Annotated in this window: 45 protein-coding genes, 1 tRNA gene and 1 pseudogene (1 of these 47 only partly in view); 22 read left to right on the top strand and 25 right to left on the bottom strand. The window is 54.9% G+C overall.

Features of this window, described 5'->3' with window-relative positions; genetic code table 11:
* The 4 genes in view from B9Y90_RS01080 to yejF are tightly spaced (at most 2 nt apart) and all read left to right on the top strand, a layout consistent with a single transcriptional unit that may run on beyond the window.
* A protein-coding gene (locus tag B9Y90_RS01080; protein WP_085539943.1) for an extracellular solute-binding protein crosses the window boundary here: on the top strand, window positions 1-1439 show its 3' portion. 385 nt of this gene lie to the left of the window's left edge; 1439 of the gene's 1824 nt are visible here — the last part of the coding sequence; the start codon falls outside the window, past its left edge; the stop codon is at window positions 1437-1439.
* Window position 1440: 1 nt separating this feature from the next.
* On the top strand, window positions 1441-2538 hold the full coding sequence (locus tag B9Y90_RS01075; protein WP_085539942.1) for a microcin C ABC transporter permease YejB: 1098 nt from the start codon (window positions 1441-1443) through the stop codon (window positions 2536-2538).
* The gene (locus tag B9Y90_RS01070) at window positions 2535-3560 is read left to right on the top strand and encodes a microcin C ABC transporter permease (RefSeq protein ID WP_085539941.1); all 1026 of its coding nucleotides are present in this window, start codon (window positions 2535-2537) and stop codon (window positions 3558-3560) included. Before B9Y90_RS01075 ends, B9Y90_RS01070 begins: the two co-directional genes overlap by 4 nt.
* A 2-nt stretch (window positions 3561-3562) precedes the next feature.
* Window positions 3563-5152 carry a microcin C ABC transporter ATP-binding protein YejF gene (yejF, locus tag B9Y90_RS01065; RefSeq protein WP_085539940.1) on the top strand — a complete coding sequence of 530 codons (1590 nt, stop codon included), beginning with the start codon at window positions 3563-3565 and terminating at the stop codon, window positions 5150-5152.
* Between the two features lie 3 nt (window positions 5153-5155).
* Here yejF and B9Y90_RS01060 read toward each other — a convergent pair whose 3' ends face one another.
* The 3 genes from B9Y90_RS01060 to rsuA form a co-directional block, all read right to left on the bottom strand.
* Entirely contained in the window at window positions 5156-5500 is a 345-nt protein-coding gene (locus tag B9Y90_RS01060) for a YejG family protein (RefSeq protein ID WP_008459886.1), read from the bottom strand.
* Between the two features lie 337 nt (window positions 5501-5837).
* Window positions 5838-7034 carry a Bcr/CflA family multidrug efflux MFS transporter gene (locus B9Y90_RS01055; protein ID WP_039295467.1) on the bottom strand — a complete coding sequence of 399 codons (1197 nt, stop codon included), beginning with the start codon at window positions 7032-7034 and terminating at the stop codon, window positions 5838-5840.
* Window positions 7035-7049: 15 nt separating this feature from the next.
* Window positions 7050-7751 (bottom strand): 16S rRNA pseudouridine(516) synthase RsuA, encoded by a 702-nt coding sequence (gene rsuA / locus B9Y90_RS01050; protein ID WP_039295469.1) that lies wholly within the window; start codon window positions 7749-7751, stop codon window positions 7050-7052.
* A gap of 198 nt (window positions 7752-7949) precedes the next feature.
* Here rsuA and B9Y90_RS01045 point away from each other — a divergent pair, with 198 nt between their 5' ends.
* From B9Y90_RS01045 to B9Y90_RS01035, 3 genes are all read left to right on the top strand, one after another.
* Entirely contained in the window at window positions 7950-9710 is a 1761-nt protein-coding gene (locus B9Y90_RS01045) for a DNA repair helicase RadD (RefSeq protein ID WP_085539939.1), read from the top strand.
* A gap of 127 nt (window positions 9711-9837) precedes the next feature.
* Window positions 9838-10122 (top strand): 50S ribosomal protein L25, encoded by a 285-nt coding sequence (gene rplY / locus B9Y90_RS01040; RefSeq protein WP_039295472.1) that lies wholly within the window; start codon window positions 9838-9840, stop codon window positions 10120-10122.
* Window positions 10123-10214: 92 nt separating this feature from the next.
* Complete coding sequence (locus B9Y90_RS01035; RefSeq protein WP_139827322.1) at window positions 10215-10670, top strand: DOPA 4,5-dioxygenase family protein; 456 nt, start codon at window positions 10215-10217, stop codon at window positions 10668-10670.
* Window positions 10671-10720: 50 nt separating this feature from the next.
* Here B9Y90_RS01035 and yejK read toward each other — a convergent pair whose 3' ends face one another.
* Window positions 10721-11728, bottom strand: a complete 1008-nt coding sequence (gene yejK / locus B9Y90_RS01030; protein WP_085539938.1) for a nucleoid-associated protein YejK — start codon at window positions 11726-11728, stop codon at window positions 10721-10723.
* A 136-nt stretch (window positions 11729-11864) separates the two neighbouring features.
* On the opposite strand from yejK, the gene B9Y90_RS01025 reads away from it, so the two are divergent.
* The 4 genes from B9Y90_RS01025 (at window position 11865) to B9Y90_RS01010 (ending at window position 15190) form a co-directional block, all read left to right on the top strand.
* On the top strand, window positions 11865-12092 hold the full coding sequence (locus B9Y90_RS01025) for a YejL family protein (protein ID WP_008459871.1): 228 nt from the start codon (window positions 11865-11867) through the stop codon (window positions 12090-12092).
* A gap of 19 nt (window positions 12093-12111) precedes the next feature.
* Window positions 12112-13875, top strand: a complete 1764-nt coding sequence (gene yejM / locus B9Y90_RS01020; RefSeq protein ID WP_039295476.1) for an LPS biosynthesis-modulating metalloenzyme YejM — start codon at window positions 12112-12114, stop codon at window positions 13873-13875.
* A gap of 76 nt (window positions 13876-13951) precedes the next feature.
* Window positions 13952-14028: transfer RNA gene (locus B9Y90_RS01015), tRNA-Pro, on the top strand.
* A gap of 160 nt (window positions 14029-14188) precedes the next feature.
* Window positions 14189-15190: a glycosyltransferase family 8 protein gene (locus B9Y90_RS01010; protein ID WP_085539937.1), complete on the top strand. Its 1002-nt coding sequence runs from the start codon at window positions 14189-14191 to the stop codon at window positions 15188-15190.
* 42 nt (window positions 15191-15232) lie between these two features.
* On the opposite strand, the gene mgtE is transcribed toward B9Y90_RS01010, so the two are convergent.
* From mgtE to B9Y90_RS00980, 6 genes are all read right to left on the bottom strand, one after another.
* Window positions 15233-16660 carry a magnesium transporter gene (mgtE, locus tag B9Y90_RS01005; protein WP_039295478.1) on the bottom strand — a complete coding sequence of 476 codons (1428 nt, stop codon included), beginning with the start codon at window positions 16658-16660 and terminating at the stop codon, window positions 15233-15235.
* 108 nt (window positions 16661-16768) lie between these two features.
* Window positions 16769-18415 carry a multidrug ABC transporter permease/ATP-binding protein gene (locus B9Y90_RS01000; protein ID WP_085539936.1) on the bottom strand — a complete coding sequence of 549 codons (1647 nt, stop codon included), beginning with the start codon at window positions 18413-18415 and terminating at the stop codon, window positions 16769-16771.
* A gap of 83 nt (window positions 18416-18498) precedes the next feature.
* The gene (alkB, locus tag B9Y90_RS00995; RefSeq protein WP_085539935.1) at window positions 18499-19140 is read right to left on the bottom strand and encodes a DNA oxidative demethylase AlkB; all 642 of its coding nucleotides are present in this window, start codon (window positions 19138-19140) and stop codon (window positions 18499-18501) included.
* Window positions 19140-20210: a bifunctional DNA-binding transcriptional regulator/O6-methylguanine-DNA methyltransferase Ada gene (gene ada / locus B9Y90_RS00990; RefSeq protein WP_085539934.1), complete on the bottom strand. Its 1071-nt coding sequence runs from the start codon at window positions 20208-20210 to the stop codon at window positions 19140-19142. Before ada ends, alkB begins: the two co-directional genes overlap by 1 nt.
* 76 nt (window positions 20211-20286) lie before the next feature.
* A complete protein-coding gene (apbE, locus tag B9Y90_RS00985) occupies window positions 20287-21333 on the bottom strand; it encodes an FAD:protein FMN transferase ApbE (RefSeq protein ID WP_085539933.1) in 1047 nt (348 codons plus the stop codon).
* A gap of 130 nt (window positions 21334-21463) precedes the next feature.
* Window positions 21464-22576: a porin OmpC gene (locus B9Y90_RS00980; protein WP_085539932.1), complete on the bottom strand. Its 1113-nt coding sequence runs from the start codon at window positions 22574-22576 to the stop codon at window positions 21464-21466.
* An 854-nt stretch (window positions 22577-23430) separates the two neighbouring features.
* On the opposite strand from B9Y90_RS00980, the gene rcsD reads away from it, so the two are divergent.
* Both rcsD and rcsB read left to right on the top strand, forming a co-directional pair.
* Window positions 23431-26076 (top strand): phosphotransferase RcsD, encoded by a 2646-nt coding sequence (rcsD, locus tag B9Y90_RS00975; RefSeq protein WP_085539990.1) that lies wholly within the window; start codon window positions 23431-23433, stop codon window positions 26074-26076.
* Window positions 26077-26092: 16 nt separating this feature from the next.
* On the top strand, window positions 26093-26743 hold the full coding sequence (rcsB, locus tag B9Y90_RS00970; protein WP_038480967.1) for a response regulator transcription factor RcsB: 651 nt from the start codon (window positions 26093-26095) through the stop codon (window positions 26741-26743).
* Window positions 26744-26805: 62 nt separating this feature from the next.
* Here the strand turns inward: rcsB and rcsC are convergent, their stop codons facing one another.
* Window positions 26806-29661 (bottom strand): two-component system sensor histidine kinase RcsC, encoded by a 2856-nt coding sequence (rcsC, locus tag B9Y90_RS00965; protein ID WP_085539931.1) that lies wholly within the window; start codon window positions 29659-29661, stop codon window positions 26806-26808.
* A gap of 123 nt (window positions 29662-29784) precedes the next feature.
* Window positions 29785-32421, bottom strand: coding sequence for a DNA topoisomerase (ATP-hydrolyzing) subunit A (gyrA, locus tag B9Y90_RS00960; protein WP_008459847.1), 2637 nt, complete (start codon window positions 32419-32421; stop codon window positions 29785-29787).
* 160 nt (window positions 32422-32581) lie between these two features.
* Between gyrA and ubiG the strand changes: the two genes are divergently transcribed.
* The 4 genes from ubiG to yfaE all read left to right on the top strand — a co-directional run bounded on the left by ubiG (window position 32582) and on the right by yfaE (window position 37435).
* Window positions 32582-33301, top strand: coding sequence for a bifunctional 2-polyprenyl-6-hydroxyphenol methylase/3-demethylubiquinol 3-O-methyltransferase UbiG (gene ubiG, locus B9Y90_RS00955; protein WP_039295490.1), 720 nt, complete (start codon window positions 32582-32584; stop codon window positions 33299-33301).
* A 355-nt stretch (window positions 33302-33656) separates the two neighbouring features.
* Window positions 33657-35942 (top strand): class 1a ribonucleoside-diphosphate reductase subunit alpha, encoded by a 2286-nt coding sequence (nrdA, locus tag B9Y90_RS00950; RefSeq protein ID WP_085539930.1) that lies wholly within the window; start codon window positions 33657-33659, stop codon window positions 35940-35942.
* A 104-nt stretch (window positions 35943-36046) separates the two neighbouring features.
* Window positions 36047-37177 carry a class Ia ribonucleoside-diphosphate reductase subunit beta gene (gene nrdB / locus B9Y90_RS00945; protein WP_008459840.1) on the top strand — a complete coding sequence of 377 codons (1131 nt, stop codon included), beginning with the start codon at window positions 36047-36049 and terminating at the stop codon, window positions 37175-37177.
* Between the two features lie 3 nt (window positions 37178-37180).
* Window positions 37181-37435 (top strand): class I ribonucleotide reductase maintenance protein YfaE, encoded by a 255-nt coding sequence (gene yfaE, locus B9Y90_RS00940; RefSeq protein WP_008459838.1) that lies wholly within the window; start codon window positions 37181-37183, stop codon window positions 37433-37435.
* Window positions 37436-37477: 42 nt separating this feature from the next.
* On the opposite strand, the gene glpQ is transcribed toward yfaE, so the two are convergent.
* Both glpQ and glpT read right to left on the bottom strand, forming a co-directional pair.
* Window positions 37478-38533: a glycerophosphodiester phosphodiesterase gene (glpQ, locus tag B9Y90_RS00935; RefSeq protein ID WP_441302642.1), complete on the bottom strand. Its 1056-nt coding sequence runs from the start codon at window positions 38531-38533 to the stop codon at window positions 37478-37480.
* Window positions 38534-38552: 19 nt separating this feature from the next.
* Window positions 38553-39905: a glycerol-3-phosphate transporter gene (gene glpT, locus B9Y90_RS00930; RefSeq protein ID WP_039297062.1), complete on the bottom strand. Its 1353-nt coding sequence runs from the start codon at window positions 39903-39905 to the stop codon at window positions 38553-38555.
* 234 nt (window positions 39906-40139) lie between these two features.
* Here glpT and glpA point away from each other — a divergent pair.
* The 3 genes and pseudogenes from glpA (at window position 40140) to glpC (ending at window position 44228) form a co-directional block, all read left to right on the top strand.
* Window positions 40140-41784, top strand: a pseudogene (gene glpA / locus B9Y90_RS00925) (anaerobic glycerol-3-phosphate dehydrogenase subunit A).
* Window positions 41774-43039 (top strand): glycerol-3-phosphate dehydrogenase subunit GlpB, encoded by a 1266-nt coding sequence (glpB, locus tag B9Y90_RS00920; protein WP_085539927.1) that lies wholly within the window; start codon window positions 41774-41776, stop codon window positions 43037-43039. Before glpA ends, glpB begins: the two are co-directional and overlap by 11 nt.
* Complete coding sequence (gene glpC / locus B9Y90_RS00915) at window positions 43026-44228, top strand: anaerobic glycerol-3-phosphate dehydrogenase subunit GlpC (protein WP_085539926.1); 1203 nt, start codon at window positions 43026-43028, stop codon at window positions 44226-44228. The genes glpB and glpC overlap by 14 nt, the downstream gene beginning before the upstream one ends.
* 3 nt (window positions 44229-44231) lie before the next feature.
* Here the strand turns inward: glpC and B9Y90_RS00910 are convergent, their stop codons facing one another.
* Both B9Y90_RS00910 and B9Y90_RS00905 read right to left on the bottom strand, forming a co-directional pair.
* Window positions 44232-45428: a nicotinamide mononucleotide deamidase-related protein YfaY gene (locus tag B9Y90_RS00910; RefSeq protein ID WP_085539925.1), complete on the bottom strand. Its 1197-nt coding sequence runs from the start codon at window positions 45426-45428 to the stop codon at window positions 44232-44234.
* Between the two features lie 92 nt (window positions 45429-45520).
* Window positions 45521-46063, bottom strand: a complete 543-nt coding sequence (locus tag B9Y90_RS00905; protein WP_039295503.1) for a YfaZ family outer membrane protein — start codon at window positions 46061-46063, stop codon at window positions 45521-45523.
* A gap of 260 nt (window positions 46064-46323) precedes the next feature.
* Here B9Y90_RS00905 and katA point away from each other — a divergent pair, with 260 nt between their 5' ends.
* A complete protein-coding gene (gene katA / locus B9Y90_RS00900) occupies window positions 46324-47772 on the top strand; it encodes a catalase KatA (RefSeq protein ID WP_039295504.1) in 1449 nt (482 codons plus the stop codon).
* A 13-nt stretch (window positions 47773-47785) separates the two neighbouring features.
* Here katA and menE read toward each other — a convergent pair whose 3' ends face one another.
* The 9 genes from menE to B9Y90_RS00855 form a co-directional block, all read right to left on the bottom strand.
* Window positions 47786-49141: an o-succinylbenzoate--CoA ligase gene (gene menE / locus B9Y90_RS00895; protein ID WP_085539924.1), complete on the bottom strand. Its 1356-nt coding sequence runs from the start codon at window positions 49139-49141 to the stop codon at window positions 47786-47788.
* Window positions 49138-50103: an o-succinylbenzoate synthase gene (gene menC, locus B9Y90_RS00890; RefSeq protein ID WP_085539923.1), complete on the bottom strand. Its 966-nt coding sequence runs from the start codon at window positions 50101-50103 to the stop codon at window positions 49138-49140. Before menC ends, menE begins: the two co-directional genes overlap by 4 nt.
* Complete coding sequence (gene menB, locus B9Y90_RS00885; RefSeq protein ID WP_008459804.1) at window positions 50103-50960, bottom strand: 1,4-dihydroxy-2-naphthoyl-CoA synthase; 858 nt, start codon at window positions 50958-50960, stop codon at window positions 50103-50105. Before menB ends, menC begins: the two co-directional genes overlap by 1 nt.
* A 9-nt stretch (window positions 50961-50969) precedes the next feature.
* A complete protein-coding gene (gene menH, locus B9Y90_RS00880; RefSeq protein ID WP_085539922.1) occupies window positions 50970-51743 on the bottom strand; it encodes a 2-succinyl-6-hydroxy-2,4-cyclohexadiene-1-carboxylate synthase in 774 nt (257 codons plus the stop codon).
* The gene (gene menD, locus B9Y90_RS00875) at window positions 51740-53410 is read right to left on the bottom strand and encodes a 2-succinyl-5-enolpyruvyl-6-hydroxy-3-cyclohexene-1-carboxylic-acid synthase (protein ID WP_085539921.1); all 1671 of its coding nucleotides are present in this window, start codon (window positions 53408-53410) and stop codon (window positions 51740-51742) included. Before menD ends, menH begins: the two co-directional genes overlap by 4 nt.
* Before the next feature lie 82 nt (window positions 53411-53492).
* Entirely contained in the window at window positions 53493-54794 is a 1302-nt protein-coding gene (gene menF / locus B9Y90_RS00870) for an isochorismate synthase MenF (RefSeq protein ID WP_085539920.1), read from the bottom strand.
* Between the two features lie 111 nt (window positions 54795-54905).
* Window positions 54906-55202 carry a stress response protein ElaB gene (gene elaB / locus B9Y90_RS00865; RefSeq protein ID WP_085539919.1) on the bottom strand — a complete coding sequence of 99 codons (297 nt, stop codon included), beginning with the start codon at window positions 55200-55202 and terminating at the stop codon, window positions 54906-54908.
* A gap of 49 nt (window positions 55203-55251) precedes the next feature.
* Window positions 55252-55719, bottom strand: coding sequence for a GNAT family N-acetyltransferase (locus B9Y90_RS00860; protein WP_085539918.1), 468 nt, complete (start codon window positions 55717-55719; stop codon window positions 55252-55254).
* A 36-nt stretch (window positions 55720-55755) separates the two neighbouring features.
* Window positions 55756-56613, bottom strand: coding sequence for an NmrA family NAD(P)-binding protein (locus B9Y90_RS00855; protein ID WP_085539917.1), 858 nt, complete (start codon window positions 56611-56613; stop codon window positions 55756-55758).
* A gap of 113 nt (window positions 56614-56726) precedes the next feature.
* Between B9Y90_RS00855 and B9Y90_RS00850 the strand changes: the two genes are divergently transcribed.
* Window positions 56727-57629 carry a LysR family transcriptional regulator gene (locus B9Y90_RS00850; RefSeq protein WP_085539916.1) on the top strand — a complete coding sequence of 301 codons (903 nt, stop codon included), beginning with the start codon at window positions 56727-56729 and terminating at the stop codon, window positions 57627-57629.
* Window positions 57630-57671 lie beyond the last annotated feature (42 nt).

The following is a 57671-nucleotide window of genomic DNA, read 5'->3' as shown; positions in this document are numbered from 1 at the left end:
AGGATGGCAGCCCAATTACCGCCCAAGACGTCGCATTTACCTTCAATAAATTCATGACGGAAGGCGTGCCGCAGTTCCGCCTGATTTACAAAGGGGCGACGGTACGCGCCATTGCGCCGCTCACCGTGCGTATTGAGCTTGCCACGCCGAGCAAAGACCGGATGCTGGGCCTGTTTTCGCTTCCTGTATTCCCGGAGAAGTTCTGGAAGGATCACAAGCTGAGCGACCCGCTCTCCTCCCCACCGCTTTCCAGCGGGCCGTATAAAATCACCGACTGGAAAATGGGGCAATACATCACCTATTCGCGAGTACGGGATTACTGGGCGGTAAATCTACCCGTTAACCGTGGGCGCTGGAACTTTAATACCATCCGCTACGACTATTATCTTGATGACGACGTGGCTTTTGAGGCGTTCAAGGCCGGGGCGTTTGATTATCGTACTGAGGTCTCAGCCAAAAACTGGGCCACGCGCTACATCGGGAAAAACTTCAGCAACCATTACATCGTCAAGGATGAGCAGAAAAACGAATCCGCCCAGGATACCCGTTGGCTGGCGTTTAACATCCAGCGCCCCATTTTCAGCGACCGCCGGGTAAGGGAAGCCATCGGCCTGGCCTTTGATTTTGAGTGGATGAACAAGGCGCTGTTTTATGGCGCTTACAGCCGGGCCAACAGCTATTTTCAGAATACGGAATACGCCGCTCGCGGTTACCCGGATGCCGACGAACTGATGCTGCTGGCGCCGATGAAAAAAGATCTCCCGCCGGAGGTTTTCACCTCTATTTATAATCCACCAAAATCTGACGGACGCGGGTTTGACCGGGAAAACCTGCTCAAGGCGCTCAGCCTGCTGAAAGAAGCGGGCTGGGAGTTAAAAGACCAGAAGCTGGTAAACGTAGCCACCGGCCAGCCGTTTGTGTTCGAACTGCTGACCGGCACGACCGGCAACACGCAATGGATCCTCCCCTTCCAGCGCAATTTGCAGCGCCTGGGCATTACCATGAATATCCGCCAGGTCGATAACTCGCAGCTTTCAAGCCGCCTGCGCAGCCGCGACTACGACATGATGCCAAGTTTATACAGCGCAATGCCTTACCCAAGCCCTAGTTTGCAAATTATTTGGGCCTCGGAGTACATCAATTCCAGCTATAACGCGCCGGGGGTACAAAGCCCGGTGGTCGACAAGCTCATTGAGATGATTATCGCCAATCAGGGCGACAAGAAAAAACTGCTGCCGCTGGGCCGTGCCCTTGACCGTGTGCTGACCTGGAACAACTACATGCTGCCGATGTGGTATATGTCGGCTGACCGGCTGGCCTGGTGGAATAAGTTCTCCCGCCCCGCCATTCATCCGCTCTACAGCACCGGGTTTGATAACTGGTGGTATGACGTCAACAAAGCTGCGAAGCTGCCTGCCGACCGGCGTCAGGGGGACTAACGTGGGCGCTTATATCCTGCGGCGGTTGCTGCTTATCATTCCCACGCTGTGGGCAATAATCACCATCAACTTTTTCATCGTGCAGATTGCCCCAGGTGGACCGGTGGATCAGGCCATTGCCGCAATACAAATGGGCCACACAACAGGCATGCCGGGCGTGAACAACGACGCCATGGGGAGCGGCCACGCCCGCACCGGCGTGGGTGACGCCACCAGCAGCCAGTATCGCGGGGGCCGAGGCCTTGACCCGGAAGTCATTGCCGATATTGTGCATCGCTACGGGTTCGACAAACCGCTGCACGAGCGCTATTTCACTATGCTCGGCGACTATTTACGCTTCGACTTCGGCAACAGTCTGTTCCGTAGCTCCTCGGTGATTAAGCTGATAAAAGACAGCCTGCCCGTTTCCATTTCCATCGGGCTGTGGAGCACGCTGATTATCTATCTGGTGTCGATTCCGTTGGGGATCCGTAAAGCAGTCAGCAATGGCAGCAGTTTTGATATCTGGAGCAGCATTTTCATTATTATCGGCTACGCCATTCCGGCGTTTTTGTTTGCCATCCTGCTGATTGTGCTGTTTGCCGGCGGCACTTATCTCGACTGGTTCCCACTGCGAGGGCTAACGTCGGCCAATTTTGAGACCCTGCCCTGGTACAGCAAAATCACCGATTACCTGTGGCACATCACGCTGCCCGTGCTGGCGACGGTCATCGGCGGCTTTGCTACCTTAACCATGCTGACGAAGAATTCCTTTCTCGATGAAATTCGCAAGCAATACGTGGTGACGGCACGAGCCAAAGGGCTGGATGAGAAAAAAATTCTGTATCACCACGTCTTTCGTAACGCGATGCTGCTGGTGATTGCCGGGTTCCCGGCGACGTTTATCAGCATGTTCTTCACAGGCTCGCTGCTGATTGAGGTGATGTTCTCGCTTAACGGGCTGGGCCTGTTGGGCTACGAAGCCACGATTTCCCGCGACTACCCGGTGATTTTCGGCACCCTTTATATTTTTAGTCTGATTGGCCTGCTGACCAACATCCTCAGCGATGTTACCTACACGCTGGTCGATCCCCGTATCGATTTTGAGGGACGCGGATGAGCCGATTAAGCCCGGTAAACCAGGCGCGCTGGGCGCGCTTTCGTCAGAACCGTCGCGGCTACTGGTCGCTGTGGATCTTTGCGCTGATTTTTGTCCTGAGCATGGGGGCTGAGCTGGTTGCCAACGAGCGCCCGCTGGTGGTGAGCTACGAAGGCAAGCTCTGGTTCCCGGCGTTGAAAAACTACAGCGAAAGTGATTTTGGCGGCCCACTCTCAACTCCCGCGGACTACCAGGATCCCTGGTTAACAGAACGCCTGAATGAAAAAGGCTGGATCTTCTGGGCGCCGATCCGCTTTAGCAGCAACACCATCAACTACGCCAGCAATGTCCCTTTTCCTTCACCACCCAGCGCACAAAACTGGCTTGGTACCGACGCCAACGGCAGCGACGTGCTGGCGAGGATCCTATACGGCACGCGCATTTCCGTGCTCTTCGGCCTGTTGCTGACCTTTTTCTCCAGCATCATTGGCGTGCTGGCCGGGGCGGTACAGGGCTATTACGGCGGGCGCATTGACCTGTGGGGACAACGGTTGATTGAAGTCTGGTCCGGCATGCCGACGCTGTTTTTGATCATCATGCTCTCCAGCGTGGTACAGCCCAATTTTTGGTGGCTGCTGGGTATAACCGTTTTGTTTGGCTGGATGGGGCTGGTGGGCGTTGTGCGGGCAGAGTTTTTGCGCACCCGCAACTTCGACTATATTCGGGCGGCGCAAGCCATGGGCGTCAGCGACTGGTCAATCATGACCCGGCATATGCTGCCCAACGCCATGGTGGCTACCCTGACCTTCCTGCCGTTCATTCTGTGCGCCTCGATAACAACCTTAACCTCACTGGATTTCCTCGGCTTTGGTCTGCCGCTGGGATCGCCGTCGCTGGGTGAACTCGTGTTACAGGGCAAAAACAACCTTCAGGCACCGTGGTTGGGCATCTCTGCGTTCTTGTCTCTGGCCATTTTGCTCTCCCTGTTAATTTTTATTGGCGAAGCGGTTCGTGACGCCTTCGACCCGGCTAAGGCGCGCTGACCATGACCACTCCGCTACTCGCTATCAACAATCTTTCTATCGCTTTTCAGCAGGGTAGAACCCTGCGGCAGGTGGTGGACTCGGTTTCGCTCCAGGTGGAAGCGGGTGAAACGCTCGCGCTGGTCGGCGAGTCCGGCTCAGGCAAGAGCGTGACGGCGCTTTCCGTGCTGCGCCTGCTGCCGTCCCCGCCGGTGGTTTATCCCTCCGGGGAAATTTTGTTTCACGGTAATGACCTGCTAAACGCGCCGGAAAAGACGCTGCGTGGCGTGCGCGGCAACAAAATTGCGATGATATTTCAGGAACCGATGGTGTCGCTCAACCCCTTGCACACCCTCGAAAAACAGCTGTACGAAGTGCTCTCTCTGCATCGGGGAATGCGGCCCGAACCTGCCCGCGCGGAGATACTCACCTGCCTCGATCGCGTGGGCATTCGCAACCCTGCAACCCGGCTCCAGGACTACCCTCACCTGCTGTCCGGCGGCGAACGCCAGCGCGTAATGATTGCTATGGCGCTGCTGACCCGCCCTGAATTGCTGATTGCCGATGAGCCGACAACGGCGCTGGATGTTTCGGTTCAGGCGCAGATCCTGCAGTTACTGCAAGAGCTGAAGCAGGAACTGAATATGGGCCTGCTGTTTATCACCCACAATCTGAGTATCATGAAAAAGCTGGCGGACAACGTGGCGGTGATGCGTCACGGCAAATGCGTGGAGCAACAATCCACCACCGATCTGTTCAGTCATCCTCAGCATCCCTATACCCAGCAGCTGTTGAATGCTGAGCCATCAGGCGACCCCGTGCCGCTGGCAGCAGACGTTACCCCCCTGCTCAAAGTTGAGGATCTGCAGGTGGCGTTTCCGATTCGCCGGGGCCTGCTGAAAAGAACGGTGGGTCACCACTACGGGCTGAAAAATCTCAGTTTTGAACTGCGCCCTGGAGAGAGCCTGGGGCTGGTTGGAGAATCGGGATCGGGAAAAAGCACCACCGGGCTGGCGCTGCTGCGATTAATTCATTCCACGGGCGCTATCTGGTTTGACGATCAGCCTCTCCACCAGCTCAACCGCAAGCAGCTGCTGCCGCTGCGCCATCGGGTGCAGGTCGTATTCCAGGACCCCAATTCCGCCCTGAATCCACGTCTGGATGTGCTGCAGATTGTAGAGGAAGGCCTGCGGGTGCATCATCCGGCGCTAAACGCCGCAGAACGTAAGGCCAAAGTGATTCAGGCGCTGGAAGAGGTCGGGCTGCAGGCGGATATGCTCCACCGCTACCCGGCTGAGTTTTCCGGTGGCCAGCGCCAGCGCATCGCTATCGCCAGAGCGTTGATTTTGCAGCCGCAGCTTATCGTGCTGGATGAACCCACCTCTTCGCTCGATCGCTCAGTGCAGGCTCAGATTCTGGCGCTGTTAAAATCACTGCAGGAAAAACACCGCCTGGCTTATATCTTCATCAGCCATGATTTACAGGTAGTGAAAGCACTTTGCCATCAGATGGTGGTACTGCGTCAGGGAGAAGTGGTCGAACAGGGAGACTGCAGGCAGATTTTTAGCGCCCCACAAAGCGACTACACGCGTCAGCTGCTGGCGCTCGCCTGAAATTCAGAAAGGGTTATGGCTGGAAAATGACTCGGCGATAGCGACACCCACGTTTTTCAGGCGACAGGTTGCCGCCAGCTCGTCCTGCAGGTTAACAAACAGGCACGGCTCGCCTTCACACTCCACGACGGAGCTGTCCACTTCAATGTCGCTTAATGCCTGGCTAAGCGTATCCATGATTGGCCACGCTTTTTCCCCGTCCGGGCTAAGCAGTTTCAGGCCAATCAGGCAATCATCATCCTGTTGCGCATTTTGCGGAATCGGTTCAACTCTGGAGCCTGCAAAACCCGTCAACCAGCGATAGCTCTGCGGCAGACGATGCACGATGGACAGTTGTATGGTGTTCAATTTCATTTCCCCGGAAGTTCCAATCGGCAATTTATCTCAAACTCTTTACACAAAGGTTAACACAATGTTGATAAATTGCGTTTAAACGAGCATTAAAACGGCTCACATCTCATGTAGAGATTTCAAAACTAACGCTTTATTTTTGTGCTATGGCACGCGTTTCGGCGCTATATGTATCGCTTTCTGAGATCTAACTCAACCTTTTTAACTACAAAGTTGTGACTTTTTACAGTTGAGCCTTTTACATATACGAAACATATATCCTATATCAACAGAGATTATACGGGAATTTTCGTGGAGAGCACGGGCGTTTCTGATCAGAAACGCCCGTGGATTTTCAGGCTTTCGTGTGGCGAGCTTTGCTGGCGTAGAAGTAGAACAGCACGGAGGCTGTCGCACAAATGGCAATAGACCAGATCATCGGCCACGCGGTATTAAAGGTGGCCACCGAGAGCAGCGCCCCGGTTAACGCGCCGATGCCAAAGCGGAATGTCCCGGCCAATGAAGATGCAGTACCCGCCATATGCGGGAATTCATCCAGAATGACCGCCATTGCATTGGATGACACCAGCGACACACAGCTGATAAACACCGCCACGCCAAGCACCATCGCCCAGAAGCCAAAGTCCAGCTGGCTGCTGAGCACCAGCCATACCGCCATCGCAAACTGAATGTACAGCCCGGCACGGAACATGTTAATGGCCCCAACCCGGCGCACAAAGCGGCTGTTGATCATGGTCATAAAGAACAGGAACACAACGTTCAGCGCAAAGTAGTAACCGAAGTGCTGCGGCGAAACATGGTTTAATTCGATGTAAACGAACGGCCCGGCGCTGAGGAACGAGAACATTCCGGCAAAGCTAAAGCCGCTGGCCAGCATATAGCTCAGCACCCGCTTATGGCGGAACAGCGTAGCAAAGTTGCCTGCCGTGGTGCGCAGGTTAAACTTCTGCCGCATTTCAGGGGCGAGCGTTTCGTGAATAAAGAAGAAAATCATCGCCGATGCGAGCAGCGCGGCAGCGGCCAGAATCCAGAAGATCGTGTGCCAGCTATACCACACCAGTACTGCGCCCCCGATCATTGGCGCCACCAGCGGCGCAATGGTCGTTATCAACATCACGAAAGACATCATTCGGGAGAACTCTTCTTTCGGGTAGATATCGCGCATCAGGGCGTTGATCACCACGCTCGCCGCCGCGGCCGCGAGACCGTGCAAAAAGCGCATCCAAATTAGCTGATCGATGGTCTGGGAAAGCGCACAGGCAATTGCCGCCAGCGCAAACACCAGAGTGCCACCAAGCACCACCGGCTTACGTCCCAGACTATCGGCCATCGGCCCATAGAAGATCTGCCCGATGGCAAAACCCAAAATATAGGTACTGAGGGTCATTTGTGCGCTGCCTGCCGGGACATTAAAGCCCTGGGCTATCATCGGCAACGCCGGTAGGTACATATCGATGGACAGCGGCATCAGCATCGCCAGCAGGCCAAGGATAACGATAATACCGACAGAAGAGTTCTGTTTACGGCTCAAAAGTGACTCCGGTGATTAGGGCATGCCGACGCTGGCAATTTCCTGTTCGGTTAACGGGCGATACTCCCCTGGCGCCAGTTCAGGATCCAGGGCGATGTCGCCAATACGCTCACGGTGCAGTTCAACCACATGATTGCCTACGGCAGCAAACATGCGCTTTACCTGATGGTAACGGCCTTCGCTGATGGTCAGACGCACTTCCGTCGGCGTGATGACTTCCAGCACGGCAGGTTTGGTGAGGTCTTTCTCATTATGCAGCTGAACGCCTTTGGCGAAGTGTTCCGCCGTGCCTTCTTCAACCGGCGATTCCAGCGTAACCAAATAGGTTTTCTCGCAATGATGGCGCGGAGAGGTAATGCGGTGTGACCACTGGCCGTCGTCCGTCATCAATACCAGCCCGGTGGTGTCGATATCCAGACGGCCCGCGGCGTGCAGCTTGTGTGCTACTGGCTCATCGAGGAAGTAAAGCACCGTTGGGTGATCGGGATCGTCGGTGGAACAGACGTACCCCTGCGGCTTGTTCAGCATGAAGTAACGCGGGCCGTGCTGCTGAGTCAGTGGGTTATCATCAAACGCTACCTGATGTTCCGGCAGCAGTTTAAAAGAGGCGTCACGCACAACTTCCCCGTCAATGGTGACGCGGTTAGCACGGATTTCACGGCCAGAAATAGCGCGGCTGATGCCGAGCTGCTGAGAGATAAATTTATCGAGTCGCATTAGTGTATTGCCTGTTTCATGAAGGTGCCGACAAGCGAGCGTGCGGCAGGGGCTGAAGCCCACATTCAGGTGGAAATTGGTTTGCCTGATAATTAGTTTGCCAGTATAGCGACATCAAAAACTCTCTCAAGGTAAAACCGTGCTTTATGGCATAATCGTTGCAGTCACTTGATAACAAGGTTGAAAAACCGCCCGGCCATGTCCTTTACTCTTCGTCCTTACCAGCAAGAAGCGGTGGATGCCACCCTCAGCTACTTCCGCAAGCACCCTGAACCTGCCGTCATCGTGTTGCCCACCGGCGCGGGCAAAAGCCTGGTGATTGCCGAGCTGGCAAGAGTGGCTCGCGGGCGCGTGCTGGTGCTGGCCCATGTGAAAGAGCTTGTGGCGCAAAACCACGCGAAGTATGTCTCCCTCGGGCTGGAGGCGGATATTTTTGCCGCTGGCCTGCAGCGTAAGGAAAGTCAGGGCAAAGTCGTCTTTGGTAGCGTTCAATCCGTTGCCCGCAACCTCGAGCATTTCCACGGTGAGTTTTCCCTGCTGATTGTCGATGAGTGCCACCGAATCGGCGACAGCGACGAAAGTCAGTATCAGCAAATTCTGGCGCATCTGCGCGGCAACAATCCTAACCTGCGGCTATTGGGGCTGACCGCCACCCCCTTCCGCCTCGGCAAAGGCTGGATTTATCAGTTTCATTACCACGGCATGGTTCGCGGTGATGAAAAAGCGCTGTTTCGCGACTGCATTTACGAGCTGCCGCTGCGCTATATGATTAAGCATGGTTACCTGACGCCGCCTGAACGGCTGGATATGCCGGTGGTGCAGTACGATTTTAGCCGCCTGCAGGCGCAGTCCAATGGGCTGTTCAGCGAGGCGGATCTGAACCGCGAGCAGAAACAACAAAAACGCATCACACCGCATATCATCAGCCAGATCGTTGAATTTGCCGCAGACCGGCGCGGCGTGATGATCTTTGCCGCTACGGTAGAGCACGCGAAAGAGATAACCGCCCTCCTGCCCGCCAGCGACGCGGCACTGATTACCGCCGACACGCCAGGCCCGGCGCGCGACACGCTCATCGACGCATTTAAAAATCAGCAGTTCCGCTTTTTGGTGAACGTGGCGGTATTGACCACCGGCTTTGACGCGCCGCACGTTGATCTGATAGCCATTCTGCGCCCTACCGAGTCCGTTAGCCTTTACCAACAAATTGTTGGTCGCGGCCTGCGCCTCTCTCCGGGGAAAAAAGACTGTTTGATTCTCGACTATGCCGGAAACCCACATGACTTATTCACACCGGAAGTGGGCCACGCTAAAGGGAAGAGCGACAACGTGCCGGTGCAGGTCTTTTGCCCTTCCTGCGGGTTTGCCAATACCTTTTGGGGGAAAACCACCGCAGACGGCAAGGTGATTGAACACTTTGGCCGCCGCTGCCAGGGCTGGTTTGAAGACGATGACGGCCTGCGCGAGCAGTGCGATTACCGCTTCCGTTTTAAAAACTGCCCAAACTGCAATGCTGAAAATGATATCGCCGCCCGGCGCTGCCATCAGTGTGACCACATTCTGGTCGACCCGGACGATATGCTTAAAGCGGCGCTGAAGCTGAAAGATGCCCTGGTACTGCGCTGTAGCGGCATGACGCTTCAGGCCGGCGGAGATGCTAAGGGCGATTGGCTTAAAATCACCTATTACGACGAAGATGGCGCAGACGTTAGCGAGCGCTTCCGCCTCCAGACGCCAGCCCAGCGCATGGCGTTCGAACAGCTGTTTATCCGCCCGCACTCACGCGCGCCCGGCGTGCCATTACGCTGGATCACTGTCGCAGATGTTGTGGCTCAGCAGCCGCTGCTACGCCATCCAGATTTTGTGGTAGCCCGTAAAAATGGCCAGTTCTGGAACGTACGTGAAAAGGTTTTTGACTACCAGGGGCGCTTCCGGCGGGCCAACGAATTACGCGGCTAACCGGTACTTTTCATTGCCGGCAGAGCCGGATACGGCTATAATGCCGCCCGCTTTTGCATCCGCAAAGCAGAAAACTTTACCTGCTGCTGGGTCGCCTGTAGCAGGCTTATTTAAAGAGAAACAGTCAATGTTTACTATCAATGCAGTAGAACGTAAAGAGCATGGCAAGGGTGCGAGCCGCCGCCTGCGTGCAGCAAACAAATTCCCAGCTATCGTTTATGGTGGCGCGGAAGCTCCTGTATCCATCGAACTGGATCACGACTCCGTAATGAACCAGCAGGCTAAACCTGGTTTCTACGAAGAAGTTCTGACCCTGTCTATCGACGGTAAAGAAGTAAAAGTGAAAGTTCAGGCTGTGCAGCGTCACCCGTTCAAGCCAAAACTGACTCACATCGACTTCGTTCGCGCTTAATCGCGAGTTAAGTTCGAAAAAAACCCCGCTTCGGCGGGGTTTTTTGTTATATAAGCATTCGACGCCACGCCTGGCCAAAAGAGACAAATTCAATGGTTGAAAAAATCCCTGCGGGTACATCGCTAATGCCCGCCGTAGAGAAGGATATCCAGGCTATCAGGACGATACAAAGCTACCACGCCCATATCTATTTCGAGACGCCGGAGCAAAGGCTGATTGCGGAACGGATCCGGGCAGAAATTGCGCTGCGTTTTTCAGTGCTGCTGGGGCGCTGGCACGATGTGCCCGTTGGCCCTCACGCGCTGCCGATGTACCAGGTCGCTTTTATGCCGGAAGAGTTTGCGCGATTTGCGCCGTGGCTGATGCTGAACCGCTGCGGGTTAACCGTGCTGCTGCATCCCAACACAGGGCAGCCCAGGGCCGATCATACCGATCATGCCGTCTGGATGGGGCAAAAGCTGGAGATTCGGCATTTACAGCGACTGCCTGAAAGCGAGGGCCCGGAGCCGGAGTACATCCCGAATACTGCCCCTACGATTGCGCCGTAAAGTTAGCGTTTTGATACGGCCCGGCTGAAAACGCGGGCCGTGTTGGCAGATTATTTACCTGAGGTACGGCGCTGAAGCTGATCGCGCAGATTCGGCGGCGTCCCTTTAATGGTTAAAGTATCGGTTGCCGGGTCCCAGAAAATACGCTCCCCCAGCAGCATGGCATCGAAGTTAATCGTCAGCCCGCCGCCGCTACCGGCGTATTTGGTCAGTTGCCTCAGCGTCCCGCGATCCGCCGGGAAGCTCTCTTCCAGCTCATAGCCCTTCTCAGCGGTAAACTGCTGGAAGTTCTTGTCGTCAACCGCCCACGGCAGTTCATCGGCCAGCGAAGAGAGTTCGATCTCTTCTCCCGCCTGAAGTTGCTCGTTGCAGTAAGCGTAAACCTGCTGGCGTGCGGCCTGGCGTTCGTTTTTGTCCAGCTGAGCTTCGTTCGTGAAGTCGTCCAGCGCCTGCAGCAGACCTTTGTTCTGCGCTTTGGCGTTCAGCCCTTCGCTGGCACCCAGGAAGTCCATAAAGAAATCAGCCACTTTGCGCCCCACTCTGCCCTTCAGGAAGGTCAGGTAGCGGGTAGATTCCGGATTGGTTTCCCATTCGGTCAAATCTATACGCGCCACAATATCCGCATGGTTGATGTCGAGATAGTGGGTCGCGCTGATATCCAGCTCTTCGTTAACGCGCATGCTGCTCAGATTGTTCAACACCGCCACCAGCAGATATTCTACCGCCAGGTAACGATAATGGCAGAACAGCACGATACCGCCGTCGGCAAACGGGTATTTTGCCAGTTCATCGCGAAGACGACCGGTTGCCGCACGGGTGAAGGCAAGAAAATCTTCATCGCCATTACGCTGCAGGCGCAGCGCATCAGCCAGTTCGCTCTCTTCGCTGAAAAGGCCGTAAGCTTTATTTTTAGCGCTATATACGCGATGCAGTTCCGCCATCATCTCTTCGACGGCACCGTCAGTTGCCAGCAGCGAGTCGCGCAGCACGACGTCCAGCGTCTGCTCATCGCGCTTAATCAATTGATGCAGGGCAATCTGGTTGATATCCAGACTCATGTTAAACTCTCCTTTAAGACCGGGCGGTATTCAACCACTGCCGCTACCGGGACGCAAGTCGTGATAAAAAAGCGGAAAAATCGTCCCTGCTACGGTAAGATAATGCCCTTTCCCGAATACGAATGATTTTTAATTTATGCCACAAACATCCCGCTACAGTGACGAACAAGTTGAAGCGATGCTGACCGAACTGGCAGCCGTGCTGGAAAAACACCACGCGCCTACCGATCTTTCCCTGATGGTATTGGGAAATATGGTCACCAATCTGATAAACACCGACGTGGCGTCCGCTCAGCGTCGTCCTTTGGCTCGCTCCTTTGCTGAGGCGCTTCAAGCTTCGGTGAGCGAAGATAAAGCCCACTAAGGAACTATCGTAACAAGTTATGGTGACTAACCGTCAGCGCTACCGCGAAAAAGTTTCCCAGATGGTCAGTTGGGGACACTGGTTCGCCCTGTTTAATATCCTGCTGGCCATGCTGCTGGGTAGCCGCTATCTGTTTATCGCCGACTGGCCAACGACGCTAACGGGGCGAATTTATTCCTACGTGAGCGTTGTCGGCCACTTCAGTTTTTTGGTTTTTGCCGCCTATTTGCTGCTTATATTTCCGCTGACGTTTATTGTCATGTCGCAGCGCCTGCTGCGCTTTATCAGTGCGGCCTTAGCGACAGCGGGCATGACGTTACTGCTGATAGACAGCGAAGTTTTCACGCGCTTCCACCTCCACCTGAATCCCACCGTCTGGGAGCTGGTGATTAACCCCGATCAGGGGGAAATGGCCCGCGACTGGCAGCTAATGTTTATTAGCGTGCCGGTGATTCTGCTTATTGAGATGCTGTTTGCGACGTGGAGCTGGCAAAAACTGCGCAGCCTCGGGCGTCGTCGGCAATACGCGCGCCCTTTAGTGATTCTGTTCTTTATCTCTTTCTTTAGTAGCCACCTGATGTACATCTGGGCGGATGCTAACTTCTATCGCCCTATTACTATGCAGCGGGCGAATTTGCCGCTCTCCTATCCAATGACCGCCCGTCGCTTCCTTGAAAAACACGGCCTGCTGGATGCACAGGAATACCAGCGCAGGCTGGTTGAGCAAGGTAGCCCGGAGGCACTCTCGGTCCAGTATCCGCTGAGTAATTTGCAATTCCGCGATATGGGGATCGGCAACAATGTGCTGTTGATTACCGTTGACGGGCTGAATGCTGGCACCGTGAGCAAAGATATGCCGGCGCTGAAGGCATTTGCCCACGATAATATCCGCTTTACTCAGCACATGAGCTCCGGGAATAACACCGACAGCGGCATCTTCGGTCTGTTCTACGGTATTTCCCCGGCTTATATGGACGGCGTGCTGTCAAACCGCACCCCTGCCGCACTGATTACGGGTTTAAATCAGCAGGGCTACCAGCTTGGCCTGTTTGCATCCGACGGCTTTAACTCGGCGATGTACCGCCAGGCCCTGCTGTCTGATTTCTCGCTGCGCCCGGCCAAAAACCAGACCGACAGCCAGACGGCGTCACAGTGGATTAGCTGGCTTAACCAGTATGCTTCCGAGGACAATCGCTGGTTCTCCTGGGTCGCCTTTAACGGCACCAGTATCGACGACAACGGTAATCAACAGGGCTTCGAGCAACGCTATTCCCGCGCAGCCGGTAACGTTGATGAGCAAATTAAACGCGTTCTGGATGCGCTGGAAGCGGCAGGCAAGCTGCAAAACACCGTGGTGATTATCACCGCAGGGCACGGTATTCCGCTCGGCAATCAGCGAGACTCTTTTGCCTGGTCGCGCGCGCGGATTCAGGTTCCGCTCGTGATTCACTGGCCAGGTACACCGGCACAGACCATCACCAAACTCACCGATCATCAGGATGTGATGACTACCCTGATGCAGCGCCTGCTGCACGTTAAAACGGCGGCCAATGAGTATTCCCAGGGTGAGGATTTATTCGCCGCAACGCGTCGTAATAATTGGGTGATTGGTGCAGACAATCAAACCCTGGCCGTGACAACGCCTGAGATGACGCTGGTGCTCAATAACAACGGCAACTATCGGATGTACGATCTGCAGGGTAAACGGATCAATGAGACCAAGCCGCAGCTTGATTTGCTGCTGCAGGTGCTGACCGACGAGAAGCGCTTTATCGCCAACTAATTGTTTATTTATAAGACAGTTAGCCGCGTATTCCCTTGCAATCAACGTGGAAGAATGTACTATTATTCTCCTGCGTCGGCACGTAGCGCAGCCTGGTAGCGCACCGTCATGGGGTGTCGGGGGTCGGAGGTTCAAATCCTCTCGTGCCGACCAAATAAACATTGAAAACCAGCCTCTTACGGCTGGTTTTTTTACATCTGAAACCCTGTATCCAACAGGCAAAGAAAAGTACCTGCCCTTCCGCATAGCGCGGATTTTTGACATATTAGCAAGCCAGGGAACAGTCCTGCAGAACACAATAGGCTAATCTGAAATGGAACATATTGTTAAATATATTGTTAGTAATGAGTATTGCGAATCAGGACAGGATGAAGAGGTTCACGATGTCGTTTATAGCATCGACAAGAACTTTTTATTAGGCGCTGCAGTCTCCGCCACATCATTACTCATCAATAGCCGCAAAAAATTTAACTTCCATTTCTTTACAGATTTTTTGAGCAGCGAACACCTCGAAAAATTTAACGCGCTGGCACAAAAATTCCAGACTAACGTTTACCTCTACCTGATCGACAAAACCTCTTTTGCTGATTTTCCCGTGCGAGCTAAATGGACTATTGCAACCTACTACCGCTTTATCGCATTCAACTATTTATCCGCCACAAGGAAAACGGTTCTCTATCTGGATGCAGATGTGATGTGCAAGGCCAGCCCTGATGAGCTGCTTGATATCACGTTAGGAGAGAAATATGCCGCCGTGGTGCCCGATCTTGATTCAGTACAGCAAACATGTGAGAGGCGCCTTGGGCTGCCGGGCATGGAAGGTAACTACTTTAATGCCGGGATGATTTACCTGAATCTCGAACAGTGGCGGCGAAATCACTTTACCGAAAAAGCGCTGGCGATGATTGGCGATAAAACCACAGAATACAGCTTCCTGGACCAGGATGTACTGAATATTCTTTTCCATAAAAACAGCCTGTTGTTACCAGGAAAATATAATCAGATTTATGACGCGGCCCACCACTTTGGGCTCAAAACGTCACACCAGCCTGACAAGGCCATCACCGATGATACGGTCTTTATTCACTACACCAGCGGCTCAAAACCCTGGCTACAGTGGATGCGCTACCCGGCATCCCTCTATTTTGATATTGCCTTCGAGCAATCGCCATGGAAAGGGCTGCCGCTGCAGGATGCGCACACGATATCTCTTCTCAAATTACGTTCTAAACACGAATATCGTCAGAAGAAGTATCTCGCCAGCCTTATCACGCAGATAAGGTATGTTGTGAACAAACTAGGCCTGAAGAAATAAAACCTGTAATGCCCTGAGCGTCTGTCAGGGCATTATTTCGGCTTACAGCAGGAAAAGCGTAGCCAGCCCCAAGAAGATGAAGAATCCGCCGGTGTCGGTTATCGCCGTGATCATCACGCTTGAGCCAACGGCAGGATCTTTGCCCAGTTTGGTCATCGTCATCGGAATCACTACGCCCATCAACGCCGCGACCAAAAGATTCAGGATCATCGCCAGCGTCATCACGCCGCCCATCGCCGCATCGTTATACAGCAGCCATGTGACTGCCCCCATCACACCGCCCCAGACCAGCCCGTTGATCAACGCCACGCCCAGCTCACGCAGCATCAGGAAGGAGATGTTACCCGCCTGAATATGCTGGAGCGCCAGCGCACGCACAATCATGGTGATCGTCTGGTTACCAGTGTTACCGCCGATGCCCGCCACGATCGGCATCAGCGATGCCAGTGCCACCAATTGCGAAATGGTATGTTCAAATAATCCAATCACGCGTGAGGCCACAAACGCCGTGCAAAGGTTAATGGCAAGCCATGCCCAGCGGGTGCGCACAGCTTTGCTGACGGGTGCAAATACGTCCTCTTCGGTGCTCAGGCCGCCCATGCGGCGCAGATCGTTGTCGGTTTCCTCGTACACCACGTCAACAATCTCATCCACCGTTAAGCGCCCCATCAGCTTGCCGGTGCTGTCAATCACTGCAGCACTGATCAAGTCATCACGTTCAAAGGTACGCGCGGCCTGTTCGTCATGATCTTCCGGTGCGAAACAGGTGGGATTGTCGTCCATCACCTTCAGCACCGGCGTTTGCGGCGAATGCAGTAGTATCGCGGTAAGATCCAGCTCGCCTAAAAGCGTTTTATCCCGGCTGGTGACAAACAGCTTATCGGTATTCTGCGGCACCTTGCCGCGAATACGAAGGTAGCGCTGCACAACGGCAAGGGTGACATCAGGGCGCACAGTGATCACTTCAAAATCCATGATCGCACCAACGCTGTGCTTGTCATAATGCAGGATCTGGCGAACTTGCGTGCGCTCATTCTGCGGCAGCGTGGCCAGCAAACGCCCGACCAGATCGCGAGGGAGGTATTGTGCCAGATAGATCTGATCGTCAATATCCAGCGGGCGGAGCGCATTAAGCAGCGCTTTATCGCTCATATCTTCAATCAGGTCATCCCAGACCGTTTCTGAAGCTTCAACCAGCACGCTACCGCGCCGGTCTTCGGTCACGAGGCTCCATAGCGCTAAACGTTCTTCCGTTGGCAAGGCTTCCAGGACATCGGCGAGATCCGGCGCGGGCAGTCGCCCAACCAGCGTCACTATCTCGGCGATGTCCTGCTCGGCGCTTTGTGTTTCAGCGAAAGGCTCTTTGGCCAGAATACCGCTGGCAACGGCTTTATTGGTCAACAGAATTTGCAGGATGCGAGCCCGGTCCTGGTCACGCTCTTTGGTACTGTACTTCTGAATGGCGGTCATAAATAACTCCCCGGAAACGACGAGTTAGTTTATAGCCTGACGAGATGAAGAAAACAAAAAACCAGCCTTAATTAGCTGGTTTTTTTACTTTGTTTAGGTGGCGCTGACTTAATGACTCGTTCTTGCCACGGCATCACGCGAAGCTTGTGCCCTCTCGTCGCCGATCAACTCTCTGAGCTGGCCCTGACGCATTTCCAGAAGCCGGTCTGCATGGATGAAGTAGTGGTCGTCATGGCTGATGGCAAAGACCGTTTTCCCCATTTGCTGCATTAACGGCAGCAGTACCTGGTAGAATTCACGGCGGAAATGGGGATCCTGATCGGCGGCCCATTCGTCCAGCAGGATAATATCGCGCTCTTCCGCTATCGCCAGCAGCAATGCAACACGCTTACGCTGGCCCTTTGATAGCTTCAGGTTGAGAATGGTGCCGTTGTCCAGCTCCAGCTTACTGCTCATTTTCAGGCGCTCAAGCCAGCTATTGATGAGCTCAGGATTAGCCGCTTTGCCCTGTGGCCCTAACAGACGATCGAACAACCAGATATCGGTGAATACCGCGGAAAACAGCTTACGATAGTCATCCTGCGCCTGCGTCTCAACGCGTTGGCCATCAAGATAAATCGCCCCGCTGACAGGCTGATAGAGCCCCGTCAGCAGCATGGCCAGCGTGGATTTCCCGCTGCCGTTACCGCCAATCAGAAACAGCAACTCCCCTCGCTTGATAGTGAGATTCAGTGGACCAACGCTGAAACTATTATCCCCGTACTGAAACACCACATCGCGCATTTCAAGCTGCTGCCAGTTACCAGCAATCTTTGAATGTGGGAAAGCAGCATTGTACGGCGCAAGCTGGAACTTGTTCAGTTTATTGAACGCAACCTGGGCGCTTAACAGCGTGGGCAGCGCCCCGACGGCAGAAAGGAGCGGCGTGCGCAGGAATAGCAACGTTAAAGAAAAAGTCGCCGCCACGTTGGTATCGGACCAGCCCAGGCTGTTAGCCATGTAGAACACCAGGCCAATCGCGCCCAGCATCATGATGTTTGACCAGTTAACGGCGCTAAGGTGGTAAGTATCTGCCCGGATAATATTGTTTCGATAATCGGCGGCGTGGGGCGTATAGGTGTCTTCATAAATTCGCTCAGCACGCTCGCGGTTCAGGGCCAGTTCCTTACGCCCCTCGATGACGGTTTGATAATCATGATAGAGCTTGTCTTCGATTTCACGAAGCTGGGCCATATGCTTGTATACCCGCGCCACCAGCAAGTATCCCCCCACAATGGTGATAACCAGCCACACGGTAGTTACACCCAGCATTTTAGGGGAAAGCCAGGCGAGGTAAGCCGCAGAGCCAATAGCCAGAATAATCCCCTGCACCAGCTCAGGCAGTCGAACAAAGGCAATCGTAATATTGCGCACGTCGCTGGTTAACCCCGCCAGCAGTGCCGCGCTGCCCAGTTGCTCTACGCGTTCAACATCGGTATCCATCAGGCGCTTGATAAACTCGCTGCGCAGGCGAAAAACAAAATGGTGACCAAGGGTGGTTAACGCCAGCTGCGAGCCGAGCGTCACTGCCATCAACAACAAAAGCAAGCCCAGAAACTCCGGCAAGACAGCCAGGGTAAGATCGGGGGTTTCAATCAGACGCTGGTTAATGAACGCGATCAGGCCAATGCCCAGCGCCGCACTTGCCAGGCTTAACGCCATGACCATCAAAAAAGGCCAGCGATACTGGCGATAAACCACACGAAGTAGCTCCATTGTTTCCTACCTGCAAAATAAAACAGCGAGCAGTTTAAACGGCTCGCCGCCCACATCAAGAATAATTCTTATTTTTATTCGTCTTACGAAGCGCGGCGGAAGGTCAGGTTGTAGCGGAATTGATCGGTGAGAGGATGAAAACCGGGTTTGAGGGGCAGAATACCGTGATAAAAAAGCCTTGAGAAGCCTCCCCATACCACAACGTCACCATGCTCCAGCATGACACGTTGCAAAGGATCTCCGCGCTGCAGGCCGCCAAATTGAAAAATGGCAGGTAAGCCCAGCGAGACAGAAACAATGGGCTGGCGCAGATTAGGCTCGTCTTTATCCTGGTGGAGAGAGAGTTTTGTGCCTGCGGCATAGCGGTTGATCAGGCAGGCATCGGGTTCAAAATCAGGGTACCCGGCGGCCATTGAGGCTCGATGGCAAATGGACTGAAATACATCCGGAATTGGCGGCCACGGCTGCCCGGTCAGCGAGTCCTGAGGCGAATACAAATAGCCATGCTGATTGGTGCTCCAGCCTAACGCGCCGCAGTTGGTCATTGCCACCGACATCGTGTACCCGCCGGGCGTCACCATATGGCGGAAAGGCGCCAGCTGAGAGACCTGCAGAACGCCGGCCATCAGCGCGGCGGCCTCTTCCCGCGCAAAGCGCCGCAGGATAGTCGCCCCCTCGGCAAGTGGCTCTTCCCACGGTGCATCATCAGCAAACAAATCCAGCATTATTCTTTCTGCCTTCTCGTTTCGTTTTCCAGCAGCTGACGCTTGCGCTCCACGCCCCAGCGATAGCCGGACAGCCCTCCGTCGCTGCGGATAACGCGGTGGCATGGAATGGCAACCGCAAGCGTGTTGGCCGCACAGGCACCTGCCACGGCACGTACAGCTGCGGGTTTACCGATACGTTCAGCCAGCTCGCTATAGCTAACGGTAGATCCAGGCGGAACGGCTCGTAGCGCCTGCCATACCTGCTGCTGAAATGCCGTCCCTCGAATATCCAGCGGCAACGAAAATTCAGCCGTGGGCGATTCGATAAAGCTAATGACCTGCGCCACGCGTGAAGCGAATCCCTCATCACCGGGCGTAAGATGTGAAGAAGGAAATTCAGTTTCCAGCTCCACAATAAGTGTTTCAGCGTTCTCACCCAGTAAAATTGCGCAAATACCGCGCTCGCTTTCCGCCACCAGAAATTCGCCTAATTGGCAGGTACCGACCACAAACTGGACGTTAGCACGAGCCCCGCCCTTACGGTACTGGCTTGCCGTCATGCCCAAAGCAGCATCCGCCTGATGATAATACGCGCTGCCCGACTGAAAACCCGCATCAAAAATGGCGTTGGTTACCCCTTTCCCCTGCGCGAGCCCTTGACGCAAGCGGCGAGCGCGATGCGCTTTTTGCCATGCGTTTGGTGTCAGGCCCGTTATGCTTTTAAAGAGGCGATGGAAGTGAAAGCTGCTCATGGCGACCCGCCCGGCAAGCTCATCAAGGGTCAACGGCATCTCACTGGATTCAATAATCCGGCAAGCTTCTTCAATGCGAGCCACTCGCTGGAGCGAAGGGGCAAGCTTGTCAGGCTGGCAGCGTTTGCAGGAGCGAAATCCCGCCTCAATCGCCGCTTCAGGTGTGGCATAGAACGCTGTATTTTCACGCAGCGGACGGCGGGCGCTGCAGGAGGGCCGGCAGAAAATACCGGTTGTTTTGACGGCAAAAACGAATTGCCCGTCAGCCCCAGCATCGCGCTGTTCCACGGCCTGCCAGCGCTGCTGATCTGTGATATACCCGTTTGTCTGTTTCATCATCGCGACCTCGTGCTTAACTTAACGATACCATCATGGCAGCACAGGCCGGATGAAAAACTCGTGTTCTTGCTTTTTAATTTTTTTCGTCAAGCAGGAAGGTTTTGAACTGTGGCGACATCCAGCTCCGGAACCCGTCCCCTTCTTTACTGATGAGGTAAACGGCCAGGCCTTCTTTCTCCGCAACCTGTTTGGCTTTTTCTTCCCCCAGGACCATCAGCCCTGTGTCCCAACCATCCGCTTCCATCGCCGTTGGCGCAATGACGGTGGCGGAGACTAATTTGTGCTCTATTGGCCGCCCGGTTTGAGGGTTAATAATGTGGGAAATACGCTTGCCGTCCAGCTCGTAATAGTTACGGTAACTGCCCGAGGTACTGATCCCGTGGCCGTTGATATCAACCATCGCCTGCACGGCATTTTCCCGATCGGTGGGTTTCTGAATAGCCACCCGCCAGGCTTTCCCTGCCGGATTAGTACCGCGAGTGGTCACGGCTCCACCCACAGAAACCAGGTAACGACTAATCCCATTTTGCTCCATCAGGCGGGCAAGATGATCGGCGGCGTAACCTTCCCCGATAGTCGACAGATCAACATACAATCCGGGCAGATCCTTTTGTAGCCACTGCTTACCGGCAGCATTCACCACCTTCAGGTGCTGTAATCCGGTTAAGGCTTTGGCCGCATCAATTTGTGCCTGGTTCGGCGTGTGCAGAGGCTGTTTATCTGGTCCGAAGCCCCACAGATTGACCAAAGGCCCAACCGTAATGTCCATCGCCCCGTCGGTTTTCGCGCCAATGCGCAGCGACATCGTGACGATATCGCTCATCGCCTCGCTCACCGGATACGGCTCAGTGCTGGTGGACTGATTAAAAAGGGAAAGCGCCGAGTCTTTTTTCCAGGTAGACATCAGCCGATCGTCGGCATCAAGCTGATCCTGAATTTTTTTCTGCAGCGCAGCTTTCTGCGCATCATCGACATCCGCCAGGCTCACGCGCCAGTAAGTCCCCATGGTTTTACCTTCGAGCACCAGGGCCTTGGTGGCATCAGGCTGAGCGTTATCACAACCTGACAGAGCGAAAAGAGCTACGGCAAGCCAGCCGCGGCGAATAATGCGAAAATCCATGGTGTCATTCTCCAGTTTTGGGGGAGTAAGGTTACAGCAAAAGCTATCTGGAGCGGGAGTAAGCGGCAAGTCATTGAGGTTTGAGACATAAAAAAGGCGCCTTGCGGCGCCTTTGTCAGCTTGAGCTGAATTAGAACTGGTAAACCAGGCCTACACCCACAACGTCATCGGTACCGATGCCAGTTGCCTGAGTGAACTCATTTTTGTCCAGCAGGTTGATTTTGTAGTCAACATAGGTGGACATGTTTTTGTTGAAATAGTAAGTCGCGCCCACATCAACATATTTCAGCAGATCCTGGTTGCCGAAACCTTCGATGTTTTTACCTTTAGACTGCAGGTAAGCGATGGAAGGACGCAGACCGAAGTCGAACTGGTACTGAGCAACAACTTCGAAGTTTTGTGCTTTGTTAGCAAAGCCAGACAGTGTGCTGGTGCTGCTGCCAAAACGCGTTGCGTTGTAGGTCTGGGTGTACTGCGTTGCCAGGTAGATGTTGTTCGCGTCGTATTTCAGACCACCGGTGTAGGTGGTCGCATCGGAGCCGTGGCCCAGTACATTCGCAGTGTTGTTCTGGTCAGTGGTACGCTTGGAGCTGGAAATTGCAGAACCAACGCTGAAGCCTTCGCCCAGTGCATAGGTCAGGGAGCCGCCGAAGCCGTCACCATTCTGTTTCAGGACGCCACGACCGTTGTTGGTAGAACCCTCACCGCTCTGGCTACCGTTTTTACCCTGGTACTGCAGAGCAAAGTTCAGGCCATCAACCAGGCCGAAGAAGTCAGTGTTACGGTAGGTGGCAACGCCGTTAGCACGAGACTGCAGGAAGTTGTCGGAACCGTAAGTGTCACCGCCGAACTCTGGCAGAACGTCGGTCCAGGAAGTAACATCGTAAACAACGCCGTAGTTACGACCGTAGTCGAGAGAGCCGCCCTGGCCGAATTTCAGACCAGCAAATGCCAGACGAGTCCATGCCTGATCGCTAGAGCTTTCAGTGTTGTTCGCCTGAACGTTGTATTCCCACTGGCCGTAACCGGTCAGTTGGTCGTTGATCTGAGTTTCACCTTTGAAGCCGAAGCGAACGTAAGTTTGGTCGCCGTCAGCGCTTTTGTCGTTGGAGAAATAGTGCAGACCATCAACTTTACCGTACAGGTCTAATTTATTGCCGTCTTTGTTGTAAATTTCGGCTGCATTTGCAGCGCCTGCTACCAGCAGAGCTGGTACCAGAAGGGACAGTGCTTTAACTTTCATCTTATTAACCCTCTGTTATATGCCTTATTTTATTTACCACTGCTTACTGATTAACCCTCTAATCAGTCGGCAAATTCATTGTCCAAAACAAATACAGAATAATCCAATAAGAATATGATACGAAAACTATATAGATGTTTCATTCATCAATATAGATGTATCAAAATGTAAATAAGAGGGAACTTTTTTTAGCACGAATAGCTAAAAATATAAGCATCAATAATCAAAAAATAATAACAACCCAATAAAATCAATTAGTTAAACAACAAATAAAAAAGTAGCACTGAATGATAATTTTTTTCTTAACTTAGGCGATAGAATCATTATCGCTATCATCATTAACTTTATTTATTACCGTCATTCGAATTTGAATGTCCGTTTACCCCTATTAGTACCGGATGCTTGCATCCGGTTTTTTTTTACCCTTCTTTACACAACTTTAATATTCCTGTGCTAGCGATGAAATTTGTAACGCCTGTTAATTAATCAGTCTGCTTTTTTCCTCCATATTTCATGCCGAATACGGATTTTTCTTAAAAAAATATCTCCTCTCACCCGACATGCCAGCCATCAATATCTGTACAAATCATCTTCAGCTGTACAAATTGCCGGTGAGACTTAACGCAAATTTTTATTTAAGGATTTTTCCTAATAATCAGTCACCTGAAAAAAAACCGAGAACCCCCTATACTGCGTCAGATTGCTGACGGCACCGTCATATAAAGGTATTCTTAGGCGCAGCAAGCGCTAAAATGCTAAGCCGAAACGGCTCACTAAAACAGTTGGGCTTTCTATCATCCAGGATTGGCGAGGATTCGCCGGGTTACGTACATACAATGAGCCAGTCTGAAAATATGTTTCTAAATAAATTCTCACTGTTCCCCGGCAACATTACTCGCTTCTTTCTGCTGCTGATCATCGTCCTGCTTGTCTCAATGGGCGTGCTGGTACAAAGCGCCGTTAATGCCTGGCTAAAGGATAAAAGCTACCAGATTGTTGACATCACCCATGCCCTGCATAAGCGTGTAGAAACCTACCGCTACGCCACATGGCAAATTTACGACAACATCGCGACGGCCCCGGCAGCCTCAGGCGAAAACCTGCAGGAAACTCGGCTGCGCCAGGACGTCTATTACCTCGACAAACCGCGTAGCAAAACCGAAGCACTGATTTTTGGCTCGCATGACAGCTCTACGCTGGAAATGACGCAGCGAATATCCGGTTACCTGGACACACTTTGGGGGGCCGAAAGCAGCCCGTGGTCGATGTACTACCTTAACGGCCAGGACAACAGCATGATTCTGGTCTCGACGCTGCCGCTCAAAGATCTTTCCTCCGGGTTTAAAGACTCCGGCGTCGGCACCATCGTGGATTCACGCCGCGCGGAGATGCTGCAGCAGGCCAATGCTCTCGACGAACGGGAAAGCTTCTCGCCTCTGCGCAAACTTAACTGGCAAAACGGCCATTATTTCACGCTGAGAACCACGTTTAACCAGCCAGGACATCTGGCTACCGTGGTCGCATTTGATCTGCCGATTAACGACCTCATCCCGCCCACCATGTCGCTGGACAGCTTCCAGTTGGATCCTGACGAGCGCCAGCGGACAACAGCGGCGACGGCAGCAGATAAGGACGATCCGGACAGCGTCAGCATTAACTTTAATAGCGCACGCATTGAAATCACGGCGCCGGTAGCGACAACGCAGCTACAGCTGGTGTGGCAAGTCCCATTTGGCACGCTGATGATGGACACGCTGCAAAACATTCTGCTGCCGCTACTGCTGAATATTGCGCTGCTCGGGCTGGCCGTTTTTGGTTTTGCGACCTTCCGTCAGCAGCCACAGCGGCAGGCCGAAAGCAATCCGGGGAATGGCGAGCTGCAAATACTGCGTGCGCTAAATGAAGAGATTGTCGCGATCCTTCCGCTTGGACTGCTGGTGCATGACCTCGACGCGAACCGTACTGTGATCAGCAATAAAATTGCCGATCACCTGCTTCCTCACCTGAATTTGCAAAATATCATTTCAATGGCGGATCAACACCAGGGCGTAATTCAGGCCACGGTCAATAACGAGCTGTATGAGATTCGCCAGTTCCGCAGCCAGATAGCGCCGCGCACACAGATTTTTGTTATCCGGGACCAGGATCGTGAAATTCTGGTGAACAAGAAGCTCAAACAGGCCCAGCGCCTGTATGAGAAAAATCAGCAGGGCCGAGCCGCCTTTATGCAGCATATTGGAGAAGCCCTTCAGCTTCCGGTTAAGCAACTGGCGGAACATGCCGCAGAAATCAACGACAGCAAGCATCTGCAACTGGCCAACGATGCCCAGACCATTGTCCGCCTGGTCGATGAGATCCAACTGCTTAATATGCTGGAAGCCGACAGCTGGAAAACCAGCGTCAGCGAGTTTTCTATTCAGTCGCTGGTTGATGAAGTCGCCCTGTCGATGCTGCCGATTATTAAGCGTAAAGGGTTACAGCTGCTCATCAACAACAACCTGCCGGCCGATGAAAAACGCCACGGCGACAAAGACGTGCTGCGTAAAATCCTCGAGCTGCTGTTGCATTATTCCGTGACCACGACGCAGATTGGCAAAATCACACTTGAGATTAGCGAAGAAGAAGCCGGGCCGGATCGCCTGCTGTTCCGCGTGCTGGATACTGGCAACGGGATCGGCAACGGAGAAGTGGATAATCTGCACTTCCCGTTCCTCAACGAAACCAGCGAAGACCGCTACGGCAAGGCCAATGGTCTCGCGTTTTATCTCTGCGATCGTCTTGCGCGCAAGCTGGGTGGTCATCTGAACATCAAAACCCGCCCGGACATCGGCACGCGCTATAATTTACATATCAGAATGAACGCCGAGCCGCAGGCAGATTCGCAGGACGAGAAGCTGCTGGATGACGTTGTGGCGATGCTGGATATCACCTCCAATGAGGTGCGGACAATTGTCACCCGCATGCTGGAAAACTGGGGCGCGAACTGCATTTCCCCGGACGAAAGGCTCGCGAGTCAAGACTTTGATATCTTCCTCACTGATAATCCGTCTAATCTTACTGCTTCGGGCTTGCTTTTAAGCGATGATGAAAACGGGATGCGGAAGATTGCACCTGGCCAGTTCCGGGTAAACTTTAATATCAGCAATGCGATGCAGGACGCCGTTCTGCAGCTGATTGAAAACCAACTGGCGGAAGAAGACACACCGGACTCGCCTCTGGGCGGCGACGAAAACGCTCAGCTGCACGCCAGCGGTTATTACGCGCTGTTTGTCGACACGGTACCGGAAGATGTCACCAGACTGTATACTGAATCTGCAGCGGGCGACTTTGCCGCTCTGGCTCAGACTGCGCACCGCCTGAAGGGCGTGTTTGCGATGCTGAATCTGGTGCCCGGCAAACAGTTATGTGAAACGTTGGAGCACCACATTCGTGAAAGTGATGCTTCAAACATACAAAAATATATCAGCGACATTGATGCTTACGTCAAAAGTCTGCTGTAGCAAGGTAGCCTATTACATGAACAACATGAACGTAATTATTGCTGACGACCATCCTATTGTTCTGTTCGGCATTCGCAAATCTCTTGAGCAGATCGAATGGGTGAATGTTGTCGGTGAATTCGAAGACTCCACGGCACTTATCAATAATTTACCAAAACTTGAAGCCAACGTTCTGATTACCGATCTGTCCATGCCTGGCGACAAATACGGTGATGGCATCACGCTGATTAAATACATCAAGCGTCACTTCCCGGACCTGTCGATCATCGTGCTGACCATGAACAACAACCCGGCTATCCTGAGTGCCGTGTTGGATCTGGACATTGAAGGAATTGTACTGAAACAGGGTGCGCCGACCGATCTGCCAAAAGCCCTCGCCGCGCTGCAGAAAGGCAAAAAATTCACCCCTGAGAGCGTTTCCCGCCTGCTGGAAAAAATCAGCGCTGGCGGTTATGGCGACAAACGCCTCTCACCGAAAGAGAGCGAAGTGCTTCGCCTGTTCGCAGAAGGCTTCCTGGTGACCGAGATCGCCCGCAAGCTGAACCGCAGCATCAAAACCATCAGCAGCCAGAAAAAGTCTGCAATGATGAAGCTGGGTGTGGAAAACGATATTGCTCTGCTGAACTATCTCTCGTCCGTGAGCCTGACGCCGGCGGACAAAGAATAATTTCTGCCTCAACCAAAGAAAAAGCCCCGCATTTTCATGCGGGGCTTTTTTATGAGCTTATTTTACGAGACATCGCGAGTGCTTCGCACCCGGGCAGCATAAACCACCAGCGTCTGTTTAATCACATCCAGCGTTACCGGTTTAGATAAACAGCTGTCCATACCGGACTCCAGGCAGCGCTGCTTCTCTTCCGCCAGCGCGTTTGCCGTCACGCCAATCACCGGCAGCGTCAGCCCTAACTGGCGAATACGCTGTGTCAGGCGATAGCCGTCCATGTTCGGCATGTTGACGTCACTGAGTACGATATCAATATGATTTTTGCTGAGCACATTCAGCGCATCGATCCCATCATTGGCCGTTTTGCATTGATACCCGAGCGAGCCGAGCTGATCGGCCAGCAAGCGACGGTTGATCGGATGGTCATCCACCACCAGGATCATCATGTCATCATTTTGCTCGCTTATCTCACTCGCTGCCGTCAGGGCCGGTGAACTGCCCGGCACATCCACGGTGATGCTGTAAATCCGCCCCAGCAGCGGCAGCAGTTCGTGCGGCGCCGCGACGCTGTGTACCCAACAGCCAGGTTCAAACTCAACGGGAATCCCAATATGTCGGCGGCAGAAGACAATCGCCGCCCTGCCGCCCCACGGCGCCGCCAGATTATCATCGGTAATCAGAATATCGTCGCTGCCCGGCGTTTCACCCGACCAGGATTGCGCCTGTAGCCCGTTTTTGACCAGCAAGGATTCCAGGTAACTGCTGAGATAATCGTTGCGAATAGCCAGCCAGCAGCGCTTGTCCGCCAGCCCTTCAACATTATTCTTCGGCGCAAACTGCGCTTTATACAGTGGGATGCGAACCGTAAACTGGCTGCCCATTCCCGACTCGGTATCCACCGAGATATCGCCGTCCATCATGCTGATAAGCTTTTCGCAAATCGCCAACCCCAGCCCGGTTCCCTGGAAATTGCGCTGCACGCCGGTTCCGACCTGGAAGAACGGGTCAAAAAGCCGGGTCACTTCTTTGGTCGGGATCCCTACCCCGGTATCACGCACCCGGAAGCTCAGGTAATCTCCGTTGATCGAAACATGCAGGATAATACAGCCAATATCGGTGAACTTAATCGCATTACTGAGCAGGTTGGAGATGACCTGCTGCAAGCGCATGGGGTCGCCCTGCAACGTTAAAGGTACATCGTCGTCGATAAAGCAGTACAGCCCCAGCTGCTTGCGAACCACCAGCGGCAAATAGTTGGCGGTAATGTGACTCATCACCTCGCGCGGAGAAAACTCACGCGGCTCAATCTTCAACTGCTCTGACTCGATTTTCGAGAAGTCGAGAATGTCGCTGATGATTTTCAGCAGCAGGCTCGACGAGTTGTTCATCGCCGTGACCAGTCTGTCCACGCCCTTCGGCAGCTCTTTGGTCTGCAGGAGATCGAGGTTACCGATAATGCCGTACAGCGGCGTACGCAGCTCGTGGCTGACGGTGGCGAGGAACATGGATTTCGACTGGCTCGCCTGTTCCGAGGCCTGGGCCATCTCCTGCAGGGACTCCTCCATCTTCACGCGGGCGCTGACGTCAACCAGCACGCAAATTGCCACATTCTCATTGCGGTAGCGCGAATGCACAAAGCTGATCTGCAGATTGGTGTGGTTGCTGGTCATCACATCGACAAAATTGACCTGCTGGCCGCAGATTATCTGCGTCAGCCGCTGCCTGTCCTCGTGCGTCAACATATTGAGGTAATTGTGCGCCAGTTCGTTACTCAGAATATTCGTGCCGTCCTGGGTGCGCAAAATACAGATACCAACAGGTGCAGACGCGACGATTTTCCGGTTGAACTGCTCGTGCTCTTCCAGTCGCTGGGCATCGCTTTCGGCCGGAATAAAGATCCTGCGTTCATACATTCGCGCCAGGGTAAACAACACAATACCCACCAGCACGTTGAGTAAAACCGCATTAAGGATCAGCATTCTGATGCTTTCCAGCACCAGATCGACAGGCACAGAGTAAATTACGCTCAGCGAAGACGGCGGCAGATTTTTCTTCAATACCAGCGCCTTAAAACCTGACGTATAGCCAAACCAGGCGCGATCCTGAATCCAGCGACTTTCCGGCTCAATACGTGATTCCGGGCCGGTCAGCGAAATCAGCGGATGACCGTTTTCATCCAGAATCGTGACGCCAATAGGTAGCGTGCCCGGCGTCAGGAAGTTCTCCATCCGCACCGTTTGCTCAATCCCCAACAGCGCCTGGAGACGGTTCGCCAGATAGACCGGCGTCAGCGTATAGAAGTAACCAATACCGGGGCGCGGCCCCTGCCCAATCCAGTAAATACTGTTAGCCCGTTCATCCTGCGGCGCGGTACGGTACTTCATGATGCGCTCATGCAGCGTTTTCAGCGCATTTTCCCGCTCCAGCGGCATATCACGCAGCCCAAAATCTGCCATGCAAAGATTATCGCCGCCAATCAGGAACACCCGGTTGAGATCGTACGCAGCGGAGAAGTTATCGCGCCAGTAGCGCAGGAACCAGGACAGCGACTGCAGCGAACTGCGCCAGGTCGCGCTCACCGCCGAACAGTCAGAGTCCGGGAACAGGGGCATAAACGTGGGGGCATCGGTTTTATCCGCGCTTTGATCGAGCGGAGGGAGCACGCCGTTGGGCGCCGTGAGGCGGTTTTCAGCAATGTACTTCAGCTCTTTCACCACGTCCGACGTGCGCTGTATGTAGCGCTGGGCCTGGTCAAAGCTGATGTTAAATTCCTGACGAATCTCCGACTCTTTATCGTGCAGCGCGTTGACGATGTAAAATACGGAAAACAGCGCGATAAGCAGCCAGAGCAGAAGCGCCAACGCCCTGAACAGGTAGCGCGAAATTTTAAGGGTGCTGCGAAAAGAGACGAAGTATTTCAAATTGGGCCTGAAAGTACGCGAGCGAGTGAACAGAGATGCGCTTAAGGTAGCCGCAAAACCTTTGTCCCGCAACGGCAAACAAAAAAGGCCGCTAGCGCGGCCTTTTTTACAGACTATTCCGGATTATTCGTCCGCTTCGTCGGCAACATCATCATCGGTATCCGCTTCCGGCGCGATATCATCGTCCCCTTCTGCAACGCTACCGTCTATGCTGTCCAGCTCTTCGTCATCCACAGGCTCGGCGACGCGCTGCAGGCCCACAACGCTTTCGTCTTCCGCAGTACGGATGAGAATAACGCCCTGGGTGTTACGCCCAACCACGCTGACTTCAGACACACGAGTACGCACCAGCGTACCGGCATCGGTGATCATCATGATCTGGTCGGTGTCTTCCACCTGCACCGCCCCAACGACGCTGCCGTTACGTTCGGTGACTTTGATGGAGATAACGCCCTGCGTTGCACGAGACTTAGTTGGATACTCGGCCGCCGCGGTACGTTTACCATAACCATTCTGCGTAACGGTCAGAATCGCGCCGTCACCGCGAGGAATGATCAGCGACACCACTTTGTCGTCACCAGCAAGCTTGATCCCGCGAACGCCCGTTGCGGTACGACCCATGGTACGAACAGCGTCTTCTTTGAAGCGCACCACTTTACCTGCGGCCGAGAACAACATGGCTTCGTCGCTGCCGTTGGTTAAATCAACGCCAATCAGCTCGTCACCTTCGTTAAGGTTAACGGCGATGATGCCCGCAGAACGCGGACGGCTGAAGTCGGTCAGCGCTGTTTTCTTCACGGTGCCGCTTGCGGTCGCCATGAACACGTTGATGCCTTCTGCGTACTCGCGCACCGGCAGAATTGCGGTGATGCGCTCGTCCTGCTCCAGCGGCAGCAGGTTCACAATTGGGCGGCCACGCGCGCCACGGCTCGCTTCCGGCAGCTGATACACCTTCATCCAGTACAGGCGACCACGGCTGGAGAAAAGCAGGATCGTGTCGTGGGTGTTGGCCACCAGCAGGCGGTCGATAAAGTCTTCTTCTTTAATACGGGCGGCCGACTTGCCTTTGCCACCGCGACGCTGCGCTTCATAATCGGTCAGCGGCTGATACTTCACATAGCCCTGATGAGACAGGGTGACCACCACATCTTCCTGGTTGATCAGATCTTCAATGTTGATATCTGCGGTGTTGGCGGTGATCTCGGTACGGCGGTTATCGCCGAACTGATCGCGCATCGCTTCCAGCTCTTCGCGAATCACTTCCATCAGGCGCTCTGCGCTGCCCAGGATATGCAGCAGTTCGGCGATCTGCTCCAGTAGCTCTTTATACTCGTCGAGCAGTTTTTCGTGCTCAAGACCAGTCAGTTTCTGCAGACGCAGATCCAGAATCGCCTGAGCCTGCTGCTCGGTGAGGAAGTATTTGCCGTCACGGATGCCAAACTCTGGCTCCAGCCACTCAGGACGAGCAGCATCGTCGCCCGCGCGCTCAAGCATTGCAGAAACGTTGCCCAGGTCCCAGGAACGGGCCACCAGGCTCGCTTTTGCTTCGGCAGCATTTGGCGAGTTACGAATAAGCTCGATGATCGGGTCGATATTCGCCAGAGCGATCGCCAGACCTTCAAGGATATGCGCGCGGTCGCGGGCTTTACGCAGCTCAAAAATGGTACGACGGGTCACCACTTCGCGGCGGTGGCGCACGAACGCAGACAGGATCTCTTTCAGGGTCATGATCTTCGGCTGACCATGGTGCAATGCCACCATGTTGATACCGAAGGAAACCTGCAATTGAGTCTGGGAATACAGGTTATTGAGCACCACTTCGCCCACGGCGTCGCGTTTAATCTCAATAACAATACGCATACCGTCTTTATCGGACTCATCGCGCAGGGCGCTAATGCCTTCCACGCGTTTGTCTTTCACCAGCTCGGCGATTTTCTCGATCAGGCGAGCTTTGTTCACCTGGTACGGAATTTCGTGAACGATAATGGTCTCGCGGCCGGTTTTCGCGTCCGCTTCGACTTCAGCACGGGCGCGAATATAAATTTTACCGCGGCCGGTACGATACGCTTCTTCAATACCGCGGCGGCCGTTAATGATAGCGGCAGTCGGGAAATCCGGGCCAGGGATGTGTTCCATCAGCCCTTCAACGCTGATGTTCTCGTCTTCAATATAGGCGAGGCAGCCGTTGATCACTTCGGTAATGTTGTGCGGCGGAATGTTCGTCGCCATCCCGACTGCGATACCGGATGAACCGTTTACCAGCAGGTTAGGAATTTTGGTCGGCATGACGTCTGGAATTTTTTCGGTGCCGTCGTAGTTATCGACGAAATCAACCGTCTCTTTTTCCAGGTCTGCCATCAGCTCGTGGGCGATTTTCGACATACGGATTTCCGTATAACGCATCGCCGCGGCAGAGTCGCCGTCTACGGAACCGAAGTTACCCTGGCCGTCGACCAGCATGTAACGCAGGGAAAATGGCTGTGCCATACGGACGATGGTGTCATAAACCGCGGTATCACCATGAGGGTGATATTTACCGATAACGTCACCAACAACACGGGCGGATTTTTTGTATGCTTTGTTCCAGTCATTGCCCAATACGTTCATCGCGTAAAGCACGCGACGGTGTACCGGCTTAAGTCCATCGCGGACATCTGGCAGTGCGCGGCCGACAATAACCGACATCGCATAATCCAGATACGAGCTCTTTAGCTCTTCCTCAATGTTGACCGGCGTAATTTCTCTGGCAAGGTCGCTCATGTAACCGCTATCCCTCTACTGTTTTCCCGGATTCAAAGGTCGCAAATTATAACACATCCGGCCCTGTGTGGGGAAACCTCAACGCAATTGTCGGCGCTTTATTCACGCCGTTAGCCTGATATACTGCCCGTCTTAACATCTGCAAGGAGTCACCGCTGTAATGAATGCTGAAAACCAACCGGTTACGCAGAACGTCGACCACGAGGAAATCGCCAAATTTGAAGCTGTCGCTTCCCGCTGGTGGGATCTGGAAGGCGAGTTTAAGCCGCTGCACCGTATCAATCCTCTGCGTTTGGGTTATATCAATCAGCGCGCCGGCGGGCTGTTCGGCAAAACCGTGCTCGACGTTGGCTGCGGCGGCGGCATTCTGGCGGAGAGCATGGCGCGTGAAGGCGCCAACGTCACCGGCCTGGATATGGGCTTTGAACCGCTGCAGGTGGCTCGCCTTCACGCGCTGGAAAGCGGCGTTAAGGTGGACTATGTCCAGGAGACCGTAGAAGAACACGCGAGCAAACATGCCGGGAAGTACGACGTCGTAACCTGTATGGAAATGCTGGAGCACGTGCCTGACCCACAGTCGGTGGTTCACGCCTGCGCGCGCTTAGTCAAACCCGGCGGCCACGTCTTCTTCTCCACCATTAACCGCAACGGCAAAGCCTGGCTGATGGCCGTCGTCGGCGCAGAGTATGTGATGCGCATGGTGCCGAAAGGCACGCACGATGTTAAAAAGTTTATCAAGCCCGCCGAACTCTTACGCTGGGTGGATGAAACCCCGCTGCGCGAGCGCCATATGACCGGATTACATTTCAACCCCATCACCAACGTATTCAAGCTTGGCCCTGGGGTAGATGTTAATTATATGCTGCATACTGAAGCATAAATCGGCATATCGTATAAGGATTGATTATCGATAATTGCGCCAGAGTCGTTGCGCAATTATCGATGAAGTTTAAGAAATCAGCACCCGATCAAAATTTTCATTTTTTTTGCATCCCATTGACAATTCCCTCAAGCCTTACGTGACGTGGACTTACGAAAAAAGCGCCCTGGGGAACCTCATTTTATTGATGAAATCAATACTTGTACTGAACGGATTCCTTACTAGAATACTCACCATCTAGTGACCAATTTGTCACCCACCCCCTATATATAGTATTTATCCACAGAGTTAGTCACAGGCTAGCGGATGTGTATAAATCAGGGGAAAACTCATCTCACGGACAGGTAAAACTCACATGAATCAGAGTCTGCTGGTTACAAAACGCGATGGCAGCCAAGAGCGCATCAATCTGGATAAAATTCATCGGGTACTCGACTGGGCCGCTGAGGGTCTGAACAACGTCTCCGTTTCCCAGGTTGAGCTGCGTTCCCATATCCAGTTTTACGACGGCATCAAGACTTCTGACATTCATGAAACCATCATCAAGGCCGCAGCCGATCTGATCTCCCGTGACGCACCGGATTATCAGTACCTCGCCGCTCGCCTGGCAATTTTCCACCTGCGTAAAAAAGCTTACGGCCAGTTTGAGCCACCGAAGCTTTACGATCAGGTTGTGAAAATGGTTGAGATGGGTAAATACGATCGTCACCTGCTGGAAGACTACACGGAAGAAGAGTTCGAGCAGATGAACGATTTCATCGATCACTGGCGTGACATGAACTTCTCTTACGCGGCGGTGAAGCAGCTCGAAGGTAAATACCTCGTGCAGAACCGCGTCTCCGGTGAAATCTACGAAAGCGCGCAGTTCCTCTATATTCTGGTCGCCGCCTGCCTGTTCTCCGGCTACCCGCGTGAAACCCGTCTCAGCTACGTGAAACGTTTCTACGACGCGGTGTCCACCTTCAAGATTTCCCTGCCTACGCCAATCATGTCCGGCGTGCGCACCCCGACCCGTCAGTTTAGCTCCTGCGTACTGATCGAGTGCGGCGACAGCCTGGATTCTATCAACGCCACCTCCAGCGCGATCGTGAAATACGTTTCCCAGCGCGCTGGCATCGGTATCAACGCCGGCCGCATTCGTGCACTGGGCAGCCCGATTCGCGGTGGTGAAGCGTTCCACACCGGCTGTATCCCGTTCTATAAGCACTTCCAGACTGCGGTGAAGTCCTGCTCCCAGGGCGGCGTGCGCGGCGGGGCGGCAACGCTGTTCTACCCGATGTGGCATCTGGAAGTAGAAAGCCTGCTGGTGCTGAAAAACAACCGTGGTGTGGAAGGCAACCGCGTGCGCCACATGGACTACGGCGTACAGATCAACAAGCTGATGTACACCCGCCTGCTGAAGGGCGAAGAGATCACCCTGTTCAGCCCGTCTGACGTGCCGGGACTGTACGACGCTTTCTTCGCAGACCAGGACGAGTTCGAACGCCTGTACACCAAGTACGAGAAAGACGACAGCATCCGTAAACAGCGCGTGAAAGCGGTGGAACTGTTCTCCCTGATGATGCAGGAACGTGCCTCCACCGGCCGTATCTACATCCAGAACGTTGACCACTGCAACACCCACAGCCCGTTCGACCCGGCGATTGCCCCGGTGCGCCAGTCCAACCTGTGTCTGGAAATCGCCCTGCCGACCAAACCGCTGGACGACGTCAACGATGAAAACGGCGAAATCGCCCTGTGTACGCTGTCCGCGTTCAACCTTGGCGTGATTGACGGCCTGGACGATCTGGAAGAGATGGCCGTGCTGGCCGTTCGCGCGCTCGACGCCCTGCTCGACTACCAGGATTACCCAATTCTGGCGGCAAAACGCGGCGCCATGGGCCGTCGTACCCTGGGTATCGGCGTGATTAACTTTGCCTATTATCTGGCGAAGCACGGCGTACGTTACTCCGACGGCAGCGCAAACAACCTGACGCACAAGACTTTCGAAGCCATTCAGTACTACCTGCTGAAAGCGTCAAACGAGCTGGCGAAAGAGCAAGGTGCCTGCCCGTGGTTCAATGAAACCACCTATGCAAAAGGCATCCTGCCAATCGACACCTATAAGAAAGATCTGGATGCCATCAGCAACGAGCCGCTGCATCTGGACTGGGAAGGCCTGCGTGAGTCCATCAAAACTCACGGCCTGCGCAACTCCACGCTTTCTGCCCTGATGCCGTCCGAGACCTCTTCGCAGATCTCCAACGCCACCAACGGCATCGAGCCGCCGCGCGGCCACATCAGCATTAAAGCGTCCAAAGACGGGATCCTGCGCCAGGTTGTGCCGGATTATGAAGCGCTGAAAAACAACTACGAACTGCTGTGGGAAATGCCGAGCAACGACGGCTATCTGCAGCTGGTTGGCCTGATGCAGAAGTTTATCGACCAGTCGATCTCTGCCAACACCAACTACGACCCAACGCGCTTCCCGTCAGGCAAAGTGCCAATGCAGCAGCTGCTGAAGGATCTGCTCACCGCCTATAAATTCGGCGTGAAGACCCTGTACTATCAAAACACCCGTGACGGCGCGGAAGACACTCAGGATGACCTGGCGCCTTCCATCCAGGACGATGGCTGCGAAAGCGGCGCATGTAAAATCTGATTGTCGTTTTTCCCTCACCTCTGCTTATCCCGGCCCCGTGCCAGTCCCCTCTCCCTTAGGGAGAGGGTCAGGGTGAGGGGAAACAAAATAACGGAATACAAATAATGGCTTACACTACTTTTTCACAGACGAAAAACGATCAGCTCGCCGAGCCTATGTTCTTTGGCCAGTCGGTCAACGTCGCGCGCTACGACCAGCAGAAATACGACATCTTCGAAAAGCTGATTGAAAAGCAGCTCTCCTTCTTCTGGCGCCCGGAAGAAGTAGACGTCTCCCGCGACCGTATCGACTTCCAGGCGCTGCCGGAGCATGAGAAGCACATCTTCATCAGCAACTTGAAGTACCAGACGCTGCTGGATTCCATCCAGGGCCGCAGCCCGAACGTCGCTTTGCTGCCGCTGATCTCCATTCCTGAGCTGGAGACCTGGGTGGAAACCTGGGCGTTTAGCGAGACCATTCACTCTCGTTCTTACACCCATATCATCCGCAACATCGTGAACGATCCGGCGATCGTCTTCGACGATATCGTCACCAATCAGGAAATCCTCAAGCGCGCCAAAGACATCTCTGGCTACTACGACGACCTGATTGAGATGACCAGCTACTGGCACCTGCTGGGCGAAGGCACGCACAACGTGAACGGCAAAACCGTCACCGTGAACCTGCGTGCGCTGAAGCGTCAATTGTACCTCTGCCTGATGAGCGTTAACGCCCTGGAAGCGATTCGCTTCTACGTGAGCTTCGCTTGTTCCTTCGCTTTTGCCGAGCGCGAGCTGATGGAAGGTAACGCCAAAATCATCAAGCTGATCGCCCGTGACGAAGCTCTGCACCTGACCGGCACCCAGCATATGCTGAACCTGATGCGCAGCGGCGAAGACGATCCGGAAATGGCGGAAATCGCCGTTGAATGCCGCCAGGAATGCTACGACCTGTTCGTGCTGGCCGCTCAGCAGGAAAAAGAGTGGGCAGATTACCTGTTCCGCGACGGCTCGATGATCGGCCTGAACAAAGACATCCTCTGCCAGTATGTGGAGTACATCACCAACATCCGCATGCAGGCTGTGGGCCTTGACCTGCCGTTCCAGACTCGCTCTAACCCGATTCCGTGGATCAACGCGTGGCTGGTGTCCGACAACGTTCAGGTTGCGCCGCAGGAAGTGGAAGTCAGCTCCTACCTGGTGGGCCAGATTGACTCGGAAGTCGATACCGACGATCTGAGCAACTTCCAGCTGTAAACAATGGGCCGCATTACGCTCAGCATTACCGGCGCGCAGTTGATGAGCGAAGAGGAACACCCTTCGCTATTGGCGGCGCTGGAGTCACACAAAGTCTGCGTAGAGTATCAGTGCCGGGAAGGCTATTGCGGTTCGTGCCGCACTAAGCTGCTGGCGGGTGAAGTTCAGTGGCTGACCGAGCCGCTGGCGTTTATCCAGCCCGGTGAAATTCTCCCCTGTTGCTGCAAAGCGCGGGGAGATATCGAACTCGAGATGTAGTGATGTAAAAAAGGCCGCAAATGCGGCCTTTTTCATTAGCGATTACGGCTTATTCAGAAACCGCACGGCCTTATCCGGGAAGTCAGTAAACAGCCCATCCACGCCTGCCTGATTATACAGCACGTCGTACAGCTGATTCACATCGCTCACGTAGTCCGGCAGCGCGTCCGCCCTCACCGTATAAGGATGCACGGTCAATTTGCTGGCGTGCGCTTCGGTCACCATGTCGGTGAGCTTCACGTTCCCTTTGGTTGACGCCTTCTCCACCAGCATATGGTAGTCCGGGCCAATGCCGTCGGCATACTGGGCAATCTGCTTCATCGCACCAGGCTTAAACATCCAGTCGTAGCTGTAGTTCACCCATTTGCCGTCCGGCTGTTTTTCCTGAGTCTCATTCCAGTCGGTATAGGCGATAAGCTGCACCAGGTTAAGGTTCATGCCCATCTTCGGCTCAAGCTCGTTTTTAATGCGCTTCAGTTCGGCGGCATCAAAACACTGAAGATAAACCTTATCCTGCTTGCTGGTGTAGCCATACTGCTTCAGCACCTCAAGGGTTTTCGCCGCAATATCCTTACCTTCCTGATGGTGGAACCACGGCGCTTTTATCTCAGGGTAGATGCCAATATTTTTCCCGGTGGAATGGTTCAGCCCCTGAACAAACTCGATCTCTTCTTCAAAGGTGTGCACGCGGAAGTCGGATTTACCCATCGGGAAACGCCCCGGATAAGTCTGCACCTGCTTGCCGTTAACAATGTCGAAGCCCTCGGTGAACTTCAGGGACTTGATTTCCGCCAGCGTAAAGTCGATGGCGTAGTAACGCCCGTCATTACGTGCCCGATCCGGGAAGCGCTTCGCGACGTCGGTCACCCTGTCCAGATAGTGGTCATGCAACACCACCAGTCTGTCGTCTTTGGTCATCACCAGGTCTTGCTCAAGGTAATCCGCGCCCTGAGCATAGGCCATCGCCTTCGCCGGCAGCGTGTGCTCGGGCAGGTAGCCGCTGGCACCCCGGTGGGCAATCACGATTTTGTCCGTCGTCTGGGCGAAGACGCTGCTGGTTGCCACCAGCACCACACCCGCCAGTAAAGATTTTGCCATCAGTTTCATGGTGTTTTCCTTAGCCGTTTTTCAGCATTTTTTCATCGTGGTGTTTACGCTCACCAATCATCACCACAATCAGCAACAGCACGGCCAAAATACTGCCGCCAATCATCACGATAAAGCCGCCGTCCCAGCCGAAGAAGTCCACGGTGTAGCCGACAATCGCGCTGGCCGCGACCGAGCCGCCCAGGTAGCCAAACAGGCCGGTAAAGCCCGCTGCCGTCCCTGCAGCTTTCTTAGGTGCAAGCTCAAGCGCATGCAGGCCAATCAGCATCACCGGGCCGTAAATCAGGAAGCCGATAACGATCATACAGGCCATATCCACGCCCGGATTGCCCGGCGGGTTGAGCCAGTAAACCACGGTGGCAATTGTCACCAGCACCATGAAGAACACGCCTGTCGCGCCGCGGTTACCTTTGAACACCTTGTCCGACATCCAGCCGCACAGCAGCGTGCCGGGAATACCCGCGTATTCATAAAGGAAGTAGGCCCACGAGGATTTATCCAACGCGAAGTGCTTCACTTCTTTCAGGTAAGTTGGCGACCAGTCCAGGATGCCGTAACGCAGCAAATAGACAAACACGTTGGCAATGGCGATGTACCACAGCAGACGGTTAGGGAAGACGTACTTCATGAAGATCTGCTTAGCCGTCAGCTCTTCTTCCGCTTTCTCGCTGTAATCGTCCGGGTAGTCGTTTTTGTACTCTTCAATCGGCGGCAGGCCGCAGGATTGAGGCGTGTCGCGCATTAAACCGAAAGCGATAATCGCCACAATGATGGCGGCGAAAGCGGGCATGTACAGCGCCGCATGCCAGTCGTTAAACCACGCCATCCCCAGCAGGAACAGCAGCGGAGGAATACCGCCGCCGACGTTATGGGCGCAGTTCCAGACGGAAACAATGCCCCCACGCTCCTTCTGCGACCACCAGTGCACCATGGTGCGCCCGCACGGCGGCCATCCCATGCCCTGGAACCAGCCACAGGCAAACAACAGCACAAACATGATTGCGATGCTGGACGTTGCCCACGGCACAAAGCCCATAAACAGCATCACGGCGGCGGCAAGAATCAGCCCGGCGGGTAGAAATACGCGCGGATTAGAGCGATCAGAGACCGAACCCATGATGAATTTCGAAAATCCGTAAGCGATCGAAATCCCGGAAAGTGCAAAACCGAGATCGCCTCGGGAGAAGCCCTGCTCCACCAGATACGGCATCGCAAGGGTAAAGTTTTTCCTCACCAGATAATAAGCGGCATAACCAAAAAAGATGCCCATGAAGATTTGCCAGCGCAGGCGGCGATAGGTCGGGTCTATCTGCTCCTTTGGCAAACGCGCCTGGTGCGCGGCAGGTCTAAAGATACTAAGCATACGAGCCTCCGTGGCCTGGATTTGCGGCGGGAGCAAACGGCTCCTGCCAAATGTTCTTTTGCGAGCGCATGGTAGTTATCTGTGCGCGTATTTACTGTGAAACATCGCACACAATGTTACATTTTTATTACAAAAAGGCGAAATAGTGCATATTTCTATTAATAATTTTCGTTTATTGCTCGAATTTGCTCGCAATCAAACATTCCACACTTTCTTTATGGCTGAATAACGGTAATGAAAAAGGGGATAAAGGAGCGCTATGTGAGCAGAGAAACGGACGTGATAATCATCGGCGGAGGAGCGACCGGGGCTGGCATAGCACGAGACTGCGCCCGCCGCGGGCTAAAAGTTCTGCTGCTTGAACGCCACGACATCGCGACGGGTGCCACCGGCCGCAATCACGGCCTGCTTCACAGCGGCTCACGCTATGCGGTCACCGACGGGGAATCCGCCAAAGAATGCATCGAAGAAAACCGCATTCTGCGGCGAATTGCCCGCCACTGTATCGAGCCCACGGATGGCCTGTTTATCACCCTGCCGGAAGATGATCTGGCGTTCCAAAGCGGGTTTATCGCCGCCTGTCGCCAGGCCGGTATTCCAGCAGAAGCGTTGGATCCCAAAGAGGCATTACGGCTGGAGCCGTCAGCCAATCCATCGCTTCTCGGCGCGGTGCGCGTCCCGGATGGCACGGTCGATCCATTCCGCCTCACCGCCGCTAACATGCTTGATGCCAAAGAACACGGGGCAGAAGTGCTGACGGGTTGCGAAATCACCGGCCTGATTCGTGAAGGCTCCCGCGTTTGCGGCGTGCGCGTCTTCAACCATCTTACCCGCCAGGCAGGTGAATTCCGGGCGCCAATGGTGGTAAATGCCGCAGGGATCTGGGGGCAGCGCATCGCAGAATACGCCGATCTCAGCGTAAAAATGTTCCCGGCCAAAGGAGCATTACTGATCCTCGGCCACCGCATCAACAACATGGTCATCAACCGCTGCCGCAAACCGGCAGACGCCGATATTCTGGTGCCCGGCGATACCATCTCGCTTATCGGAACCACCTCGACACATATCGGCTACGACCAAATCGACAACATGTACGTCACGCCGGATGAAGTGGACACGCTGATTCGTGAAGGGGAAAAACTGGCTCCGGTGCTTGGCCGAACGCGCATTCTTCGGGCCTACGCTGGCGTCCGGCCTCTGGTTGCCAGCGACAACGATCCTACCGGGCGCAGCGTCAGCCGAGGAATTGTGCTGCTGGACCACGCGAAACGCGACGGCATGGATGGCTTCATCACCATTACCGGCGGGAAACTGATGACCTACCGCTTGATGGCGGAGTGGGCAACGGACCTGGTTTGCGAGCGTTTAGGGAACACCATGCCCTGCTCGACGGCTTCGGCGTCGCTGCCGGGCTCCGAGCACACCGCGGAGCAAACGCTGGGGAAAGTTATCTCCTTACCGCCAACAATTCGCGGCTCCGCAGTCTGGCGGCACGGTGACCGCGCAACGCGGCTGCTCAATAACAGCCGACTCAGCAACAGCCTGGTGTGCGAATGCGAAGCCGTCACCACCGGCGAAGTGCGCTATGCCATTGATGCCCTTGGTGTAAAAAACCAGGGAGATTTGCGCCGCAGAACGCGTGTCGGCATGGGCACCTGCCAGGGCGAGCTGTGCGCCTGCCGGGCAGCCGGTCTCCTGCAACGCTTCCAGCTCACTACGCCTGCCCAATCGCTGGAGCAACTCTCTCACTTCCTCAACGAACGCTGGAAGGGCGTTCGGCCTGTCGCCTGGGGGAATGCATTGCGAGAAAGCGAATTTACCGCCTGGGTTTACCAGGGATTGTGCGGCCTGGACAACGGAGAACAGGGATGAAATTTGACACGATTATCATTGGCAGCGGCCTGGCCGGACTGACAGCCGGCATAAAACTGGCGGAGAGCGGCCAGCGTTGCGCCATCGTCAGCCGAGGGCAAAGCGCGCTGCATTTTTCTTCTGGTTCACTGGATTTGCTTTCGACGTTACCGGACGGCACTCCCGTTCACCAACCAGAGGCCGCACTGGAAAACCTGGCCGGGCAAGCGCCTCAGCATCCCTACAGCCTGATGGGCAAAGATAACGTGCTGGCGCTTGCCGCAGAGAGTGAACAACTGCTGGCCAGGGCTGGCATTCCGCTGGTGGGGCATCACCGCCAGAATCACCTCAGAATCACGCCGCTGGGCAAGCAAAGAGCCAGCTGGCTCAGCCCGCCGGAAGTGCCGCAGGCGCCGTTGCCCTGGAAAAAAGTGACGGTGATTAATATTGCTGGCTTCCTGGATTTTCAGGCAGAACTGGTGGCGGGCTCACTGTCTGCCACCGGTTGTAACGTGCACGTCGCCGAGCTTACCCTGCCCGTGCTTGATGTATTACGTAACAACCCAAGCGAGTTTCGGGCCGTAAACATCGCCCGGGTACTGGATCTGCCGGAAAACCTCTCAACGCTGGTGGATGAACTCAGGCTGCTGCTGGGCAGCGGCGAGGCCATGATTCTGCCCGCCTGCCTGGACCTGGAAGCCCAAACGGTGATAGCCGTTGAACAGGCTCTCGGTGTGCCGGTAAAACTCCTGCCAACCCTGCCGCCTTCGGTACTTGGGATGAGGCTACACAATGCGCTCCGCCGCCGTTTTCAGACTCTGGGCGGGCTTATTATGCCCGGTGATGCCGTAACCGGCGCTCAGCTTGAACAAGGCTGCATCCATGCCCTGTTCACCAAAAATCATCGTGAAGTACCGCTGCGGACCCAGCATGTCATCCTGGCCAGCGGCAGCTTTTTCAGCGGCGGGCTGGAGGCTACCCGGCAACACGTCATCGAGCCTATCTTTGGGCTGGACGTGAACATCCAGGCCGAGCGAGCCGCCTGGAGTAAGACAGATTTCTTTACGCCGCAGCCGTGGCTGCAGTTTGGTCTCACCGTGAATAACCACTTCCAGCCGTCTCACCACGGGGAACACACTAAAAATCTCTACGCTATTGGCTCGGTGCTGGGAGGCTTTGATCCTATTCAGCAGGGATGCGGGGCCGGCGTATCGATGCTCACGGCGCTCTGTGTGGCCGATCAAATCCTTGTTGCAGCGGAGGCTTGCCATGAACCTGCTTGATGAAACCAGCTTTGAAAGCTGTATTAAATGCACGGTCTGTACCACCGCCTGCCCGGTCAGCCGCGTTCGCCCGGAATATCCAGGGCCAAAACAGGCCGGGCCCGACGGGGAAAGGCTGCGCCTGAAAGATCCCTCGCTTTATGACGACGCGCTAAAATACTGCACCAACTGCAAGCGCTGTGAAGTCTCCTGCCCGTCCGAGGTCAAAATTGGCGATATTATTCAGCGCGCAAGGGCCAAATATGGCGAACATAAACCTTCGCTGCGGGATGCGATTCTCAGCCATACGGATTTACTCGGTACGCTCTCCACACCTTTCGCTCCGCTGATCAACGCCACTACCGGTATGAAGCCGGTACGCAAGCTGCTGGATAAAACCCTGAAAATTGATTCCCACCGCGAGTTGCCCAAATATTCTTTCGGTACCTTCCGCCAGTGGTATCGACGCCAGGCGGCGCACCAGGCCAGCTTCCCGCAACAGGTTGCTTTCTTCCACGGCTGTTTCGTGAATTACAACCATCCGCAGCTCGGCAAAGACATGGTCAAAGTGCTTAACGCGATGGGCATCGGCGTCCAGTTGTTGCAAAGAGAAAAATGTTGTGGCGTGCCGCTTATCGCCAACGGCTTTATCGAAAAGGCAAAGAAACAGGCAAGGGTAAATGCCAGCTCGCTGGAAGAGGCCGTGATACAGCGCGGGCTGCCGGTCATTGCGTCTTCGTCAACCTGTACCTTCACGCTGCGCGATGAATATCCGCATATTCTTGGCATCGACACAGCTCCGGTTCGCGAACAGATTGAGCTCGCCACGCGTTATATCTGGAAACTGCTGGAAGAGGATGGCAGAACGCTACCGTTAAAAAACACGCCGCTGCGTATCGCTTACCATACGCCTTGCCATATGGAGAAAATGGGCTGGACGCTTTATTCCATTGAGCTGCTGCGCCGCATTCCCGGCGTGGAACTGGTGATGCTGGACTCCCAGTGCTGCGGCATTGCCGGCACCTATGGTTTTAAAAAGGAGAATTACCCAACGTCCCAGCGCATCGGCGCCCCGCTGTTTCAGCAAATTGAAGAGAGCGGCGTAGACCTGGTGGTAACGGACTGCGAAACCTGTAAATGGCAGATAGAAATGTCGACCAGCAAACGCTGCGAGCACCCGATTACGCTGCTGGCCCGGGCGCTCGCCTGAAGTTTAGAGGCTGCCCGACTCTAAGACATTAATCCAGCCGTGCTCGCTTTCCAGCGGCTGGCCGTTGAACCAGCGGCGCAACACATTAAGCGCCATCATGGCGCAGACTTCCTGGCGTATTGCCAGCGCGTGGCGGCTGGTTCCAAACTTCACGCCCAGGCCAAAAGTGCCGTCTGGCGTGGAGAGCGCAAAATTAATCTGCTGCCCTTCTTCGCCAGAAATCACCAGAGCCAGACTGCTCTGTTGGTTCAGTCGCAATTCTGCGCTGGACGCTAACGCCTCAGCCAATGTTTCAGTTGCCTGCGGTAAAACACGGCTCGCCCGAAGTGCGGCCTGCGCCCGGTTTAACTGCAGCGCCAGAAGGCCCCCGGTAAACTGTTCGCTAATCGCGATGGTGAGAGAACGCTCAGCAAGGCGACGTGCTATTTGTGCAGGAAGCCCTTCGGTACCCTCAAAAATCAGACTTTCCCCTGCTACACGGCGAACTTCCGGCCAGACGGCCTCCATCGCTTCACGCTGGCTGGCCGGGCCGGTCAGTTTAAGCTCAATGATGGGCATCGATGAGCGATAACCCATCACCACCCCCTCCGGCAGCGCCAGCGGATCAAGACATTGCGCCAGCTCGCTCTCGGAGCGCCCAAAGGTGGTTAAACGCAGGCATATTGGCGGCTCGGGAAGCGTAAAACGTTCACGCAGCCGGGGCATGATTTGTTTGTCCACCATCGCCTTAAATTCTGACGGTACGCCGGGGGTGAAAAACATCAGGCAGCGGTTTAAGGTCAATGCAAAGCCGCAGGCGGTACCCACGGGATTGTCGATCATTTCACTGTTGGCCGGAATTTGCGCCTGCTTACGGTTGCTCGGTGCCATCACCCGCCCACGCTCGGCAAAAAACTGCTCCATATAGGTTAACCATTCCACGTGCTCAACCAGCTCAACGCCCGCCGCCGTAGCCGCCGCCAGTGCACTTAAATCATCGCTGGTTGGCCCCAGGCCACCGTTAACAATCAGCACATCGGCTTCATGGCTTCGCTCTTTCAGCACGGCAACCAGGTCAGGCAGACTGTCGCCGACCGTATTGCGGCGTGACATGGGTAACCCCTGATTAAAGAAATAGTCGGCAAGCCAGGCCGCATTGGTATCGGTAATTTGCCCATACAGCACTTCATCGCCAGTGGACAGCATTTCTACTTTTAACATCTTTTACTCCGCAGCAGGGGAACGCCCCACTATAGCGCAGGCACCAAAGAACGGCAGGCATAAAAAACGCGGCTAAGCGCCGCGTTGAGGGATTAGAAGCTGGCGCTCACGCCCACATACGGGCCGTCGGCAACGGTATCAGTACGATCGCCGTCTTTGCCGCCGAGGCTAATGTAGCGGTAGCCAACTTGCGCCGAGAACGGACGCATAAAGTTCCAGCTTGCACCGGCGCTGGCCTCTTTGTAGTCCTTCACGCCGCTGGACAGAGAGTCCGGGGAGTAGTAGTAATCGCCAAATACGGCAATATCAGGCGTGATTGGCCATCTCAGACCGCCACCTGCCGCAACCGCATAGCCTTCTTTACGATCTTTCGGATGCAGGTAAACGCCACGACCGCCTACGGTTGCCATCATCGGCCCCAGAGGAATATTAAAACCGAGGCCAAGGCCTACGGCATCACCGTTGTCGTCGTTATGCGCATAGTTACCGGTTACCGCGATGCCGCTGCTTTCGGTGCCAAAACCCACGCCGAGATTAGTGTATTCCTTACCGACTTCAGCACTCACGCCAATTGCGCTGGCACCTGCAGAAACCAGCAGCAAACCCGCGCCGCCGGCTAAAAGTAATTTATTCATTCCTTGGTTCCTGAAAAAGAAAAAGGGCTACCCTCAAAAATGCCATTGGATGGCGTGGCGCATTATCTTATTAACACGCTGGAAAATGCCAATATTTCCTTGATTGTAAGAAAATGAAAAGACACCTTTTTGTGTGACAAGATCAATGCAACCGGGTAGCGCCAAATGACACATTGAGCAGGCGAATAATAAGCACAGTAAAATAACGGATTTAAATAAACGCTTTTTTACTGTGAAACCTGGCTACCAAGGAGGCATTAATGAGCAAGAAAGGATTAACAACCGGCGCAGGCGCACCCGTTGCGAACAACAACAATGTTGCTACCGCAGGCCCACGTGGCCCGATGCTGCTTCAGGACGTCTGGTTCCTTGAAAAACTCGCCCACTTTGACCGCGAAGTGATCCCTGAGCGCCGCATGCACGCTAAAGGCTCTGGCGCATTTGGCCATTTCACCGTCACCCATGATATTACCCGCTACACCCGGGCAAAATTATTTTCAGAAATCGGCAAAAAAACAGAGCTTTTCCTGCGCTTCTCCACCGTGGCAGGTGAGCGCGGCGCGGCGGATGCTGAACGAGATATTCGCGGCTTTTCCATGAAGTTTTATACCGAGGAAGGCAACTGGGATCTGGTGGGCAATAACACGCCGGTGTTCTATCTCCGTGATCCGCTGAAGTTTCCGGACCTGAACCACGTCGTCAAACGCGATCCGCGCACCAACCTGCGTAACCCTACGTATAAATGGGATTTCTTCTCGCATCTGCCAGAAGCCCTTCATCAGCTGACCATTGATTTCAGCGATCGTGGCTTACCGCGCTCTTATCGTCACATCCACGGTTTCGGCAGCCATACCTTCAGCTTTATCAATAGCGACAATCAGCGTTTCTGGGTGAAGTTCCACCTCAAATCCCAGCAGGGCATTGAGAACCTGATGGATGATGAAGCCAGCCGCCTGATCGCAGAAGACCGCGAAAGCTCCCAGCGCGATTTGTACGAATCCATTGAGGCCGGTGACTTCCCTCGCTGGACGCTGTTCGTGCAAATTATGCCGGAAGCCGAAGCATCAAAAACGCCGTACAACCCGTTTGATCTGACCAAAGTCTGGCCTCACGGCGACTATCCATTAATGGAAGTGGGCGTGCTGGAACTGAACCGCAACCCGGAAAACTACTTCTCTGACGTTGAACAGGTGGCGATGTCTCCGGCCAACGTTGTGCCAGGTATTAGCTTCTCGCCGGACCGTATGCTACAGGGCCGCCTGTTCTCCTACGGCGACGCGCATCGCTATCGCCTGGGCGTGAACCACCATCAAATCCCGGTGAACGCGCCAAAATGCCCGTTCCACAACTACCATCGCGACGGTGCTATGCGGGTGGACGGCAACAGCGGCAATGGCGCAACCTACGAGCCAAACAGCTTTAACGTTTTCCAGGAACAGCCAGATTTCAGCGAGCCGCCGTTGAGCCTGGAAGGCGCGGCCGACCACTGGAACCATCGGGAAGATAGCGACTACTTCAGCCAGCCGCGCGCGCTGTATAACCTGCTGAGCGATGAAGAGCATCAGCGTATGTTTGCGCGCATTGCGGGTGATATGAAAGACGTCCCGGAAAGCATTCAGAACCGTCAGATTTGCCTGTTCAGCCAGGTACATCCTGAATACGGTGCCGGGGTGGCAAATGCACTTCAGGCACTGAAGAACAATAAGTAATACCTTGCAGGGGTTATGCCCCTGCAACCCACTCAATCAGCCTGCGGCGGGATATTTTAATCCCGCCCTGTTTTAACTCCTGCGGCAGCGTTAACCAGCGCACGGGCCGCTGAAAACGGGGCAGTTTTCCATCAAGCCAGGCGGCAATGTCGTTAAACTCACATCCTGCACTAATCTCAACCACGGCAACGGGTCGCTGTCCAAATTCAACATCGAAAACCGGTACCACAAACACCTGCTGAACCGCTGGATGCGCGGCAATTACCCGCTCAACCTCTTCCGGCTGGATACCCTCCCCGCCGCTGAAAAATTGGTTATCAAGACGCCCGACGATCGTCAGGCGGCCCGAATGTAAAACGCCCCGATCGCGGGTAGCAAACCAGCCCTGCTCGTTCACCAGAGGAATAAGCTGCCCGTCCCGCCAGTAGCCGCTGGCCAGGCTATCCGCCTGTATCCACACTTCTTCATCGACGATTTTTACCTTACGGCCCGGCAACGGAGCACCTACATCTGGCTGACCGTCGGCGCGTTTGGCGCAAACCGTAGAGGCCAGTTCGGTAAGGCCATAACCACACCAGCAACGCACCCCGCGCGCTTCGGCCTGCTGCGTCAGTTCAACGGGAATGGCTGCCCCGCCAAGGAGCACTTCGCGCAACGCCAGAGGTTCCTGTTTCTCCAGCAACCGCCACAGCTGAGTTGGCACTAAGGAAGCGTGGCTGCATCCACGTAGCGCCTCATTTATCGACTGAGCGGTCGATATCACCAACTGGCCGCCAGCATACAGCCAGCGCCAGAGAATTCCCTGCCCGGAGACATGGAACAGCGGCAAAGACAAAAGCCAGCTATCGTCCTGGCCGTAATCCATCATCGCCAGTACCCCCGCCGCGCTGGCAAGGTGCGCCGAGCATGTATGCACGGCCGCTTTGGGTAACCCGGTTGAACCAGAGGTCAGCGTCATTGAGGCAAAACGCGATGGCAACCAGGTTTCGCGCCAGGGCTCTGCCTCCGCCAGCCGCAGTGGCGTTAATCCCAGCAGCGAAGAGCCATCGGGCAAAGTTAACCCGTAGCTCAGCGTCAGTGACGGTAAAAGCTGCGCCAGCAAACTATCAGGCAGTTGAGGATTTAACGGCAGAATGCGCGCCCCGCACTGCCATAACGCCAGCCAGGCGAGCAGCGTTTGCGGGCCATTTTTCGCTTTAAGCGCAACGCCGTCACCTTCTTTTAGGCCCTGCTGGCGAAAGCCTCCCGCCAGTGCATCCACGCGCTGGCAAAGCGTTTTCCAGGTTAAGAGCTCATCGTCAAGACGAAGCGCAACACTCGTGCCCCTGACGTCGGCCCAGTGACGCCACGGCCAGTCGGGAAAGATCATCGAATACGCTCGAGCTGGTCTGCGGTGACGCAAAGTAGCGGACTACCGGGCCAGCTGCGCTCAAGCTGAGACTGCATCAGGGACAAAGTATCCAGCCCAGGCAAGGTTCCCGGCGTGAGCCAGGCGGCGATGCGGGCCAGTTGAGTCAAACCGAGGCTGGACTCAATGGAGGAACTGATCACCGCTTTCAGCCCCAGACGGTTTGCCGCCGTAACCTGTTCGCGCACTTTGTCCAGGCTACCGGTAAGCGTCGGTTTGATCACCACTGCCGAAACGCCCGGCTCAGCGGTGAAAGTAAAATCCGCCTCCCGCAGGCTTTCGTCCCAGGCAATAGCAATCCCCGTTTCCCGGCTGAACTCTCGGGACTGCTCGCGGGTTTTGCACGGTTCTTCGATAAAATCAATGCGCGAGCGGTGATCCGGGTTGACGTATTTGGCGAACTGCTGCGCCTTGAGCGGCGTCCAGCTGCGGTTAGCATCCAGACGCAGGCGAAGTTCAGGCACGGCTTCAAGCAATAAATTAACCACCATGCCGTCGCGAACGGCTTCGTACAGCCCCACTTTCACCTTCGCGATTTTTTCACCCGGCATTTGGGCCAGCGCCAGGATCAGCTCGTCCGGATCGCCTGTACACAGCGGGGCAGCGCGATAGTCAGCGGCCTGTGGCAGCGTACCTTCAGCCTCAGCCAGCGCACAGCTCAGGCCAAAGGCGGCCGACGGCAATTCGGGCAACGGAGTCGATTCATCTGCCAGCCACTGTTCAAGCCATCGTTCGACCTGCGCCTGAGCCTCCGCGAGTGTTTCCTGGCTAAATCCCGGCAGAGGGGAAATTTCCCCCCATCCGCTACGCTCGCCTGATGTCAGGCGCACCAGCAGCCCATCTCTAAATTTGAGACGCTGGTCGCGAAGCACTACGCCAGCCTCCATCGGGATTTGAAAACGCCACAGCGCCGCGCTACGCATTACGGGTTCCGTTTAAATTTGCTGAAGTCCGGCTGGCGCTTCTGGTTAAACGCGTTGCGCCCTTCCTGGCCTTCTTCGGTCATGTAGAACAGCATCGTGGCGTTCCCGGCCAGTTCCTGCAGCCCGGCCTGACCATCGCAGTCGGCATTCAGCGCCGCTTTGAGGCAACGCAGCGCCATCGGGCTGTTTTGCAGCATTTCGCGGCACCAGCGCACGGTCTCTTTTTCCAGATCGGCAATCGGTACAACGGTATTCACCAGGCCCATATCCAGCGCTTCTTTCGCGTCGTACTGGCGGCACAGGAACCAAATCTCGCGCGCTTTTTTCTGGCCGACAATACGCGCCATGTAGGAAGCGCCCCAGCCACCATCAAATGAACCGACTTTTGGGCCCGTCTGGCCAAACACGGCGTTTTCGGCCGCGATGGTCAGGTCACACATCATGTGCAGCACATGGCCGCCACCGATGGAGAAACCCGCCACCATCGCCACAACTGGTTTAGGGCAGGTGCGAATTTGGCGCTGGAAGTCGAGCACGTTCAGGTGATGCACGCCGCTTGCGTCCTGATAGCCGCCGTAGTCACCACGCACTTTTTGGTCGCCACCCGCACAGAAGGCTTTTTCCCCTTCACCAGTCAGAATAATGGTGCCGATGTTGTCGTCATAGCGAGCATCGGCCAGGGCATTGATCATCTCTTTGACGGTCAGTGGACGAAACGCATTACGAACTTCCGGGCGGTTGATGGTGATTTTGGCGATGCCATCGCTGGATTTGTGGTAGCGAATATCGGTGTAACCTTCGGAGCAATCCAGCCATTCAATCGGGGCATAAAGCATTTGTTCATCAGGATAAATCATGAAAGATCCTTACAGGTCATATTGACGAAAGAGGGTTAACAGAGCGGAACTGAACGCGGCGGGAGCTTCACGATGGGCGTTATGTCCGGCCCTTGAAATCAAGGTCAGAGAACAGCTCAGCTCGGTGGCAACGGCGTGAAACTTTTCGTCTCGTTCACCGCAAATGAAATGAAACGGCACGGCAAGCTGGCCGAGCTGTTCGCGTAAATCGGGTTGCCGGGCAAGCGAAGTCGCTTCCAGCATTCGGGCTAACGCCTGAGGATTGTTTTGTGCACGCAGGGCAACTAAGTCAGTGCGTTGTGCACGGCTGAGAGAACGGAAAACAGGCTGCTGATACCAGTCGTTCAACACGGTCTGGATATCTTCGTGCATCAAACGCTGCGCCCAATGGGCATCGTTCAGCGCTCTCGCCTCGCACTCTGCCCCACTTCTCAGGCCAGGGTGGCTGCCTTCTGCCACCAGGCCACGCAGCCCTTTCGACTCAGGCTGACAGGCGTGATACATCGCGATGCGCCCGCCCAGGGAGTAGCCGACAAGCCAATAGTGATGTATGCCGTGATGTTTGAGGGTATTTCGTAACGCGCTATCAACCTCGGCAAAACTCTGCACGTGAACATCGGTGGAACCACCGTGGCCGGGCAGGTCCACGCACAGCTGCGGCCAGTCGGAAAAGTGCGGCTCAAGCGCCTGCCACTCATGATGGCTACCAAGAAAACCGTGCAGCCAGACTATCCACGGCTGAGTTGAAAGGTGGCCCGAATGCGGCACGGCATGAAGGATCATGCCTGGCTAACCAGGGCCAGCAAATGCTGCAGCGTCTGAGCACCGGCGGTTTCCGGCACGCTAATTTCAATCACCGTCGCCCCAGGGCGCAACCAGGCCCGACGAACGGCCTCTTCAAGCGCCTGCCAGGTTTCAGGGTTTTGATAACCCAACTCAAACATGGCGGCAGCGTGGGAGAAATTCACGTTTTGCGGCATACAGTAAAAACGCTCACGTTCTTCGGCAGGCGTCGGCAAAAGTGAGAAGATCTGGCCACCGTTATTGTTGACCACCAGCAGCACAAACGGCGCAGAGGCGTGGCGCAGCAGTGCCAGGGCATTAAGATCATAAAGCGCCGAAATATCGCCGACTATCGCGAGCGTGGAGCGCGCCGTTGCCCTTTGAACGCCTGCGGCGGTAGACAACAGACCATCAATGCCGCTCGCACCTCGATTGCTATAAACCGGATACCCAACGGGAAGCTGGGCGAAAGCATCGATCAAACGAACAATTAAACTGTTGCCCACAAATAGCTGGCCGCCTTCCGGCAGCAACTGCGGCAGGCGCTGGGCAACCTGCGCCTCGCCAAATTCACGGGTGCCTTGTTCAACCTTTTCCAGCGTCTGCCAGGCCAGAGACGTTAACGCTTCGGCCCAGGGCAGGCGTTTTTCTGCCGGATGTTTTTCCAGCCAGGCTTCGACGCTGGCGACCAGACGGCGACCACGGTGACTGGCAGGATCAAGACGCCCGGGCTGCTTGTCCACCAGCCAGTACTCTTCCGGCCTGCAGGCGGCCTGCCACTGAAGCACCCGTTTTCCAGTCAGGCTGCCGCCAAACTGGATGACAATTTGCGCCTGTTCAAGACAAGTCACGGCCTGGCTATTGCTCAGCCACAGGTCTGCACACGGCAACGGCTGCCCGGTCTGCGAAAGTACATCGCCAATGAGCGGCCAGCCTAGCATTTGCGCCCAGGCCGCAACCTGCTCACCTTCGCTGGCAGAAAGCCTGCCTGCCACCACCACGCCACGCTTTTGCCGCCAGAAGAACCAGTCTCTTTGCTTCGGCACCGCGTTTTCGTGCACTTCACGCAGCCAGGGCGTGTTGCCCTCCCACCAGCCTTCGAGCTGGTTTTGCCAGTCGACGCCGGTATCATCCGGCGCACCATAAAGCGGCTCGGCAAAGGGGCAATTGATATGTAGTGCGCCCCCGTTGAGCTGACCGACGGCGCTGTCAATCGCAGAGACCAGCCAGCTGGCGGGAATATCATGCGTTGGACGAGGCAGGTTAAGTACAGCGGAAGGATGGGAGCTAAACAGCCCCGGCTGGCGAATCGCCTGGTTTGCACCGCAATCAATCAGTTCGGGCGGGCGATCGGCCGTCAGTAGAATCAGCTTTTCGCCGGTCAGCCCGGCTTCTATCACGGCAGGATAAAGATTGGCCACGGCGGTACCGGAGGTCACGATGATTGCCACCGGCTCGCCGTTGGCCTTCGCCAGCCCAAGCGCCAGATGGCCCAGGCCGCGTTCATCAAAGTGAGTATGGCAAATGAAACTGCGGTTTTCCGCCGCGCTGAGCGTCAGCGGCGTGGAGCGGGAGCCGGGCGCGATACACACATGTCGTACCCCATGTCGGGTTAATGCTTCGAGTATGACGCCCGCCCAGCGGCGGTTAAATGAGCTTATCGACATAATATTGTCCGCAGTCAATTTCGACTATCGATTATAAATACTATGGCAAGGGTTAAATTGATTTGCGTCGTGAATAGCTTATTCAGTTATCACTGCCGATCAGCAACGTCTTCAAACCGGCCGCTTTATTTTCAATTTCCTGCCACTCTTCTGCGGCAACCGAGCCGGCGACAATGCCCGCCCCGGCATAAAGGCGAACGCCGGTATGCCTCACTTTTGCCGAGCGCAGGGCCACACAAAACTCCGTTTGATGGCGGGACAGATAACCCGCCGAACCGGCGTACCATTCACGCTCAAAAGGCTCATTCTCGGCAATAAATTCCCGAGCCAGCTCACGCGGTAACCCCGCCACGGCGGCGGTGGGCTGCAGCTGTTTAAGGCAAAGCGCATCGTCCTGACGCTTGAGCTGCGTCCAGATGCAGCGACGCAAATGCTGAACTTTGCGCAGCCGCATAACCTGCGGCGGCAGCACATCCAGTGCACCAACCGCAGCCTGCAAGCGCTGGCAGATATCTTCGACCACCAGCATATTTTCACGCTGGTTTTTGTCATCTTTCAGCAGCCACTGGCCTAGTTTAGCGGCCTGAGCATCATCAGGATGGTTTGCCACCGTTCCGGCCAGAGCTTCCGTTCGCAGCGCATCGTCGATTCTTCGCCACAGGCGCTCCGGGCTGGAGCCAAGAAAGGCATTTCTCGCATCAAACGCCATCAGGAAATGGTAGCAGTTCAGGTTAATCCGGCGGCTGGCGGCCATAAACCCTGCGGCAGAAACCGGGGAGGAGAACGCCAGATCGGTGGCCCGGGCGAGCACGACTTTATCCAGCGCTTTCTGGCTGATGGCGCTGACCACCTGATCCACCAGGCGGTGCCATTCAGGCTGCTCCGGCAGATGGGTTTCACCGAGACATTTGAGATTGAGCTGCGGGAGCAATTTCGCCGGCAGGAGTTGCTCAATAAACGCGGCAGCCGCTATCGCATCCTGCTTCAGTGAAGTTTCGCTGTACAGATGCAGCCAAAGAAACGCCTCCCCGCCTACACGCCGCCATTCCAGGCGGGAGAGAAACAGAAAACCGTGGGACGGATCGAAGGCATTTAATCCCCAGACGCGCAGAAAAGGTTGTTCCGGGTGAGACTGCAGAAAAGTCTGGGCATCTTCCAGCGCAGAAAAACGCAATAATGCGCCCAGCGCAGCAACTTCTTCGTTACCGTTGCGCTGCTGCCAGTAAAATTGGGGATACCGTGACTGGGCCGTGAGCCAGGCGAGAGGATCGGAGGCGTCACTCAGCGTGACCGGCACACACAGGCGCTGAAGGCCCGGCTTATCCGCAAATTCCCCTGCTAATTCCTGCTGCATTTGCTGCAGTGCGACGGCTACTGAATTCACGTTTACCTCACGCTCCGTAAAAACCCCTGATTATACGTGGTCGTTACCACAAAAAAAAATCCTACCCAGGGGGTAAGATTCTTTATTTGCCATTTTCAGGCGCGGTCAAGATTATCGACGGAGCAAAAGCCCAATCACCAGTCCGACGGCAGCGCCGATGCCAATACCCTGCCAGGGCTTTTCATGCACATAATCATCGGCACGGTAGACCGCTTTTTTGGTGCGGTAATAGTAAGTGTCGGAAGCATTGCTGATACGCGCTTTGACCTCATTCAGCGCCTGTTCGGCCTTTTCCTTTAGCTCAATGTATTTTTGGTCCGCCGGGTCGCCGGAGGCGCGAAGCACTTCTTCAAGCGTGTCGCTCAAGAGCGCAAGGTCATCATCGAGACGAGATTCATACGGTTGCATCACTGTTCTCCGTGTTAAAAAATTTCTCGTCCGCTAACTATAGACAACATCAACAGGTTTCGCCCGCCTTGCTGTTGGCCATCCCAATATGGGGGATGCCATCTTCGTCATACACTTCGGTGACCGGTTGGAAACCAAACTGGGCATAAAAAGCCTGCAAATGCGCCTGAGCGCCCAGGTAAATTGCACGGTCAGGCCACTGGCGCTGGCAGGCCGCAAGCGCCTGGGTCATGAGCTGTTGCCCAAGCTTTTCACCTCGTACCGACGCATCAACAATAACCCGGCCAATAACTACCGGCTCCAGCTCGTTATCACTTTTAAGAATGCGGGCATAGGCAATCAGTTTGCCGTCCCGCCAGCCCAGGAGATGGCGGTTCTCCCCCACCAAATCCTCGCCATCAACATCCAGATACGCACAGCGCTGCTCGACAATAAAGACTTCGCAGCGCAGGGCCAAAAGAGCATAGAGATCGGTGGCGCTCAGTTCAGAATGGTGTAAATCCTGCCAGTTAAGCATTGAAAAACTCCTTTTGATTCAGGCGCCACCTGCGGGTTACTGGTGCCGCTCAAGCAACTGTTTTAGCACAGTTTCCAGAGGCGTGGCACCTTTCACCGTGTCGCCGGTGAAATCAATCCAGCCTTCGTTAAAGCCGTCCAACATCCTCATGCGTGGGAGCGGGTTTTTCATGCCCTGAGCAAGGAAATCTGCCTCCCAGTTTGCACGCGGAACGGCTTTGACCGTTACCGGCTGCCCCAGAACTTGAGAGAACGCTTCGGCTGCCAGCTGCGGGCTGTAGCGCTGCGGGCCTTCCAGCTCCACAATGCGGGTTCCTGGTTCTGGCTGAGTCAATAATTCGGCGGCAAGCTGGCCAATATCGACGGTAGCAATCATCGGGATAACACGCTCCAGCGGCTGCAGATGGCTGTAGATAGTCCCGGTCTCTTTGGCACTTTCCACATCCCAGAGGAAGTTCTCCATAAACCAGCCCGCGCGGAGGAACACGACGGAATCACAAACATCCGTGAGCTCTTTTTCCATCAACCCCAGTGCATTCAGCAGGTTTGGCTGCGTGGCCTGCGCCCCGATGGTAGAAAGACAGACTACGTGCTGCGGGCGCACAGTAAGCAATGCATGTCTGATGGCCGCGATATGGGCTCTTGGTTCAGCCATATTCCCTGAAGGATCGAATACCGGCGGCAGCAGGATAAAGACCGCTTCGGCCCCAGTGAAGGCTTCTGCCAGCGCTTCGCCATCGTGCATTTCAGCCAGCGCAACACCTGCGCCCTGCTGTGCCCAGGGTTGTCCCTTAGCTTCAGAGCGGACGATGGCCCGAATCTCATGTCCTTGAGCAAGCAATGCTTCTGCCAGTGCGCCGCCAACTTGTCCGGTAATACCTGTAATTGCGAACATAATGTTTCTCCAGTTTGAGATCCCACCACAGGGTGTGGACGGCATTATGCGGATGCAGCTATGTTGTATCGATAGCACCATAGACAATTCACTGATGACTGCGGAGCACTAATATGATTTTCAACGATCGGACCTTTGATGGTCTGTCCGTGTTTACCGCCGTAGTGGAAAGCGGCACGTTTGCCGCCGCCGCGGAAGTGATCAATATGTCCCCACCGGGGGTCAGTCGGGCAATTGCCAGACTGGAGAAACGCCTCGGTATCCGCCTTTTCGACCGCACCACCCGAGCGGTGGCATTAACCGTAGAAGGCAAAGAGTTTTATCGTCAGATCCTGCCGCTGCTGGCTGCGCTGGAGGACGTGACCAGTTCCGCATCGCTCTCAACGAAGGCTATTACCGGCAGACTTCGGGTCAACATCGATCCGTTCTTCTCCAGCTTGATTCTGGGGCCTCAACTGGAAACGTTTATGTCCCGCTATCCCGATCTTGAACTCGATCTGGTAACAAGCGATCGGCTGGGGGATATGATTGGCGATGGTTTCGATCTCGCTATTCGCTTTGGTGTGCCCCGGAATAGCACGCTGGTAGCACGCAAGCTGCTGGAGACTCGCATCATGACGGTTGCCACCTCCGCCTATCTGGCGCGGCACGGAAGGCCTGAAACACCGCAAGCGTTATTGGGGCATACCTGCATTCATTTCCGCGATCCGGAAACCGGCAGGCCGTTTGAATGGGAGTTTCATCGCAAAGGAGAAGTGATCAAAGTCCCGGTCAGCGGACGCCTGACGCTGAATGATGCCCGCACTTTGCACGAAGCCTGCCTGAGCGGGCACGCGATTGCCCAGATGATGACGTTTGGCTCCGGCGATTTGGTAAAGAAAGGACAGCTGGTAGATTTGTTTCCCGACTGGCCGGACGAGCGTTTTCCGCTTTATGCTTACTACCCTTCACGCATCAATCCCGCCGCACGCACCCGCTGTTTTCTGGATTTTATCCTTGAACTGGCCAAAAGCTAAGCTCATAAAAAAACCGCCAGCAAGTGGCGGTTTTTGAACGGT

It is taken from the genome of Cedecea sp. NFIX57, from assembly GCF_900177785.1.
Lineage (GTDB): Bacteria > Pseudomonadota > Gammaproteobacteria > Enterobacterales > Enterobacteriaceae > Cedecea > Cedecea neteri_C.
This window is presented reverse-complemented; position numbering and strand designations above follow the sequence as displayed.

Coding starts and splice junctions, on each gene's coding strand:
- alkB (WP_085539935.1), bottom strand. CDS start 19,140: ATGCTGGATTTGTTTGCTGATGATGCACCGTGGGAAGAGCCACTTGCC.
- ada (WP_085539934.1), bottom strand. CDS start 20,210: ATGAAACAGACAAACGGGTATATCACAGATCAGCAGCGCTGGCAGGCC.
- B9Y90_RS01035 (WP_139827322.1), top strand. CDS start 10,215: ATGGTTGAAAAAATCCCTGCGGGTACATCGCTAATGCCCGCCGTAGAG.
- glpC (WP_085539926.1), top strand. CDS start 43,026: ATGAACCTGCTTGATGAAACCAGCTTTGAAAGCTGTATTAAATGCACG.
- menD (WP_085539921.1), bottom strand. CDS start 53,410: ATGTCGATAAGCTCATTTAACCGCCGCTGGGCGGGCGTCATACTCGAA.
- yfaE (WP_008459838.1), top strand. CDS start 37,181: ATGGGCCGCATTACGCTCAGCATTACCGGCGCGCAGTTGATGAGCGAA.
- menB (WP_008459804.1), bottom strand. CDS start 50,960: ATGATTTATCCTGATGAACAAATGCTTTATGCCCCGATTGAATGGCTG.
- menC (WP_085539923.1), bottom strand. CDS start 50,103: ATGCGTAGCGCGGCGCTGTGGCGTTTTCAAATCCCGATGGAGGCTGGC.
- elaB (WP_085539919.1), bottom strand. CDS start 55,202: ATGCAACCGTATGAATCTCGTCTCGATGATGACCTTGCGCTCTTGAGC.
- glpQ (WP_441302642.1), bottom strand. CDS start 38,533: ATGGCAAAATCTTTACTGGCGGGTGTGGTGCTGGTGGCAACCAGCAGC.
- yejK (WP_085539938.1), bottom strand. CDS start 11,728: ATGAGTCTGGATATCAACCAGATTGCCCTGCATCAATTGATTAAGCGC.
- B9Y90_RS00860 (WP_085539918.1), bottom strand. CDS start 55,719: ATGCTTAACTGGCAGGATTTACACCATTCTGAACTGAGCGCCACCGAT.
- yejM (WP_039295476.1), top strand. CDS start 12,112: ATGGTGACTAACCGTCAGCGCTACCGCGAAAAAGTTTCCCAGATGGTC.
- rplY (WP_039295472.1), top strand. CDS start 9,838: ATGTTTACTATCAATGCAGTAGAACGTAAAGAGCATGGCAAGGGTGCG.
- B9Y90_RS01010 (WP_085539937.1), top strand. CDS start 14,189: ATGGAACATATTGTTAAATATATTGTTAGTAATGAGTATTGCGAATCA.
- glpB (WP_085539927.1), top strand. CDS start 41,774: ATGAAATTTGACACGATTATCATTGGCAGCGGCCTGGCCGGACTGACA.
- rcsB (WP_038480967.1), top strand. CDS start 26,093: ATGAACAACATGAACGTAATTATTGCTGACGACCATCCTATTGTTCTG.
- B9Y90_RS01045 (WP_085539939.1), top strand. CDS start 7,950: ATGTCCTTTACTCTTCGTCCTTACCAGCAAGAAGCGGTGGATGCCACC.
- B9Y90_RS00910 (WP_085539925.1), bottom strand. CDS start 45,428: ATGTTAAAAGTAGAAATGCTGTCCACTGGCGATGAAGTGCTGTATGGG.
- ubiG (WP_039295490.1), top strand. CDS start 32,582: ATGAATGCTGAAAACCAACCGGTTACGCAGAACGTCGACCACGAGGAA.
- B9Y90_RS01070 (WP_085539941.1), top strand. CDS start 2,535: ATGAGCCGATTAAGCCCGGTAAACCAGGCGCGCTGGGCGCGCTTTCGT.
- glpT (WP_039297062.1), bottom strand. CDS start 39,905: ATGCTTAGTATCTTTAGACCTGCCGCGCACCAGGCGCGTTTGCCAAAG.
- nrdB (WP_008459840.1), top strand. CDS start 36,047: ATGGCTTACACTACTTTTTCACAGACGAAAAACGATCAGCTCGCCGAG.
- rsuA (WP_039295469.1), bottom strand. CDS start 7,751: ATGCGACTCGATAAATTTATCTCTCAGCAGCTCGGCATCAGCCGCGCT.
- B9Y90_RS00850 (WP_085539916.1), top strand. CDS start 56,727: ATGATTTTCAACGATCGGACCTTTGATGGTCTGTCCGTGTTTACCGCC.
- B9Y90_RS00855 (WP_085539917.1), bottom strand. CDS start 56,613: ATGTTCGCAATTACAGGTATTACCGGACAAGTTGGCGGCGCACTGGCA.
- rcsD (WP_085539990.1), top strand. CDS start 23,431: ATGTTTCTAAATAAATTCTCACTGTTCCCCGGCAACATTACTCGCTTC.
- menE (WP_085539924.1), bottom strand. CDS start 49,141: ATGATCTTTCCCGACTGGCCGTGGCGTCACTGGGCCGACGTCAGGGGC.
- gyrA (WP_008459847.1), bottom strand. CDS start 32,421: ATGAGCGACCTTGCCAGAGAAATTACGCCGGTCAACATTGAGGAAGAG.
- yejF (WP_085539940.1), top strand. CDS start 3,563: ATGACCACTCCGCTACTCGCTATCAACAATCTTTCTATCGCTTTTCAG.
- B9Y90_RS01025 (WP_008459871.1), top strand. CDS start 11,865: ATGCCACAAACATCCCGCTACAGTGACGAACAAGTTGAAGCGATGCTG.
- menH (WP_085539922.1), bottom strand. CDS start 51,743: ATGATCCTTCATGCCGTGCCGCATTCGGGCCACCTTTCAACTCAGCCG.
- apbE (WP_085539933.1), bottom strand. CDS start 21,333: ATGGATTTTCGCATTATTCGCCGCGGCTGGCTTGCCGTAGCTCTTTTC.
- B9Y90_RS00905 (WP_039295503.1), bottom strand. CDS start 46,063: ATGAATAAATTACTTTTAGCCGGCGGCGCGGGTTTGCTGCTGGTTTCT.
- nrdA (WP_085539930.1), top strand. CDS start 33,657: ATGAATCAGAGTCTGCTGGTTACAAAACGCGATGGCAGCCAAGAGCGC.
- katA (WP_039295504.1), top strand. CDS start 46,324: ATGAGCAAGAAAGGATTAACAACCGGCGCAGGCGCACCCGTTGCGAAC.
- B9Y90_RS00980 (WP_085539932.1), bottom strand. CDS start 22,576: ATGAAAGTTAAAGCACTGTCCCTTCTGGTACCAGCTCTGCTGGTAGCA.
- mgtE (WP_039295478.1), bottom strand. CDS start 16,660: ATGACCGCCATTCAGAAGTACAGTACCAAAGAGCGTGACCAGGACCGG.
- B9Y90_RS01000 (WP_085539936.1), bottom strand. CDS start 18,415: ATGGAGCTACTTCGTGTGGTTTATCGCCAGTATCGCTGGCCTTTTTTG.